The sequence below is a fragment of the Deltaproteobacteria bacterium genome (assembly GCA_011773515.1).
Lineage (GTDB): Bacteria > Desulfobacterota > Deferrimicrobia > J040 > J040 > WVXK01.
Genome location: WVXK01000016.1, coordinates 18,107 through 65,550 on the forward strand (window position 1 = coordinate 18,107; position 47,444 = coordinate 65,550).

The following is a 47,444-nucleotide window of genomic DNA, read 5'->3' on the forward strand; positions in this document are numbered from 1 at the left end:
AGTTCAAGATCATATCCTTCGATGGATCGTTTCATGGAAGAACCTACGGCGCCCTTTCCGCCACGGCCCAGAAAAAGTATCATGCCGGGTTTGAGCCCATGCTGCCAGGCTTCCTCCATGTAGAAGTGGGTGACAGGCAGGCATTTAAAAGGGCGCTGGAGGAGGGTGTTTGCGCGATTATCTTTGAGCCGATTCAGGGTGAGGGCGGAGTCAGGCCCTTTGATGCCGACTATCTGCGTTTTGTCTGTGAGAAGGCAGGCGAGAGAGACGTGCTCGTAATCTGCGATGAGATTCAGACGGGGATAGGCAGAACGGGCAGGTTCTATTCTTTCGAGCATTACGGGGTCGTGCCCCACATCATAACCCTGGCAAAGGGCATTGCGAACGGGCTTCCCCTGGGTGCAATGATTGTCAGGGATGATGTTGCCGCTTCTTTGGCGCCGGGGACCCATGGCTCGACCTTCGGGGGAAACCCCGTTTCATGTGCCGCTGCCGTCGAGGTGATAAAGAGGGTGACCGACCCTTCGTTTCTAAAAAGGGTATCGGCAATGGGCGAGTATCTTCAAAAAGGTCTCCATGATCTTTCCGCGCGGATTCCCGTTATAAGCGAGGTAAGGGGTTTGGGGCTGATGCAGGCGCTGGTTCTCTCCGTGGCGGGGAAGGAGTTCGTCTCCCGATGCCTGGATATGGGGCTCATCATCAACTGCACAGAGGAGAGGGTGCTGCGGTTCCTCCCTCCCCTGATCGTTGATGAAGGTCATATCGACGAAGCCGTCTCGATATTGCAGAAGGTATTGTCGGGAGAGCAGAGATGAAGAAGGATATCCTGAAAATCTCCGATTTGAATCGGGATGATATCGTCTCCCTCGTCACGAGAGCGGTGGAGCTGAAGAAAATGCAGGGAGGGGGGGAACAGTACCGTCCTCTCGTGGGAAAGACCCTGGCCATGATATTCCAGAAATCGTCAACGAGGACACGGGTGTCTTTTGAGGTGGGGATGACCCAGCTTGGCGGAAACGCCCTGTTTCTCAGCCCTCAGGACACGCAGATTGGAAGGGGCGAATTGATAAAGGACACTGCCAGGGTGCTGTCGAGATATGTGGACGGCATCTTGATAAGGACATTTTCACAGGATGAGGTGGAGGAGCTGGCGTACCATTCATCCGTCCCCGTCATCAACGGGCTGTCAGATTTACATCATCCCTGTCAGATACTCGGAGACCTCATGACGGCGCACGAGCGCGGCAAGGACCTCTTCCACATGAAGGTCTGCTATCTCGGCGATGGCAACAATGTGGCCAACTCGTGGGTTGAAGCGGCGGCGTTAATCGGATTCAGGCTGGTCGTTGCCTGTCCAAAAGGGTATGAGCCCCATCACTCCGTTCTCGATTTTGCTGGGCAAAACGAATCGGTTTCTATCGAGCGGGATCCGATCAGAGGCGTTGAGAATGCCGATATCCTCTACACGGACGTGTGGATCAGCATGGGCCAGGAAGATGAGGTCGCCAAAAGAGAGGATGATTTTTCGCGCTTCCAGCTAAACAGCGCGGTCGTGGATGCAGCCGATCCGGCGGCGATTGTGATGCACTGCCTCCCCGCTTACCGGGGAAAGGAAATAACCGACGAGGTGATGGAGGGGGAGAAGTCCGTGGTCTTTGACCAGGCGGAAAACCGCCTCCATATTCAGAAAGCGCTGCTGGAGAGGGTATTGGCGTAAGCCGGTCCAACCCGGTTGTCCCGGCTTCACCGGGAAGGTGATCGGGGAGCGCATAATCGGGGAATGAGGGCTGTTTTCTCGCCTGCTCACAAAGGTATCGGGAGGTGTCCATGGATCAGGTCAGGAAGGTTGTGCTTGCATATTCTGGAGGCCTTGACACATCGGTGATCTTGCGATGGCTTCTGGAAACCTATCGATGCGAGGTCATCGCATTCGTGGCAGACCTCGGTCAGGGCGAGGAACTCGATGGAGTGGAGGAGAAAGCGCTGAAAACGGGCGCATCGAAGGTGTACGTGGAGGACGTGCGGGAGGAGTTCGTGAGGGATTATGTCTTTCCCGCCCTGAAAGCGAACGCCGTCTACGAATCCTACTATCTTCTGGGCACATCCCTTGCCAGGCCCCTCATCGCAAAAAAACAGATAGAGATCGCGAGAAAGGAGGGTGCCGATGCTGTATCCCACGGGGCTACGGGGAAGGGGAACGACCAGGTGAGGTTCGAGCTGGCCTATTACGCCCTCGAGCCCAGGATACGGGTCATCGCTCCCTGGAGGGAGTGGAACTTGAGGTCACGGACCGACCTCATCCGCTATGCCGAAAGCTATTCCATCCCCATCCCGGTTACGCAGGAAAAACCCTATTCCTCCGACAGGAATCTTATGCATGTGAGCTTTGAGGGGGGAATTCTTGAAGACCCGGAGAAAGAGCCGCCGGAGGATATGTACATCATGACTGTTTCACCCCAGAAAGCCCCCGATGCCCCCCAGGAGGTTTCGATAGAATTTGATGCGGGGGTACCCGTGGGCGTTGATGGGGAAAGAAGAAAGCCCCACGAGATCCTGGCATATCTGAACGAGCTCGGCGGGAAGCATGGAATCGGAAGGGCCGATGTCGTCGAGAACCGGTACGTGGGAATGAAGTCGAGGGGGGTGTACGAAACACCGGGCGGAACCATACTGTTTCACGGGCACAAACACCTCGAGTCGATCACCCTGGACAGGGAGGTGATGCACCTCAGGGATTCCCTCGTCACGAGATTTTCAGAGCTCATCTACAACGGCTACTGGTTCTCCCCCGAAATGGACGTCATGAGGACACTCGTAGATCAAACACAGGGGGATGTCACCGGATCGGTGAGGCTGAAACTGTACAAGGGGAACGTCATCGTCTGCGGCAGGAGATCTCCAAACTCCCTCTACAGAGCGGATTATGCCACATTCGAGGAGGAGGAGGTATACGACCAGAAGGATGCGGAAGGGTTTATCAAGATAAACTCGCTCAGGCTCAAGATCAGAAAATCGTAGGAAAGAGGTCCTCATGTCACGGAAATTCTGGGATGGAAGATTTTCGGGAAAAACGAGCAGGTTTCTCGAGGAGTTTACCGCCTCGATCCAGAGCGATGTCAGGATGTATCGGGAGGATATCGAAGGAAGCATTGCTCATGTGAAAATGCTCGGACGGCAGGGTATCATCGCTGCAAAGGAGGCAAGGGCGATAGAGAGGGGCCTTCGTGAAATACTGAAGGAGTTCTCAGAAGGGAAAATAGAGGTCGACCCGTCCTCCGAGGATATTCATATGTATGTGGAAAGGGCGCTCCACGACAAAATTGGAGAGGTGGCGGGAAAGCTTCATACCGCCCGGTCGAGAAACGACCAGGTCGCGACTGACCTGAGGCTTTTTCTTGCAAGGGTTACCGATGAAATCGTGAATCTCGTCGAGGGGCTTCAATTGAAGCTGGCGGAGACGGGGTACAGATACCGCTCCGTCATAATGCCCGCATATACTCATCTTCAGAGGGCCCAGCCCGTCCTCTTTGCACACCACCTCCTCGCGTATTACGAGATGCTTGCCCGGGACAGGGAGCGGTTCTTCCAGGCCAAGGAGAGAATCCTCACGCTGCCCCTTGGCTCTGCCGCCTGCACCGGCACGAGCTTCAACATCGACAGGGACTACGTGAGAAGGGAGCTCGGCTTTCGCAAGATAACCGAAAACAGCGTCGACGCCGTATCGGACAGAGACTTTGTGCTCGAGTTTCTCTTTACCTGTTCGGTCCTCATGATGCACCTCTCCCGCCTCTGTGAGGAGATTGTGATCTGGTCGAGCAGCGAGTTCGGCTTCATTGAGCTGCCCGATGATCTCTGCACGGGGTCATCCATAATGCCTCAAAAGAAAAATCCCGACATGGCTGAACTCGTGCGGGGCAAGACGGGAAGGGTCTACGGCAGCCTCGTTTCCCTTTTGACGGTCATGAAGGGCCTGCCGCTATCTTACAACCGTGACCTCCAGGAGGACAAGCCCCCCCTGTTCGATACCATAGACACCGTTTCCGCCTCGCTCAGGGCGGTTGCATTGATGGTTGCCGGTATGAAACCGAAGGAGGAGAAACTCTCAGGTGCCCTCGTGGACGGATACCCGACGGCAACGGACCTTGCAGACTACCTCACGGGAAAGGGGGTCCCCTTCAGAAAGGCACACGGTTTGACGGGGAAAATTGTCGCTTACTGCCTGAAGGAGGGAAAGGCTCTGGAAGAGGTATCGCTCGAGGAGTTGAGGAGGTTTTCCGAGGAAATCGGAAGTGATGTATTTTTGCACCTCTCGCCGAGGCAATCAGTGGCAAGCAAGAACGTGCCGGGGGGAACGGCGCCAGGGCGCGTTTCGCGGCAGCTCAGGAAAGCTTTGAGGAAAAAGAGATGAACAAGAGGGTTATAATATACCTTTCGATCATCCTCCTTCTCGGAATCTACGCCACAGGGTGCGGAAGGAAGGGAGAGCCAAGGCCCCTCTGGCCGGACAGCACGGTGCGGGACACTATCCATATCGGAGGGTATTGATGGATTTTTTCGAGTACAAGAGAAACAGGCTGTATTGCGAGGATATCCCCGTTTCTAAGATCGTCCGCGACGTGGGGACTCCCGCGTATATTTACAGCCTTGCGACACTGAGAAGGCATTTTGACGTTTTTGACAGAGCTTTCGATGACGTTCCTCACTTTGTCTGCTACTCGGTCAAGGCCAACTCCAACATATCGATCATAAAGGTTTTTGCCGATATGGGGGGTGGTGTGGACATCGTCTCGGGCGGTGAGCTTTACCGGAGCCTGAAAGCAGGAGTCAAGCCGTCGAAGATCGTCTATTCCGGTGTTGGCAAGAAAGACTGGGAGATAGTGCTCTCCCTCGAGAAGAAAATTCTCATGTTCAACGTGGAATCGTGGGATGAACTGAAAAATATCAACGCAATAGCCGCAAGGATGAAGGTGAAGGCACCCGTTGCGCTCAGGGTCAATCCGGATGTGGACCCGAAGACCCATCCCTACATAGCCACAGGCTTGCGTCAGAGCAAATTCGGAATAGACATAGACGAATCGCTCAAGCTTTACAAGAGGGCCAAAAAGCTCAAAAACATCGAGATCATCGGTATCGATTGCCACATCGGCTCGCAGCTGACCGATGTCACGCCCTTTGTTGCCACCGTGGAGATCATAGCGGGGTTTGCAAAGAAGCTGGGAAAGGCCGGGATTGACATCCGGTACATCGACATCGGAGGCGGCCTGGGGATTACCTACCGGGATGAACGACCGCCGGATCCTGCCGAGTATGCAGGGGCAATCCTTTCTGCCATAGGCGATCTCGGCGTTACCCTCATACTCGAACCGGGAAGGGTCCTTACCGGGAATGCCGGAATACTCGTAACCGAGGTGCTCTACACCAAGGAGACGAGGGAGAAGAACTTTTTCATCGTCGATGCGGCGATGAACGATCTCCAGAGGCCGTCCCTTTACGGCTCATACCACGAGATCGTGCCCCTTGCGCGGGGGGATCGGAAAACGACCGTGGCAGACGTGGTGGGCCCCATCTGTGAATCCGGTGACTTTCTCGCCAGGGATAGGGAGATGCCGGCTCTAAGAAGGGGTGACCTGCTTGCCGTGTTCTCTTCTGGGGCCTATGGTTTTGTCATGGCTTCGAACTACAATTCGAGGCCGAAGGCGGTAGAGGTGCTCGTGGATGGGGCTTCTTACGAGGTAATCAGGGAGCGGGAGACACTCAAGGATATCGTCCGGGGTGAGCGGATATCCTCTTTTTTGAAAGGGAGATAAGAGGGAGTGTTGGTAAACTCGCCCGGCATCTGATATCCTTTTTAATTTTTAGAAAGGCAGAAGGCCCCAGAGGTAACATGAACATCCCTTTTACGAAGATGAATGGTTCGGGGAATGACTTTATCCTCATTGACGGGAGGACCGGACTGCTGGACGGGATGGACAGGGCCGAGTTTTCAAGGAAAGTCTGCAGACGCAGGGAAGCCGTCGGTGCCGATGGGGTAATCGTCATCGAATCTTCCGACAGGGCAGATTTTTCCTGGGATTTCTACAACTCAGACGGAAGCGTAGCCGAGATGTGCGGAAATGGCGCCAGGTGCGCTGCCCGCTTTGCGCATATGAAGAGGATCTCGGGGAGGGAGATGAAATTCGAGACACTCGCGGGGATCATATCGGCCAGGGTTTACGGATCCATCGTCAAGGTAAAACTGACAGACCCCTTTGATTTCGTCAAGATGGGGACGCTCAAAGTTGATGGAAACAATTATCGGTTCAGCTTTATCAACACGGGTGTTCCCCACACGGTTCTCGTTGCCGCTGACCTTCAAAGGGCCGATGTGGAGGGCCTGGGGAGAAAGATACGGTTTCACCGGAGGTTCAAAAGTGCCGGCACGAACGTGAACTTCATAGAGGTGAAAGAGGGCGTCGTCCACGTGAGGACCTACGAGAGGGGGGTCGAGGGGGAGACCCTCGCCTGTGGCACCGGTTCCGTTGCCTGCGGGATCGTGGCATACCACCTCGGGTTGACCGAGACTCCCGTCCGGGTTCAATCGAAAAGCGGAGATAAACTCGACGTTGATTTCATACCTCTCAGTGAGGGAGCCCGGAACGTGTACCTGACAGGAACGACAGCGCTGGTGTGCGAGGGAAAAATCAAGAAAGAGGCCTTAACCTAAGGAAAAAGGGGGAAGCTATGTTCCAAGGAACAATCGTAGCGACAGTAACGCCGTTTAAGAAGGGGAGGGTGGATTTTCCGGCCCTGAGGAAATTGATAAACAGGCAGATACAGAGTGGGACCGACGGTATCGTTCCCTGCGGCACAACGGGAGAGTCAGCGACGCTCTCCTACGATGAGCACAAGAAAGTGATAGAGGAGACGGTGAAGGCGGTGAAGAAGCGGGTACCGGTCATCGCGGGAACAGGGTCCAATAACACGGATGAAGCCATCATGCTGACGAAACATGCGAAGAAAGTGGGTGCGGATGGTGCGCTGGTCATCACCCCCTATTACAACAAGCCAACCCAGGAAGGGATGTTCCAGCACTACAAGAAGGTGGCGGATGCAGCCCGGATACCGATCATTATGTACAACGTTCCGTCCCGCACCGGCGTCAACATGCTGCCCGAAACGGTTGCACGCCTTGCAAAGGTGAAACACATCGTCGGTATCAAAGAGGCGTCGGGGGACCTGAATCAGGTCTGCGAAATCATAAGAACGACTCCTTCGTCCTTTTCCGTCCTCTCGGGGGATGATTTTCTTTTCTACCCCATGCTGTGCATGGGAGGCAAAGGGGTTATCTCCGTCACCTCAAACGTCGTTCCGGAAGAGATGGCGGGTATTTACGATGCCTTTGTCGCCGGGGACATGGAAAAGGCGAAAAGGATCCATTACCGCCTCATGCCGCTGTATGCGAGCCTCTTCGTGGAGACAAACCCGATACCCGCAAAAGCCGCTCTGGGGATGATGAGGATCATCCAGCCTGACGTAAGGTTGCCCCTGACCCCTATTTCGGCGGGCGGCAAAAAGGTGGTTGCAGGGGTGCTCAAGGCTCTCAAAATTCAATAGGTCGGAGGGACTGATGATAAAGGTTCTCGTTGCAGGGGCTGCCGGGAAGATGGGCAGGGTTTTATCAAGGGTGATCCTGAATGAGTGCGACGACATGCAGATCGTCGGTGCCCTGGAGGCAGACTCGTCCGGATACCTGGGGCAGGATGCAGGGAGCCTCGCCGGGACGATCCCGGCCCATGTCTCCGTTACCTCCGACTTCCCGGAAGCTGCACGCGGCGCTTCTGTCATGGTCGACTTTACCGAGGCGGGTGCTTCCGTGGCAAATGTGCGGGCAGCGGCAGAATCCGGTCTGGCGGTCGTGGTGGGCACAACAGGATTTACTGCTGGACAGAAATCCGAAATCGAAGGATATGGAAAGAAGATTCCTCTTGTCCTGGCTCCCAACATGAGCGTGGGGGTCAACCTGCTTTTCAAGGTGGTCAGGGATGTTGCGAAAGTCCTGGGGAGGGACTACGATGTGGAGATGTTCGAGGTTCACCACCGGTTCAAGAAGGATGCCCCCTCGGGAACGGCCGTTCGGCTGGGGGAAATAGTTGCGGACGAACTGGGTTTGACACTGGATAGGGACGGTGTCTTCGGTCGGCGGGGTATCATCGGCGAAAGGAAAAAGGACGAAATCGGTGTGATGACTTTGAGGGCGGGGGATGTGGTAGGAGAACACACGGTGATATTCGGCGGAATCGGAGAGAGAGTCGAGATCACCCACCGGGCGCACACGAGAGAGACCTTTGTGCGGGGCGCAATAAGGGCGATCCGATGGGTGATGGGAAGAGAAGCGGGGCTGTATGACATGCAGGACGTGCTCGGGATCAAGTAAGAGAGGGCACAATGAAGATACTTCGTTTCGAAAAGTTCGGAGCCTCCAAGTATGGCATTTTCGACCCCACCAGCAACCAGATACGGGAGCTTTCGGGAACTCCCTACGGGAGCATCAATTTAGCCGATCCGACTCACAGGATAGAAGATGTGAAAATACTGCCGCCCACGGAAGGGGGGAAAGTCATCGGCGTTGCTTTGAACTTCCGGGACCACGCGAAAGAGCTGGGAAGGAAAATTCCCGATGAGCCCCTGATATTTTTCAAACCCAACTCTGCCCTGATTGGCCACGGCGACAATATCATTCTTCCCAAGAGCTGCGGGCGGGTCGATTATGAAGGGGAGCTTGGCGTGGTAATCGGGAGAAAGGGGAAGTCGATCCCCGAAGACGAAGCGAGAAAATACATTCTGGGATATACATGCTTCAACGATGTGACCGCGAGAGACCTGCAGGCGAAGGACACGCTCTTTGGAAGGGCCAAGGGATTCGATACCTTCGCTCCTGCAGGTCCCTGCGTGGAAACCGACATTGAGCCGGACGACCTCCCGATCAAAGTGTACGTCAACGGGAACCTGAAGCAGGATGGGTCGACGAGAAAAATGATATTCGATGTCTACACCCTCATCGCCTTTATCAGCGATATCATGACGCTTTATCCGGGTGACATGATCGCAACGGGGACGCCTCCGGGCGTGGGGGCTTTGAAACCTGACGATATCGTCGAGGTGGAAATTGAGGGCATCGGCCGGTTGGCCAACAAGGTGGCACATTTTCTGGAGACAACAGAATCATGAAGATCATAAAGAGTGGAGGTGCCGGGAATTGAGGGATCTTGCAAAGAGGGTGAAGACCCTGCCGCCCTATCTGTTTGCGGAGCTTGACAGGAAAAAGGAACTGGTAATGGAGAGCGGTGTTGATGTTATCGACCTGGGAGTCGGGGACCCCGACCTGCCCACGCCCGCTTTTATAACGGGGGCAATGGAAAAGGAGGTTAGGAAGGGCGAAAACCACCGGTACCCGTCTTACCTGGGCACAATAAAGTTCAGGACAGCTGTTTCTGACTGGTACAGGAAGAGGTTCAGGGTTTCTCTCGATCCTTTAACAGAAGCGATTGCCCTTATCGGCTCCAAAGAGGGGATTGCCCACTTTCCCCTTGCCTTTGCCGATCCCGGAGACGTGGTTCTCGTTCCCGATCCTGCCTATCCGGTCTATTCGATAGGAACGAAGTTTGCCGGGGGCAGGCCCTACGCCATGCCCCTGTTGAGCAAAAACGGATTTTTGCCCGATTACGCAGACATTCCTGAGGGGGTGAGAAAGCAGGCGAAAATCCTCTTCCTCAATTACCCGAACAATCCCACGGCCGGGGTTGCGACGAAGAAATTTTTCAGGGAAACCGTTGAGTTCGCGAGAGCCTACGATTTGATAGTGTGTCACGATGCCGCCTACACGGAAATTTTTTACGATAACTACATTCCTCCCAGTTTTCTCCAGGTTCCGGGGGCCAAGAAAGTAGGGATTGAGTTTCACTCCCTTTCCAAGACTTACAACATGGCCGGCTGGAGGCTGGGCTTCGCCGTCGGAAACAGGGACCTTGTCGGGGGCCTGGGAAAGATCAAGACAAATGTGGACTCAGGTGCCTTTACCGCAATTCAGGCGGCCAGCATTCTCGCTCTTCGCAGGGGAGACTCGAGCGTGGTGAAGCTGAGACGCATCTACGCCAGAAGGAGGGATATGCTCATCTCCGGGCTACGGGAAGCGGGGTTCGATCCTCACGTCCCCCGGGCATCGTTCTACATCTGGATGCCTGTTCCCCGGGGGATGGGGTCATCGACCTTTGCCAGCATGCTCCTGGAAAAAGCGGGAGTCGTCTGCACGCCCGGTGAGGGTTTTGGAAAACAGGGGAGAGGGTACGTGAGGTTTTCCCTCACGGTGCCGGAAAAGAGGCTGGGAGAGGCTGCCCGGCGGATCAAGACATTGCGATTGTGATCCTGTGACCTATTTTCTGATCATCGGCTCAAACTTCCGGTTCCCGGTCAGCAATGTTTTATCGGGTGTTCATGCGCTGAGCCGGTACGGAGAGGTTGAGTCCAGATCGTCACTGTATATTACCGAGCCCGTTGGCAGAAAATATCAAACGGGGTTTGTAAATGGTGCGGTAAAATATCTGAGTGATCTGAAGCCTGATAGACTCATTCGGGTCCTGAAGGAAATTGAGAAGAACATGGGCAGACGCTTTTCATCGGCCGGAATCCACCGGCCCCTGGACATAGATGTTGCCGCAGGCGAGGCGCGCATAAAGAGCGATCTGATTTCAATCCCTCACCCCGGGCTTCCGGCGAGACGCTTCATGCTTCTGCCCCTGTGTGAACTGGATCCGGGATTTCCCGGCGGGGAGGGTGGAGAAACCTTCCGGGAACTGCTGGACAGATGCCAGGATACCTCCGAGGTAGTCAGGATATGAGGAGATTTGCTGTTACGGGAGGGATAGTATTTTTCCTTGTTTTTGCAGTAGTCGGCTGCAAGGAGAAGAGCCGGCCGCCGGCAGGGCCTCCTGCGTCGGGTTTTGTCGATTTGAACAAATACAGGGAAGCGGAGACGCTCGTTAAGCTCCTGGAGAAAGATCCGAATAACAGGAGGGCCTGGATCCGGCTGGGCAATATTTACTTCGACACCGCTCAGAACGAAGAAGCGGTGGTGGCGTACAGGAAAGCGCTCGATTTCGAACCGGGGAATGCTGACGTCAGGACCGACATGGGAATCTGCCTGAGGAGGCTCGGACGGACCGACGAAGCGATCGAAGCGTTCAAGAAATCGACAGTGTCGAATCCGCGTCATTACCAGTCCAGGTACAACCTCGGCCTCACCCTCCTTCATGACAAGAATGACCTGCAGGGAGCTATCGATGCCTGGGAGGGGCTTCTCCGTGCTGTTCCCGATTTTCCGGGTAGGGAAAGGCTCGCCCTCCAGGTCGAAAACCTAAAGCAAGCCAAACCGCTGGCGGAGACGGAAAATCAGGAGCAAAGGTGAGCCGACGGTCATGAGACGGAAATTCCGATAACAAAGAGACAGGAGGCTTGGATGAAGATATTCATAGATACGGCCAATGTGGATGAGATTAAAAAGGCAAAGGACCTGGGGGTTCTCAACGGAGTGACGACAAACCCTTCCCTCATCGCAAAGGAGGGGAGAAGTTTCGACGATATCGTGAGGGAAATTTTTTCCATCGTCGATGGTCCCGTTTCCCTTGAGGTGGTGAGCGAGACCTGGGAGGCAATGGTGGAGGAGGCGAGGAATCTTGCAGCCATTCACGAAAATGCTGTCGTGAAAGCGCCGATGACCGCAGAGGGGCTGAAGGCGACGGGTATCCTTGCCAGGGAGGGGATATCGGTAAATGTGACCCTGATATTCAATCCTGTTCAAGCGCTCCTCGCTGCCAAAGCGGGAGCCCGATATGTGAGCCCGTTCATCGGAAGACTCGACGACATATCACACAGGGGCATGGAGGTGGTGGAGCAGACCATGCAAATATTTTCCAACTACGGCATTGAAACGGAAATTATTGCTGCGTCCATAAGGCATCCCCTCCACGTGCTCGATGCCGCCCTGATCGGCGCCGATATAGCGACGGTCCCCCTGAAAACGATAGAGCATTTGCTAAAACATCCTTTGACTGACATCGGTTTGGAGAAGTTTCTCTCTGACTGGAAAAAGTCAAAAGTCTAAGGGGGAAAGAGATATATAGCAAAAATAACGTTTATTTATAAATAGTTAGATGTTTCAATGCGCTTTGCCTGCGCTTTCCTCTAAAAATAAAAAATAGTTATAAAATCATTTGACAAATCACAAAAAAGCTATTATATTAGGTATTTGTCGAACAATCAGACAGGGAGGGGTTTTTTGCATGAAAAGAGACAAGTCGAACTATATCATCCAGTCAGTGGCTCATGCCCTCGATGTTCTCGAAGAGTTCAAAGGCGGCGCTGACGAGCTCGGCGTTACGGAGCTATCGAAGAAACTGAAGCTCCATAAAAATAATGTTTTCCGTATACTTGCCACGCTTGAGTCGCGGGGATACATCGAACAGAACAAGGCGACTGAAAATTACCGCCTCGGTATCAAATGCCTCGAACTCGGTCAGACCTACATCAAGCAGATGGGGCTCCTAAAACTTGCAAAATCAGTTCTCGAGGAGCTGGCAAACAAGTGCGGCGAGACTACCTACATATCCATTTTGAGAGACAACGATGTGGTGTATCTCGACTCCGTGGAGACAAAGGCGACGGTGAGGGTTGTCTCAAGGGTCGGCCTCCATCTACCGGTGTATGCCACTGCCGCGGGAAAAGCTCTCATCATGCACGAATCGGAGGATGAGCTCAAGACGCGCTTACACAGAGAATTGAAAAAACTCACCCCCAATACGGTGGACACCGTGGATGACCTTCTGCTCGAGTTGAGGAAATCTACGGAAAAAGGGTTTACGACCGACATTGAAGAGTTTGAGGTCGGCGTCTGCTGCGTGGGTGCCCCGGTGAGAGACTACACGGGAAGGATCGTGGGTGCGATTTCCCTTTCTGGCCCGGCTTCGCGAATGACGAGGGAAAAAATAGAGGATGAGATTGCCAGCCACGTGGTTAAAAAATCCGCCGAACTTTCCATGAGGCTCGGATTCAACGAATAGTCCCGTCCCGTTGATCCCCAATCAACGAAAGTAAGGGCAAAACTCTATCTCTGGTGTTGCCTCCGTAAACCATCCCCTGTTCCATTCGTTTCCGGATGCGTTCTGTCTCAAATAATCGGTGGGGAACCATATAGCCTTGACTTAATCGCCGAAAACTGATAATTTTATGAATGAATATTCATTCATTCATTGGAGTCTGATATGGCGAGAGGTCGAAAGAGGGAATATGGCAAGAGGGAAAAAATATTGCAGGGGGCATTGAAAATATTTTCAAAAAACGGATTTTATAAATCCAAGGTTTCCGATATTGCAAAGGAGGCGGGGGTTGCCGACGGGACGATTTACCTCTATTTCAAGAACAAAGACGACATCCTCATATGCATTTTTGAGGAAAAAATAGGAGAGATCATTTCGATACTCAAGGATAAGCTTGCCGGCGCGGGTAATCCCGAAGAGAAAATATGGGTGTTTGTCGACAACCACCTGAAACTCCTCGAGGAGAACCCTGACCTCGCCGAGATGCTACAGGTCGAGTTGCGGCAGTCGAACAAGTTCATGAAGGAGTACATTCCCGTCAAGTTTCTCGAATACCTCGATATACTCTCGGACATAATCACCGAGGGCGTGCAAAAGGGGGTATTTCGGAATGACATAAACCCCACCATCGCCAGGAGGATCATATTCGGGGCCCTCGATGAAATATCTCTTGCATGGGTGCTCTCGAAAAAGGGCAAATACGATATTGATGAATCGGCCCGTCAGGTTTACTCAATCGTCGTAAATGGCATGAAGAATCGCGTTCTGGATTCATAAAAGGAGGTAAGCGATGATTAGTTTTGAATTGACGGATGAGCAGAAACAGCTTCAGGATATGGCTCATAAGTTTGCGGCGAATGAAATCCGGCCCAGAGCGGCAGAGTGCGACAAAACCGGTGAGTTCCCCCATGAGATCATGGAAAAGGCCTTCGAGCTGGGACTCATGACCGATTTCATCCCGGAGGAGGAGGGCGGTCTTGGACTCGGAACGATCGAGGCGTGTATCATCTCGGAGGAAATTGCCTGGGGCTGCTCTGGTGTATACACATCCATGGAAGCGTCGGCCCTGGCGCTCATGCCCATTCTCATAGCCGGCACCAAGGAGCAGCTTGAGAGGTTTGTGGCACCTTTTTCGGAAAAACTCACATATTCCTCCTTCTGCCTCACAGAGCCCGGTGCAGGCTCGGATGTTGGCTCGGTGAAGACAACGGCGAAAAAGGATGGGGGAAACTACATTTTGAACGGGACGAAGTGCTTCATAACGAACGGCTCATACGCAAGCCAGTTTGTCGTTTTCGCTTCCACCGACAAGTCCCTCGGTCACAGGGGTCTTTCCGCATTCGTCGTGCCGCGGGATCTTCCCGGAGTGTCAACGGGTAAGAAGGAGGATAAGCTCGGGCAGCGGGCGTCGGACACGGCGGATGTTATTTTCGAAGACGTGGTGGTACCCGGGGAAAACCTCCTCTGGAACGAGGGGGATGGCTTCAAGCTCGCCATGATGACCCTCGACAGGACGCGGCCCGGCGTGTCTGCAGCCGCCGTGGGGGTTGCGAGAGCCGCTTATGAATATGCCCTGGACTATTCAAAGGAGAGGGTGCAGTTCGGGACTCCCATCGCGATGAATCAGGCAATCAACTTCATGCTCGCCGATATGCTGATCGGCATAGAGACTGCCCGGGTCATGACGTGGAAGGCGGCGTGGATGGTTGACAACGGCATGAGGAATACCACCGAATCGTCCATAGCGAAGGCGTATGCGGGCGATCTCGTCATGAGGGTTACCACCGATGCCGTCCAGATTTTCGGGGGGTACGGGTACATGAAAGACTATCCCGTTGAGAAACTCATGCGGGATGCCAAGATTTTCCAGATATACGAGGGCACGAGCCAGATCCAGCGCCTCGTCATTGCAAAGGAGATTCTCCTCAGATAAGGAAAACCGCTTTCTGCAGGGCTCAGGACAGATTTACGAAAAACGCCTGTGACACTTCCGGTGCGGTTCTAATCCAGAGATTGCGATACTATCTCGGCCACGTCCCGCGCAACGAAATCCTCTTCCATGTCCTTTGTTTTTATTCCATCGTCGAACATGGTCAGGCAGTAGGGGCAGGATGTGCAGATGCCCGTGGCACCCGTTTCTTCGGCCTGTTCCAGACGGGCGGCACTGATCCGTGTGCCCTCCTCCTCGAACCACATTCCCCCTCCTCCCGCGCCACAGCAGAAAGACTTGTCCCTGTTCTTGTCCATTTCGTTTACCGTGATGCCGGGGATACCCGCGATGCCCCTTCTCGGGGCCTCGTAGATATCGTTGTGCCTTCCGAGATAGCAGGAGTCGTGGATTGCAAAGATATTGTTCAGGGCCTTCCTGGGCTGAATCCTCCCCGCTCTTATGAGGTCGTCGATCAGCTGCGTGTGATGTATAACCTCTTCGAACTCGACGCCGAATTGGGGGTACTCGTTCTTGAAGGTGTTGAAACAGTGAGGGCACTGGGTAATGATCTTTCTGACCCCGTATCTCTGGAAAACCTCCCTGTTCGTCTCGATCATGCCGAACTGGAAAAGGCCTTCCTCGCCGAGCCTCCTCGCGGGATCGCCGCAGCACATCTCTTCCTGGCCGAGGATCGCGTAATCTGTGCCTGACCTCTCCAGTATGTCGATGATCGCCCGGGTGACTTTCTGGTTTCTCATGTCGTAGGCGCCGAAGCATCCGATCCAGTAAAGATACTCGAATTGCTTTTTCTCCATTGCAACGGGAACGTCCATCCCCCGCATCCAATCGCTTCTGTCATCCTGCGGCAGCCCCCAGGGGTTGCCGGTGTTCATCAATTTGCTCAACGTAAAGCGTGCCGATTCGGGGATTTTGCTCTCGAATACGAGTCCGCGGCGCATATCCATGATCATGTCGATGTGTTCTATCGAAACCGGGCACTCGTGAACGCATGCCCCGCAGGTGGTGCATTCCCAGAGCTCCTGTGGCGTTATCGTATCCGGCGTGTTCTCTTCCCCCACCAGGGGAGGATATGAGGGCTTTCCCGTTGCCTTGTCCAGGATTCCCCTGGCCGGGACGAGCGAGATAGAGAGGGCGCTCGTCATGTTTCTCTTTGTCTTGAGCACTACTTCCCGGGGTGAGAGGCTTTTCTCGGTGTTGTAGGCGGGGCACACGTCCTGGCACCTTCCACATTTCGTGCAGGCGTCTGCAGAAATGAGTGATTTCCAGGAGAGGTCAGGAGTTTTCAGTGCCCCGAGCCTCTCCTGCTCCTCCATATCGGGAATCGGCTGCAGCGCCCCCTTGGGCCGGGAGGATTTGAAAAACATGTTTGCCGGCCCGGCGATAAAATGAATGATTTTGGAATAGGGGATCGATGCGATCCAACCGAAGGCGAGGATGAGGTGTATCCACCAGAGGATGCGGTGAGCGGCAAGCAGTCCCTGATTACTTCCCCCTTTCATCATCGCGGCAATTGCTTTTCCTCCGTAGGAAAACTTTGCTGCCTCGGGAGAAGTCGCCGCTATGCGCAGTCCTTCCACGAGGAAACCGGTTATCGCAATGGTGAGTATGAGGAGAAGCTGGAGGAGGTCGTCCCCCTCTCGCGTCAATCCGGGAGGGTTGAGGATGTAACGCCTGAATGCGGCCGTGACGATTCCCGCGATCAGGACCAGACCGAAGGTATCGGAAAAAACCTCAAAGAACGCGAAAAAACGGCCGTGAAGAATCTGGAATCCGAAATCGTACTGGAGGGCGACGAGGCACGTAGCGATAAAGAGCGCTATGAATCCGGAATAGATCATGAGGTGCATTGTCCCGCCGAAGGGCCAGGAAATGGTCTTTTTCTGCAGTATTCCCTCCCTGAAAACAAAGAGAAGCCTTTTCTCGGGATCGTCGAATCTGTCTTCGAATTCCTCCCGGCCCGACCTGTAGACCTTATAGCGGGCATAGAACCCGAAGCCCAAAACGAGGAGGACGACGCCAAAGAGGGCATACATGATCGTGCCCGTGCTCGGTGGAAGGTTCCACATGATTTCCCTGCCGACGATCTCCATGGCTCCTCCTTCAGGTTAACCGAGATATTAGTACCAGAATTACTTTTTTATGACAACCGTGAATGGAACGAAACCCCCTTCCGGTGATGGTTCAGGAAGAAGGATTGGTGCCGGTTTTGCTTTTCCCGCCTATTATACCAGCATATCGACCGCTCGACGAATACCGGTTCACGGCTGGTGGGAAAGCAATGTTCTCTTTTCAGGGGGTTTTCCGGGTCCGCGGTGAAACCTCCGGTGACGAGAGGATGATCCACCGCTGAAGCGGCGGTGCTGCCGGAAAGGCACAGAGAGAAAGAACCCCGAAAAGCCGGGTCGTCCTTTGGCCCCTACCTTCCTTTTCAGGCGCCGGGAAAGGGATTCAAGGGGGCATGGTATAATAGGTCGAATAAAGGAGCGGATTTGAGCAGTTCACAGGTTGAAAGGCAGGTGAAGGACATATTTGGAGAGAGGGCCCGGTTCAGCGAGATCGACAGGGCCTGTTACTCCTACGACGCCATGGGTGTGTCAACGCTCCCCGACGGGGTCGTATTCCCGGAAAAAGAGCAGGAAATAAGGGACTTTTTAAAGCTTGCCGATCAGATCAGGCTTCCCGTCATTCCACGTGGTGCGGGGTCGGGATTCACCGGGGGATCCGTTCCCGTTCGTGGCGGCATAATACTTTCCCTGGAGAGGATGAACCGTATCGTCGACATAGACGAGGAGAATATGACCGTGAAAGTTATGCCGGGGGTCGTGCTCGATCTGCTGAAAAGTGAGGTAAAAGGGGTCGGCCTCTTCTACCCCCCCGATCCTGCGAGCCTGGAGTTTTGCACCATCGGCGGCAATATCGCCGAGTGTGCGGGAGGCCCCTCGGGATTCAAGTACGGCGTTACGAAAGATTACGTTCTCTCCCTGAGAAACGTGCTGCCAACGGGCAAGGTGTTGGTAACGGGAGTCGATACCCTCAAAGGGGTGGTGGGTTACAATCTCACGGGGCTCATCGTGGGATCGGAAGGAACGCTGTCTGTGGTTACCGAAGCGACCCTGAGGCTGATACCCTACCCCGAGTCGTTTTCCACTATCCTTGGGGGCTTCGCCACAACGGAAGAGGCGTCCCTGGCGGTCAACAGGATCATTCAGGCGGGCATAATTCCTGCCGCCATTGAAATTATGGATTCTTCAGCCGTGGAATGTGTGCGTGAGTTTGGCGGTGTGGACCTTCACGAGGGGGTGGGATGCTACCTGCTCATCGAGCTGGACGGGCCGGAGGAAGGAGTCCGGGCTTCATCAAGAAAGCTCTCGGATACCCTGAGCAGGAATGGGGTGGTGGTAATCGAGAGCGCCACAGATAGCGAGGGAAGGGAGAAACTTTGGTCGCTTCGAAGGGCCATATCCCCCTCACTCCTCAAAGTGAATCCCAAAAAGTTGAACGAGGATATTACGGTTCCCCGGACCGGGCTTCCGGCTATGATGAGGAAAATCAGGGAGTTGTCGGAACGAAAGGGCATTCCCATTGTAACCTTCGGTCATGCGGGAGACGGGAACATTCATGTGAACGTGATGATAGATGACGCAATTCCCTGGCAGGTCGAAGAGGCGGAGAAGATCGTGAGAGAAATTTTTTCCCTGACCGTTGAAATGGGGGGTACGATTTCGGGAGAACACGGCGTGGGGCTGGCCAAGAAACCCTATATCGGTATAGAGCTGAACGAGGAGCAGATTTTCATCATGAAGAGGATTAAACATCTTTTCGACCCGAACAACATTCTCAATCCCCACAAGATTTTTCCCTGAGGGTCGGTGATGTCATGAGACCGGACAGGGTAACAGAGCTCATTGGCAAATGCGCGAAATGCGGTGCCTGCAGGAGTGTCTGCCCCCTCCTTGACATTGACCAGATGGAGACATCCGTTGCCAGGGGGAAGATCGAGATCATCAGGCGCGATCTTCAGGGCGAGCTGCCTGCTCGCGAAGCTGATATCCGGTCCTTTCTGGATAACTGTCTCCTCTGCGGAAGGTGCGAGACCAGGTGCCCGAATCAGGTGAAAACCGTGGAAATCATCAGCAACGCGAGAGCCGGGCACACCGGCTACGTGGAGAGGGTACTGGGGAAAAAAGCTCTCGTGAAAGCTCTTTCCCTTCCCTCCTCGGCTATCAAAGCCGGCTCTTTTGTGGGAAAAGGGGTGCTGGAGCTTTTGGGGGAAAAGATTCCGTCAAGCAGCGGTATCTATTACCGGCTTCCATCGCTCATCGCCAGAGGTGATCGAATGGTGCCGGAAATTCCCGCCAGGTCCTTTCTCGAGTCAGAGGGGGAGTCGATCGAAGGACTCGTTGACCGGGAGGCGGATCTTCTCTTTACCGGGTGCGTCTACAACTATCTCTACCCCAAGATCCTCACAAAAACGGCCGAAACGCTCGCAAGGGGTGTCCCCGGGAAAAACATTTCCGCGCCCGCCGAGCAGTCCTGCTGTGGTCTTCCTGCCATGGCAGCGGGGGATCTGGAGGGTGCCCGCCATGCCGGGGAAAAAAACATAAACCTCTTTTTGCGGGTAAGGGGGGGGAAGATACTGTTTCCCTGCGGCTCCTGTCTCTACATGGTGAAAAACGTATATCCCGACCTTTTCAGGGATACGCCGCTTCACGAGCGCTCTCTCGAAGTGGCGAGCAGGTGCCGGGACTACGAATCCCACCTGGTGGAGATGGCGGCTCGATGGATCACGCCTTCACCGGTGGTCGAGGGAAAGGTTGTTTCCTATCACCGGCCCTGCCACCTTTCGTCAATTCCAAATGCCGCAGAAAATGCTGAATTGCTGCTCAGCAAGGTTCTCAAGGGACAGTTCAAACCGATGGAGGGGGCGGACAGGTGCTGCGGGTTCGGGGGGACATTCAACATGACACATTTCGACAAGTCCCGTGACATGGGTATCTCGAAGATAAAGCTTGCCGAGGAATCAGGAGCCGATATCGTTGCCACGTCATGCTCGGGGTGTATCCATCACCTGAGAGAGTCTGCAGTGAGGGCAAAATCGCGGGTCGCCGTCGTTCACACGGGTGAAGTTTTTGATTTCTAAAAGAATACAAACCTGATATCTTGACATAATACCGCACGGGGTAAGAATGGGCTCTATTATTTTCAAACGGGGGGGAAGGAATGTCTCTTCAGAAAAAACTTGACCAGTTAAAAAGTGTAAACGAGCTTGCCTTTGAAGGCGGGGGAAAGGACCGTATCGAGAAGCAGCACGCCCAGGGAAAATTGACGGCGAGGGAAAGAATCAATCTTCTCCTGGATCCCAATTCTTTCATGGAGCTGGACAGGTTCGTTACCCACAGATGCAGTGACTTCGATATGGACAAGAAGAAGTTTTACGGCGATGGGATAATAACCGGGTACGGAACGGTCAACAACCGTCTCGTTTTTCTCTTTGCCCAGGATTTCACGGTTTTTGGCGGGTCGCTGAGCGAAACATACGCGCAAAAAGTGTGCAAGATAATGGACCTTGCAGCCAAAACGGGGGCCCCCTTTATCGGGCTGAACGATTCCGGGGGAGCGAGGATTCAGGAAGGCGTTTTGTCCCTCGCGGGATATGCCGATATATTCCTCCGCAACACGATATATTCGGGCGTCGTCCCCCAGATCTCGGCCATAATGGGACCCTGCGCCGGAGGGGCGGTCTACTCACCGGCAATTACTGACTTTACCCTGATGGTGAAGGATACCAGCTACATGTTCGTCACCGGGCCAGACGTCATCAAGACGGTAACACACGAGGAGGTGACGAAGGAGAAGCTTGGCGGGGCCATGACTCACAACGAAGTGAGCGGTGTTGCCCACTTCGCCGCCGAGGACGAGAAGGAGTGCCTTTTCATGATCAGGGAGCTTCTCTCTTTCATTCCCCAGAACAACATGGAAGACCCGCCCCGTGTTCCCAGCAAAGATCCGCCTGACAGGAGGGATGAGGTTTTGAACGAGCTGGTTCCCGATCAGCCAAATAAGCCCTATGATATCAAGGAGATAATCAAGCACGTCGTTGATGACGGATATTTTTTCGAGGTCCACGAGCACTTCGCCAAAAATATCGTCATCGGATTCGCAAGGATTGCCGGCAGGTCGGTAGGCGTCATAGCCAATCAGCCCGCAGTGCTTGCAGGGTGTCTCGACATCAACGCGTCGATCAAGGGCGCCCGCTTTGTGCGGTTCTGTGATGCCTTCAACATTCCCCTCCTGACATTCGAAGACGTCCCGGGATTTTTACCCGGCACCTCCCAGGAGTTCGGGGGAATAATAAAGCACGGGGCCAAACTGCTCTACGCCTACGCGGAAGCAACCGTTCCCAAGGTTACCGTGATTACCCGGAAGGCTTACGGTGGTGCTTACTGTGTCATGTCCTCCAAACACATAAGGGGCGATATCAACTATGCCTACCCCACTGCGGAAATAGCCGTTATGGGTCCTGAGGGAGCGGTCAACATTGTCTTCAGGCACGAACTCCTGAAGGCCGACGATCCCGTGAAGAGAAAAGATGAGCTCGTCGAGGATTACAGGGATAAGTTCGCAAACCCCTACAAGGCTGCCGAACTCGGCTATATAGATGAGGTCATCATGCCCGAAGACACGCGGCCGCGGGTCATCAGGGCTTTTGAGATGCTGAAGACGAAGCGGGATCAGAACCCGCCAAAAAAACACGGAAATATTCCGTTGTAACCAGTGGGAGTTATCTATGTTTTCAAGGATTCTCGTTGCAAACAGGGGGGAAATTGCAGTCAGGGTAATCAGGGCATGCAGGGAGATGGGGATTGAATCGATCGCTGTGTATTCGGATGTGGACAGACATGCTCTCCACGTACGGTATGCCGATTACGCCTACAGAATAGGGCCGCCGCAGGCGAGCGAGTCATACCTCAATATCGATAAGCTTCTGGAGATAGCGAAGAAGTCACATGTTGAGGCGATCCATCCGGGTTACGGCTTTCTCGCCGAAAATCCCGATTTCGCCCGGAGGCTCAAGGAGGAGGGAATAAAACTGATAGGGCCCCCTCCGGAGGCGATGCGCGTCATGGGGAGCAAGACGCTGGCCCGGCAGACCGTTTCAGACGCGGGTGTACCCGTGGTCCCCGGGACGAAGGAGGCGATTGAAACGGAAGAAGAGGTTTTACGCGTAGCCCGTGAGGTGGGATATCCCGTCATGCTGAAGGCGGCATCCGGAGGAGGCGGAAAGGGCCTTCGGCTGGTAAAGGAGGAGCCGGAGATGCGATCGGCCATCAGGATGGCCCGGTCGGAGGCAAAGTCGTCTTTCGGCGACGATTCGATGTATATCGAGAAGTACATAGAGAACCCCCGGCACATTGAGATCCAGGTCCTGGCGGATCAGCAGGGCAATACCATCCACCTCTATGAGAGGGAATGCTCCATACAGAGAAGACACCAGAAGGTGATCGAGGAAAGCCCGTCGGTTTTCGTGACGGACGAGATTCGAAAAAAGATGGGCGCCGTTGCCGTTGCGGCTGCCAAAGCCGTTGATTACGAAGGAGCGGGAACCGTTGAGTTTCTCATGGACAAGGAAAAAAACTTTTACTTCCTCGAGATGAACACGAGGCTGCAGGTGGAACACCCCGTGACGGAGATGGTGACGGGAATCGACATCGTCAAGGAACAGATCAAGATTGCCGCAGGGGAACCACTCCGGCTGAAACAGGAAGATATAAATCAGGTGGGTCACGCGATAGAGTGCCGCATATACGCCGAAGACCCGGATAGCAACTTCTTTCCCTGCCCGGGTATGATAGAGACCCTGAGGATTCCCGGTGGGCCCGGGGTCAGGGATGATTCGGGGGTATTCGAGGGCTTCGAGATTCCCATTCAATACGATCCCATGATCTCAAAGCTCGTCGTCTGGGGAAAAGACCGCCAGGAAGCGATATTGAGGATGGGAAGGGCTCTTTCAGAGTACATCATAACGGGTGTGAAAACGACAGTTCCTTTCCATATACGGGTCATGAACAACAGGCACTTCATCGAGGGTGATTTCGATACGAACTTCATCGACCAGGTTTTTCTCAAAGAGGAGGAGGAGCGGATTCCCGAAAACTCGGAGGTAGCGATAATCGTGGGAGCCATCGAACAGTACCTCAGGGAAAAGAGTGAATCCCTGAAGTCCGACGAGGTGAGGGAGGGAGAAGGGATATCCCTCTGGAAAAGCTCTTTTCGGCCGGGTTTCGGGAGAAGGTTCTAAGGGTGATATGATGAATTACTACGTGAGCCTGGAAGAAAAAGAAGTCCTGGTAGGAGTGACGGAGGCGGGTGTGGCCCAGTTCAAGGTCCGGATCGACGACAGGGAAATAGCCGTAGACGCGCACAAGGTGGAAAAAGATGCCTGGTCCATAGTGATAGACAACAGGGTATATGAGGCGGACCTTGTTGTTTCCGATGAGGACATTGAAGTCCTTATCAGAGGGGACAGATACCCGCTGAAGGTCCTGAACGAGCAGAAGAAGGCGTTGGGCAGGGTCAGCGAGGCCGCCGAGGGGGGAAAGCAGCTCATCGACGCGCCCATGCCCGGCAAGGTAGTGAAGGTCCTCGTCGTGGAAGGCGAAGACGTGGAGGCAAACCAGGGGGTGATAATCATAGAGGCGATGAAGATGGAGAACGAGTTCAAATCCCGGGCGGCGGGCAAGGTGAAAGAGGTTTTCGTAAAGGAAGGGGACATTGTCGAAGGTGGGGAAAAGCTTCTCCTGATTGAATAAGGAGGCTCAGGAAATGGGGAAAAAAGGCCTGAAAGATATAAGGGGCAGTTTCCGCAGGTGGGAAAAAAAGGTCCTTGATGAATCGATGAAACATTCCAGCGAGAGGAAACCCGCCTTCAAGAGCACGTCGGGGTATGACGTAGAGCGGGCATACATGCCGTTTCATGCGCAATCTGAGCGTTACCTGGATAATGTCGGCTTTCCCGGGGAGTATCCGTATACCAGGGGAATCCAGCCTACCATGTACAGGGGCAGGTTCTGGACCATGCGGCAATATGCGGGATTTGGGACCGCCGAAGAGTCGAACGCCAGATATCGCTACCTTCTGGCCCAGGGACAGACCGGCCTGAGCGTAGCCTTCGATCTCCCCACCCAGATGGGGTACGATTCCTCCCACCCTATGGCCGCGGGTGAGGTGGGAAAAGTCGGCGTAGCAATTGATTCGCTGGAGGACATGGAGACGCTGCTTCGCGATATTCCCCTCGACCTGGTGTCCACGTCGATGACCATCAACGCCACCGCGTCGATTATTCTCGCCATGTACATAGCGGTAGGGAAGAAAAATGGCATTTCAATGCAAGAACTATCCGGAACGATTCAGAATGACATCCTGAAGGAGTACATCGCGAGGGGAACGTACATATTCCCACCCGGACCTTCCATGCGGATCATTACCGATATATTCGAATTCTGCAGCAGCAATGTCCCCAAGTGGAATACGATAAGCATCAGCGGATACCACATCCGTGAGGCGGGTTCCACGGCGGTCCAGGAGGTCGCCTTTACGCTTGCCGATGGCATCGCATACGTCCAGGCCGCCCTGGATGCGGGACTGGAGGTTGATTCTTTCTCGTCGAGACTTTCCTTTTTCTTCAATGCCCATAACAATTTCCTGGAGGAAGTGGCGAAGTTCAGAGCGGCAAGGAGATTGTGGGCCAGGATAATGAAGGAACGCTTCGGGGCAAAAAATCCCCGCTCGATGATGCTGCGGTTTCATACCCAGACAGCCGGGTCGTCGCTGACCGCCCAGCAGCCGGAAAATAACATTGTTCGTGTTGCGTTGCAGGCTCTGGCCTCGGTTCTGGGCGGGACCCAGTCGCTGCATACCAACTCCATGGACGAAGCACTTTCCCTTCCCACAGAAGATGCGGTGAGGGTTGCTCTGAGAACCCAGCAGATCCTGGCCAGCGAGGCGGGGGTGGCCGATACGGTTGACCCCCTTTGCGGGTCGTATGCGATCGAGGCCATGACTGACAGGATCGAGGAGGAGGCGGAAGCGTACGTAAAGAAGATAGACAAGATGGGGGGGATGATAAAGGCCATCGAGTCCGGCTACGTCCAGAAGGAAATTCAGGAGTCAGCATACCAGTATCAGCTTGCAGTGGAGAAAAAGGAAGCGATCGTGGTGGGTGTCAACGACTACGTGATTGAAGAAGGGCCCCCGAAAAACCTGCTCAAAGTCGATCCCAAGATCGAGAAGGTGCAGCGGAAAAAAATCCGGGAACTGAGGAAGAGAAGGGACGGCAAAAAGGTCGCCGGAACTCTTGAAAATTTGCTGGATGCCTGCCGGGATGGAAGCAATCTGATGTTTCCCATACTTGAAGCTGTTGAGAACTATGCAACGATTGGAGAGATAAGCGACGTCATGAGGTCGGTTTTTGGCACCTACACTGCAAGATCACTGCTCTAGTGCCGACAGGGCAATGAGTGATAAGGTGATAGAGTTCCTGCTCAGCAACCCGGGCAGGTTCTTTTCGGGAGAGGAAATTTCAAAGAGCCTTGGGATTAGCAGGCAGGCACTCTGGAAGAAGATCTCCTCCCTTCGAAAAAATGGGTGGAACGTGGAAGGCAAAGCCGGAAAGGGGTATCGCCTCGCCTCGATCCCATCCCATGTAGAGCTCGAGACTCTCAGGGCAACCTTCAGCGAAAAGAATTTCTGGGAAGAGATCCACATACTCGAGTCGGTCGACTCAACGAACTCGTTCCTTCTGAAAAGATATGAGGGAGGAATAAAAAGAGCCATTGCCATCGGAGACGAACAGAGCTCGGGAAGGGGGAGAATGGGGAGGCGATGGTTCTCTCCCCGCGGGAAAAATATCAACATGTCCGTTCTGCTCCCGCTCGCTGTTTCTCCCGCCCTGTCTCCTGCGATAACGATCGTAGCGGGCCTCTCAGTGGCAGGTGCGATCCGGGATAAGTTCAAAATACCCTGCCAGGTCAAATGGCCAAACGACGTGTATCTTGCCGGAAAGAAACTCTGCGGCATTTTGACCGAGATGGTGGCAGAGCTCGATTCGACCCGTTCGGTGGTAATCGGAATCGGGATCAACGTGAACAGCGAAAGGAGAGACTTCCCCCCTCATCTGCGCGATCTGGTTATATCTTTGAAAGAGTATACCGGAAAGGATATCATGAGGGTTGACGTAGCTTCCTCTGTCGTTGAGCTGCTCCTTCGGAATCTGGAGATCTTTCAGCGACGTGGCCTCGAAATGTTTATAGAGAAATGGAACCGCCTCTCTTTCCTGAAGGGGAAGGTGGTAACCCTTCGGACCGGGAAAGAGAAGGTTCAGGGAGAGGTCAAGGGTATTCACAGAGAGAGGGGTTACCTGGTGCTCGAGGACGAGGGGGGTAACCGGTTCGAGATAATTTCCGGAGACGTGGAGGAAATAAGGGACAGGTGACATGAGCCTGCTTGTTTTGGATATCGGGAACACGAATATCGTTATGGGTGTATTTGCCGGAGAAGAACTCACCGGACACTGGCGTATCGTTACGGACAGGGACAAGACGGAAGATGAATATGGAGTCCTTATTTCGCAGCTGCTTGATCGATCCAGGATCGATGTCGCTGGAATTGACAGCATCGTCATCTCCTCCGTCGTTCCTCCCCTGACGATAACCTTTGAAGAGCTTGCGAAAAAGTATTTCGGAAAAGATCCACTCGTCGTCGAACCCGGCGTCAAAACAGGAATAAGGATCAGGTATGACAACCCGAAGGAAGTGGGAGCGGATAGAATAGCGAACGCCGTCGGCGCCTTCGGCAAATACGGTTCTGCCTGTATCGTGGTGGATTTCGGAACGGCCACCACATTCGACCTCGTTTCCTCTGAGGGTGACTACATGGGTGGTGTAATCGCGCCTGGAATAAATATTTCTGCCGAGGCTCTTTTCAAACAGACATCGAAACTCCCGAGGGTCGATATCAGCAGGCCACTTTCAATTGTGGGGAAAAATACCGTTGAATCGATAAAATCCGGCATATTTTACGGTTACGTCAGCCTCATTGACGGGATCGTTGAGAGAATAAAAAGGGAATACAGTGAGGATCTCATCGTCATCGCAACGGGCGGGATCGCAAAGACCATCGCGCCCGAATCGGAGGCAATCGACCTGGTTGATGAAAATTTGACTTTGGACGGGTTGAGAATTATATATTTAAAAAACAAGAAAAACGCAGAGGAGGCATGATCAGAAGATGAGGAATACAGAGATCGACAGGATCAGAAACCTCGGGATTATAGCGCACGGCGGGGCGGGAAAGACCACGCTGGCCGAGTCTCTTCTTTTCTGTGCGGGGGCTACCGACAGGATGGGAAGGGTTGATGACGGTTCTTCGAATTTCGACGTTGATCCAGAGGAGATCAAGAGGAAAATTACGATAAGCACCTCGTTTCACCACTACCGCTGGGGAAAATATGACGTTACCGTTGCCGATACCCCGGGATACATAAATTTTGAGGCCGACGCGAGGAATTGCCTGAGCTTTTTAGACGGGGCCGTTCTCGTGGTGAACGCCGTTTCCGGCGTCGAGGTGCAAACGGAGAAGATGTGGAAATTTGCCAATGAGTTGAGAGTGCCCACCATTGGTTTCGTGAGCAAGATGGACCGCGAAAGGGCCGATTTTGAGAGAGTCGTCGAGGAAATAAAGGAAGTTTTGAACGCAAACGTCGTTCCCGTCATGTATCCAATCGGAAAAGAAGCACAGCTCCGGGGAGTGGTGGATATCTGCAAGATGAAGGCGGCTATCTATCCCCGCGAGGGATCGGGTGAATTTGAGCTTCAGGATGTCCCTGAGGACCTGGCTGGTAGGATTGGCGAACTGAGAGAGATGTTTGTGGAGTCGGTGGCGGAGACGGATGATGAGCTGCTCGAGAAGTATTTGAGCGACAGCGAAATAACGGAAGAGGAGATGATGGAGGCGTACAGGAACGCCGTCTGGGAAATGAAAATTTTTCCTCTTTTCTGCGGCTCTGCATTGAAGCTCGTCGGGATTCACGCCCTCCTGGACTATGTCAACCAATTGTTGCCCCCTCCGCCGTTTCGGGGAGAGATCGTGGGAAAAAACCCAAGGAACAGAGAGGAAGAGGGGAGGAAAATAGCAAAGGAAGGGCCCTTCTCGGCGCAGGTGTTCAAGACCCTCGTCGACCCCTATGCGGGGAAGCTTTCTATCATGAAGATCAACTCGGGGACGTTGACTCCCGACATGGGACTGTATAACGCAAACAAGGACACTTCTGAACGCATAGCACAGATATTGAAGCTGGAGGGGAAAAAGCAGAGGCAGTTGACGAGCGCAATCGCCGGGGAGATTATCGCTATTCCCAAGTTCAAGGAAACGGTGACGGGAGATACGCTCTGCGACAAAAAAAGCCCCATCCAATTTGGTGAGCTCACCTTCGAGGAGCCCGTCATATCCTTTGCGATAAAGCCGGTAAGCAGAGGTGACGAGGACAAGCTTGGTCCCTCCCTGGCCCGCCTCATGGAGGAGGACCCAACGCTTACATTTGGCCAGGATCCGCAGACCAGGCAGTTCATTCTTTCGGGGATGGGGGAGATACACCTGGAGGTTGCGGTGGAAAAACTGAAGCGGCAGTTTGGCGTGGAGGTGGTGCTCCGGACCCCGAAGGTGCCGTACAAAGAGACGATCAAGAAAAGCGTACAGGTGCAGGGAAGATACAAGAAACAGACAGGCGGAAGAGGTCAGTACGGAGATACATGGTTGCAGATCGAACCCCTCGAGAGAGGAACCGGCTTCGAGTTCGTCAACAAGATTGTCGGGGGGGTAGTGCCCCGCCAGTATATTCCCGCCGTTGAAAAAGGAGTCCTTGAAGCAATGACCGATGGCTTTCTTGCAGGCTATCCTGTCGTTGACATTCGGGTTACCCTCTACGACGGTTCATACCATCCCGTCGATTCGTCGGAGATGGCTTTTAAAATTGCCGCATCACTGGGGTTCAAGAAGGGGATGGAGCAGGCAAATCCCGTGCTCATCGAACCCATAATCGAGGTTGAGGTAACCTGCCCCGAAGAGAACATCGGGGATGTGATCGGCGATATGAACAGCAAGAGGGGAAGGGTTCTTGGAGTGGAGGCACATGGAAGGCACCAGGTTGTCAGGGTGCTGGTTCCCATGGCAGAGATCTTGAGATACTCGTCGGATTTAAGGGCTCTCACCTCCGGCAGGGGCGTGTTCACCATGAAGTTCTCCCACTACGAGGAGGCGACGGGCCAGGTGGCCGATAAGGTGATGGATGAAGCGAAGAGGGAAGCCGAAGCAGTCGCGGATGAAAAATGATGCCATGCTCCCTGCCTCGGAGATGATGAGCCGTCGATCCTCGCTTCATTCCATGAAACAGGGGCAACTGGCGACAGTTGGATGCTCCTGCTCCGTTACTTTCGGTTTCAATGTATTGAGCGATAAAATGATATTTTAAAAAAAGTGCGTATTTGTGGTAAAAGTAATCTGAGAAAAGGAGTGGAAAAAGCTCGAACGATACTAAATAATGGAAGAGGTTTCAATGGCACTATTCAATTACGCTGCAAGAGAAATAAGCGCGAAGATCGTGTATTATGGCCCCGGACTTTCGGGGAAGACAACGAACATCGAGTCGATCTATTCGATGTTGCAGTCCGACCAGAGGGGGAAACTCATTTCCCTTCCCACGGAAACGGACAGAACGCTTTTCTTCGACTTTCTCCCCGTTGAACTCGGCAAGATAAAAGGCTTTACCGTTCGATTCCATCTCTATACCGTCCCGGGCCAGGTATTTTACAACCAGACGAGAAAACTCGTCCTCCAGGGTGTGGATGGGATAGTTTTCGTTGCTGACTCACAGGTGAACATGCTCGACAGCGATATTGAGAGTCTTCGGAATCTGCAAGAGAACCTGGCGTCTTACGGGAAGAATCTCGAGGAACTCCCTTTCGTAATGCAGTTTAACAAGCGTGACCTCAAAAACATCATGTCCGTTGAGGAGATGAACAGTCACCTCAATGAGAACGGCGTGCCGTACTTCAACGCGATAGCCATCACGGGGGAGGGCGTAAAAGACACTCTGATGGAAATTGCCAAGATGGTTTTCAATTATCTCAGGAAGACGCTCCTTCTGGAATCTGAGATCGGAAGCTCTGCAGAAGAAGACATAGGTGAGCTTGTGGGGAGAGAAATAGACCAGAGGTTCGTGAGCGAACAGGAGGAGATCGAAGAGATTGAGGATCTGGAAGAGCTTCCATCGGATTCCTCAATGAACATAAATTTCGGGGAGCTGTCTGCAGAGGGCGATATGCAGGATGGGGCCGGCGAGATGCTCCTTGAGGGGCAGGACCTCGGTGGCGAGATGGATTCCCCCGAAGAACCTGGTTTTTCAGAGGCAATAGAGTTCGACGAGATGCCGGACCTGGAAGGGGAAGATGGAGATATACGAAGCCTGCTCGATGAAATAGAGATAGAAGAAGAAGAGGTCCGCGAGGAGGAGCATGTCGGGGCTGGCGATGTGGGAGTTTCCGTTGAGGGAGCGGGGCTTACTTTCGTTCGGCTCGAGAATCCATACATTTCTCATGAGGGGGGTGCGGTGGTTCCGGCGGTGTTTTTAAACAGCGAGGGTGCCGAAGTCGTTGTGAAGATCAAAATATCGGTAGAAAAAGGCTGAGGATGGTACAGGATTTTCAGAATAAATCCAAAGAGATAATACGTTCTTCCAGCAGTATCGATATAAAGATAAAAGAATTTACCGATCTTATTTCCAAGTTTCTCGACAACTCGGTAGTTTCCGTTCTTCTCTTCGACAGGGAAGTGGATGAATTTTTCCTCAGGGGCTCCACTATCCGGTACCAGGGGGGTGTTGATGCCGTGCGCTTCTCGGCTTCGGGAACGGTGGATGCCCTGTCCCTTGTAGAAAAACGCGTGGTTTCCATGAGGGAGGTGAACAGGCCCGCCGACAGCAGACTGAAGGCGGAGTACCACGCCTTCGGGTTGAACACGATGGGGGAGATGCTCGGAGTCGTCTCTGTCCAGAGTGTCTCAGAAAGAGGCCTTCCCCCGGAGAAGATCGCCGCGGCAGGAGAGGCGATCAACCAGCTTGCCGATGTCGTATCAATAGCCATCAAAGAGGAAACTGTTTCCGAGCGCATGACCAAGATAGCGGCCATCAACGAAGCCGGGGTCAACATCATTTCCACTCTCGACCTGGACAGGCTGCTCAAGCTTGTTGCCACGTCTGCTTCCCTGATCATGGAGGCAGAGAGCTGTGTGTTGAGGTTGTATGACGAAGACAGCGGCAAATACACGATAAGAGAATTCTACGGCCTGAAGGGAGAGGATGTACAGAAGATGCTGTTTCAACTCGACAGGGCGGTGGTGGTGGAGGTGTTGAAAAGCGGCAATCCGATTCTCCTCCGGGATATTGGCGAAGATGAACAGCACAAGAAGTTCGATGGCTATGCGAAGACGCTTATCTGCTATCCCCTGAAGGAAGGGGTGGATGTTATCGGGACGGCAACCATTTTTGACAAGTTCACGCAAAAGACTTTTTACCCCATACCCTTTACGAGTGAGGACCTGAATAATTTTGAAAAGTTTACCAGGTATGCGGAAAAGGCGATTTCAAATGCCATAACCTTTGAGAGAAATGAAAAGCTGAAAAACATAGACGACGTGACGGGATTGCCCAATCTCAAGTATTTCCAGTCCCGGCTGTTAACCGAGCTGAACCGGGCCAAGAGGTTCAGCAGCAAACTCGTCCTGATGATTTGTGAAATCGTCCCCCATGTGAGCTTTGAGGAATTTTACATGAAGTGGAAGGGAGACCGTATCATAAAGCGTCTTGCCGGGAAAATAAGGGGAACCTTGCGCGAGTATGACGTGGTGGCGAGAATCAGTGAAAGCAAGTTTGGCATCATATTGCCTCAGGCCGAGGACGGAAAGATAAGTGCAATCCCGAGGATAAAGAAGTCCATAGAAGATGAGATCGCCGTGATCAAGGAAGAGGGGAAGGACATCAAAGTCGATATAAAGTTTGGACATGCCACATATCCAGACGACGGTGAGGAGTACGAGAAGCTCATCTTCAAGACGAATATCTTAAAGTTGTGAGCCATGTCTGGCAGGATCGTTGCGGTATCAATCAGCGGAGAAAAGGGAACGAGGAAAGAAAACGTCGATTTTGTTTCCCTCGTTGAGGGCAGCGGTATTGCAGGAGATGCGCACGCAGGGCCCGGCACGAGGCAGGTCAGCCTCCTCTCCATTGATTCGATCGAGAAGATGAGAGCTTCCGGCGGCCTGGAGCTTTCTCCCGGAGACTTTGCTGAAAACATTACAGTCGAGGGCATTTCGCTCCTCTCGATCGATGTGGGTACGAAAATCCGGCTCGGAGAAACTGCGCTGCTGGAAGTTACCCACATCGGTAAGGAATGTCACGATCGGTGTGCCATATACTTTTCAGCCGGCGACTGTGTCATGCCCCGGGAGGGAATATTTGCGAAAGTTGTAAGAGGAGGACTGGTCAGGCCGGGAGACGGGGTTGCACTTGAATGAGATGTTTACCGCTTTCGTGATAACCGTGAGCGACAGGTCATTCCGCGGGGAGAGAGAAGACCTGTCGGGCCCATCGGTTGCCGGATTCCTGGCGGGGAAGCAATTTCATGTGGTCGGGTCTGCCATCGTACCCGACGAGGCCGGTGCGATAGGTGACGCTATCTGCGGGGCTATTGATAATGAGGGAGTTGACCTCGTGGTGACAACGGGCGGCACGGGGCTGTCACCGAGGGATGTGACACCCGAGGCTACCCTCTCCGTCATAGACAGACACATCCCGGGTTTTCCAGAAATCATGAGAAAGGAAAGCATTGCAAAAACAGCCTACGCCTCCTTTTCAAGGGGGGTTTGCGGCATAAGAGGGAAAAGCATCGTAATAAATCTTCCCGGTTCTCCAAAAGGAGCGATTGAAAATATAGAGGTGATAGGGGATATCCTCAGGGATGCGGTAAGGGAAGTGCGGGGAGAGGTGGCTGACTGCAGCGAAAAGGGCATCGAGCGGCTCAAAGAGTGAGGATTCCCCCGACCCGGAAAAGCAGGCCATAACGGCTTTCGCCGAGCAGAACTAAGAGCCTTTTTCCTTTGTGCGGTGGGCATCCCCCTCTATCGTAACGTTCATGCTTCCCGCCCTGTATCCCTCGAGGTCAAGGGAGACGAAGGTATACCCGAGTTCCCTGAACCGTTCCGAGACCTCCTTCCTGATCGAAGGGTCAAGAAACCTCTCCATCTCGTCCTGCCCAACTTCGATTCGCGCAACGCTGTCGTGGTGCCGAACCCTGAACTGCCTGAACCCCTTTTCTATAAGGTAAGCTTCACATGCCTCTATTTTTTTGAGGCCCTCCTCCGTGATTTCATTTCCGTATGGGAACCGCGATGAGAGACACGCGTAAGATCCCTTGTTCCACGTGGGAATGCCGAGTTTCCGGGAGAGCACCCGTATCTCATCTTTAACGAGGCCGGCTTCCACGAGTGGGCTTCGAACCCCAAGCTCCTCCGCTGCAACCCTTCCGGGCCTGAAATCGAAAATGTCGTCGCTGTTGTTGCCGTCGACAACCCAGGGGATGTTCATTGTCTCACCAATTTTTATCAATTTGCCGAACAACTCCTTTTTGCAGAAATAACACCTGTTCGGCGGATTGCCTCGAAACTCGGGAATGTCTAATTCCTCCGATTCTATGATCAGGTGCCGTGCGGCGAACAATGTGGCGAGGGACCTGGCCTGTTCAAGTTCGAAAGAAGGATAGGTTGAGGAAGTTGCCGTGACGGCAACTGCCCTTTCCCCGAGGGTGTCAATTGCTACTTTGAGCAAAAAGGTACTGTCCACCCCCCCGCTGAATGCCACGATGACGGCACCCATGTCCCTCAAAATCTCCTGGAGTTTGTCCAGTTTATCCGAAACCTTTTTGTCCACTCTGCCCGCCTACCGTATGAGATACCTCTCGAGTTCTTCGGGATGCGCATTGCTGACTTTGGCCAAACAGACATCTTCTCTTTTTCCATCCGGGTATCGTATCGATGCCGGGTAAGGCTCTTTTGCTCTTTTGGCGTATCGTTCAAAGGAAAGGGCAATTTCCCTGTAGGGAAGGCCCGAGTTTGCGTCTTCCACACCGATCACGGGGCCGGGAAACCCCTCGGGGCACACGAGGACAATTCTCCCTTTACCCAGCGTTTGAAGCTTTGTGTTTTCAGCTTCGCTCCTGGGGATGATCAGCTTTTCGCCCGACCCGAGCCTCAAGTGCCTTCCCACCTTCAATAAGTTGAACTCGTAGTTTTCGATGGTATCACAGTGCTCGAACAGATCTTTCAATCTGGGCGCAAACATCCTGTCGGTGAGAAGGCATCCCCCTGCGGGGCACGGGTAGTCCTTGAGGTCGTATTTTTCTGCCAGCATCAACTGCTCTTTTCTGGACCTTCCTGCGATGCTGAGAAGGTTGTTTCTATCGACCCAGCCCTCAATTTCGGGGATGGTGGGGGGGAAATGCTTTGCCGAGAGAGGTCGCAGAAGGAGTCCTTCCAGCCCACTTTTTTTCTCTATGAACCGCAGCACGTCACGCATCTGGGACATGGGCCGCTGGCCGAGGACTTCCCCCGTTACGATGAACCTGGCCCCTTCCTTTTCCATCCTTTCCTTTGCTTTCTTCAACCCGAAGATTCTGCAGTCTATGCAGGGGTTGAGGGCAGATCCGTATCCGTGCCGTGGATTTCTTACGATATCGAAGTAATCCTTTCCCTTGGGAAGGGTGACCATTTTTATCCCGAGCTGCTCTGCCATGAGTACCGACGTTGCCCTGCAGCCGCTGGTTCTCCTGTCGCAGGTGCAGAAAGGGGACGTCAGGTGGATCGCAAGGAGCTCTATGCCCTCGTCGAGCATGAGCTTGGCCGCCAGGGTCGAATCAAGGCCCCCGGAAAACATGATTATTGCTTTTACCTTTTCCTTCATCGTCCGTTTTCTCAACCGGTGCACGCCTCGCCGTACGAAATCGGGGAGAGAGGCCTGGTTATCGAGGGGCTCATGCCGCATACGGGACAGCTGTCGTTTCTTTTGAACTCAACGAAACGTACGGTCCAGTCGAGGCAGTCCAGGTACATGACCCTGTCCGTCAGAGGCCTTCCCGCGCCCGTTTTGAGTTTGAGAACCTCTGTAGCCTGTATCGAGCCGAACAATCCTGCCACGGATCCGAGGATCCCCGATTCCTGGCAGCCGGGCGAGTCCTTTCTCAGCGGGATTTCGGGAAGAACGCACCGAAGACAGCCTGATTCCCCCGGGATCACCGTGAAAAACTGCCCCCCGAACCTGAGAATCCCGCAGTGTACGAGTCTTTTTCCTGCTATGACACAGGCATCGTTCAAAAGATATTTGCTTTCAAAACTGTCTGTTCCGTCCACGATGATCTCGTATCCGCCGATGATATCAAAAACGTTGTCCGTGTTTATCCGTTCCGTATAGGTTTCTATGACGGTCTCGCCATGAAGCGCTTTGAGCCTCCTGGCCGCTACCTCCGTCTTTTTTTCTCCCACGTTTTTTTCCTGATAGAGTATCTGTCGCTGCAGGTTTGTCAAGTCTACCCTGTCATGGTCCACGATTCCTATTTTCCCTGCTCCTGCAGCGGCCAGATAGAAAAGGACAGCGGAGCCGAGCCCTCCGGCCCCCACGACGAGGACAGAAGACGAACGGATTTTTTTCTGCCCTTCCGGCCCGATCTCCTCGATGAGGATATTTCTGCTGAACCGGAGTATATTCTCTTCTTCTCTACCCATCCTTACAATTATAGTATAAAAGTTTCCAGAGAGTGCCCGTTAGGAGAAAAGAACGATCCGCCATTACGGAAAAGCTCTTTCTTGAAGAACTGGCGCTTCAGGTTGTGAATCCACTTCAAACTGGCTTAAACTGACTTTAAGGATCCTCACGGCACGGGGCCTTCCGGCTGAGCGGGGCGGCTACCGTGACTTCTTAAAGAATATTAGAAATGGAAAGAGGATTGCTATGGATAGGGTCAATATACGGCAGAGGGAGTTTCCCGTAACGAAAAACCTGATCTATCTCAACCATGCCGGCGTGGCCCCCATACCGGTGAGTGCAAAAACAGCCGGCGTCGAGCAGTTGAGGGAGTATGCGAACTACGGGGCATTCAACCCGAGGGGATGGAAGGACATATCGGACAGGGGAAGATTTTTGTTTGCAAAACTCATAGGAAGTTCGCCGGAAGAGGTGGCATTTGTAAAAAACACCTCCGAAGGCATTTCCTTCATCGCCGGTGGCTTTCCGTGGGCTGAAGGTTCAAACGTCGTAACGACGGCCTACGAGTTTCCCGCAAATCTCTATCCGTGGTTCGCTCTCAGGGAGAAGGGGGTCGAGGTCCGCATGGTGCAGCCCGAAGAGGGGAGAGTTCCTGCCGAAAAGATTTTCGATGCCGTCGATAGCAATACGACCCTCGTTTCTATCAGTTCCGTCGAGTTTATCAACGGATTTCGGCACGATCTGGCAAGGGTAGGTGATTTTTGCAGAAAAAGGGGTATTTTCTTCTTCGTCGACGCAATCCAGTCCCTCGGTGTCATACCCATGGACGTTGAAGCATACAACATAGATTTTCTTGCTGCAGATGGGCACAAGTGGCTGCTTTCGATCGAAGGTATCGGGTGTCTGTACGTCTCGAAAAGGGTGATGGACATGATACGGCCGATCGAGTACGGCTGGCATTCGGTGAAAAACAGATTCGATTTCGAACGGATCGATTTTACCCTGGACGTTACGGCAAAAAAGTTCGAGGCGGGTTCGCTGAATGCACTGTCGATATCAGTATTCAACAGATCGCTTGAACTGATCCAAGATCTTGGCGTCACTGCGATTTACGGGGAGGTGAAAAAGCTGATCGATCACCTCTTTCTGACAACCGAACCTTCGTGGGAAGTGATAACTCCCAGAGAAGAAACGGAGCGGTCCGGCATTTTCACGTTCATAGTCCCAGGTGCGGACCCCCAGGTTCTGTGGAAAAAACTGCTCGAGAAAAAAGTGGTTGTTTCCCCGAGAGGGGGGGGCATCAGGGTTTCTCCCCATTTTTACAACACCGTTGAGGAGATCGACCTCTTTTTCGAGCGCCTGCGTGAGTCTTTGAGGGAAATCGCCTGAGGCCAGACGTCCGGCCTAAAAAGATCCCGCTGGACCGTCATGATATCTAATTCGGCTGTTTTCCCTCATTGAGGAGGGGAGAGGAGGCCGATGGGGAACCCTGAACTCGTCGGCCTGACCTCTAAGGGAGCATGTTTTTCAATCAATTGTCTCCAGGTCATACTTCCTGCTTCCGAGACCTATCTTTTCCCCCTGCTCGAGCTGGACCTGCCAGTCGACATGAGGGTGGACACTTTTGAACGGGTCGATTCCCCGCTGACTCTCGATGATCAGGTCCATGCAAGCCTGGTCTATCGCCACCGGGTCGGTTGATACGCAAATGCCCAGATCCGGGGCCACCGGTACATCGTTGAACCCATAACAGTCGCACAGAGGGCTCACCTGGGTGATGAAGTTTATGTACAGGGTCTTTTCCTCTTTCCCCATTACTGCGCCGCGGGCGTACTCAGCCATCTTTCTCATCACCGACTCCGTCGCCTCGTTCCAGTTGACCTCAATGGTTTTTTCCGGGCAAATGACTATGCAGTCGGCGCATCCTATGCAGAGGGCCGAGTCGATTTTTGCCGAATCCGCCACGATGGCAATGGCACTCACCGGGCAAACGGCGACACACCTGCCGCATACAGTGCAGCCGGAAGGGTCCACGTAGGGAGAGACGGTTGAGTGCTGGAAGAGCTTTCCTTCCCGGGCGGCGCATCCCATGCCGAGGTTCTTTATTGCTCCACCGAACCCTGTCAGTTCGTGCCCTTTGAAGTGCGACACGGCAAACATGGCGTCGGCGTTGAAAACCTCCTCGCCGATGACTGCCTCTTTTACGTATTCTCCGTTGACCTCCACTTTCACCTTGCTCTCACCTCTCAGGCCGTCACCCATTATCACGGGAGCGCCCGTTGTAAGGGGGCCGAAGCCGTTGTAAAAGGCTGTCATTATGTGGTCCGGGGCGCAGGATCGCGTTCCGACATAGAGGGTGTTGGTGTCGGTAAGGAAGGGTTTCCCTCCCCTTCTTTTGATAATCTCGACTATCTGGTGGATGAATTGATGACGCACGAATGACAGATTCCCCCTTTCCCCGAAATGTGTCTTCACGGCCACCATTTCCCCCTTTTTTACGAGATCAGGATTACAATTTTGTTCGACCGTGCTTTCCAGTTTCTGTAAAAGGTTCTTCTCCGGCCCGGACCTCAGGGTAACAAAACTCACCGTTGGCATAATTTTGCCTCCAAATCTTGACTGTTGTAAAACTTCGTATTATAATTGATATATTAATGTTAAATGGCTGTAAAAGGATTGAAAATTAGCAAGTCTTCCTTTATCGCATTTAGCCGTAAATACTACAGATTCATACCACAACTTTCCCCTTTTGATAAATACAAAAAGGGGTTTTTTTTAAAATAGTGGGGGGTGTTCGATGAAATTTAAAAAGGGTGAAATGGCCGTTTATCCCGGCCACGGTGTGGGCGCTATAAAAAAGATAGAGAAACGGGTTTTTTCCGGGAAGCGCGAGGAATTTTACGTTCTGAGGATTTTGGACACGGAGACGACGATTCTTATTCCTGTGAAAAACGTAAAACAGGTGGGGCTCCGGAAGGTCATAACCACCAAGGAAGTAGAAGAAATTTACCGCATTTTAAGAAAGAGAAAATCCAACAGCAACAATCAGCCCTGGAACAGGAGATACCGCCACTATATGGAAAAGCTCAAGAGCGGTTCCCTCCGCGATATCGCAGAAGTCCTGAGAAACCTGTCGCTTTTGAAGAACGACAAGGCTCTTTCCTTCGGCGAAAGGAGAATGTTCGATACCGCGAGAAGCTTGCTCGTGAAGGAGATATCAATTGCCAAGAAGGTTAGTGAGGATTACGTCGAGAAGGATATCAGCAGATATATAAATTTTTAGCCGCAGCTAGTTGCCATAACAGGGTATATTAGGGAAAGCAGGGTGCTTTCCCTTTTTTTTTTATGAAGGGTGATCTCAAGTGTCTGCAGTTGCGATAATAGTCGGAGGAGGCAGCGGGGAAAGATTCGGTTCCGGTGTGCCAAAGCAGTTTTTTCCGGTGGCCGGAAAGATGGTCATAGAGTACTCCCTCGCTGCTTTTGCCGCAGCACCGTCCATTGAGTCCATCGTCGCCGTCGTGCCCCCTTCGCTTCCGGGTTCGGTACTCGATACCATTTTTTCCTACCGGAAGGTCTCGGCCGTGGTTCCCGGCGGAAAAACCAGGCATCTGTCGGTACTTTCTGGGCTCGAAGCGGTCAAAGAGACGCCTGCCGTTATCCTCGTCCATGACGCCGCCAGGCCGCTCATTGACGTTGAAACGATTGAGGAACTCGTAAGCGCGGCCAAGGAGAAAGGTGCTGTCATCCCTGCCATACCGGTTTCCGACTCCCTGAAGCTCTCGGCGGACGGAACGAGGGTGGAGAAATCTGTTCAAAGGAACCACCACTACAGGGCCCAGACTCCCCAGGCCTTCAGAGCGGATATATTGAGAGAGTCGGCCAGGAATGCAAAGGAGCGCGGCCTGGATTGCACCGACGAGGCGCAGATGGTGGAGCTATCGGGATACCCCGTGTTTTTGTTGCGGGGGGATGAGAAAAACGTCAAGATTACCTCTCCCCACGACATGACGGTGGTAAAGTCTCTCCTGGGGGCGTATACAGGCGAGTTTCGCGTTGGCCTGGGCTATGATGCCCACAGGCTCGTAAAGGGGAGGGAACTGTACCTCGGGGGAATCAAGATAGAATGGGAATCGGGCCTCCTCGGCCACTCTGATGGAGACTGTGCCCTCCATGCCATCGCAGACGCAATTCTCGGAGCTTCGGGACTTGGGGATATTGGATACTTCTTTCCTCCCGATGATGAGTCCATCAGGGGAATTGCGAGCACGGAAATCCTCTCCAGGGTGGCAGGGATGATCGAAGACAGGGGAGAAAGGATCGTCAATATCGATTGCGTGATAATATGCCAGCGTCCCCGGATAGCTGATTACGCTGAACAGATGGTTGCTTCCATCTCCCGTGCGCTGGGGATAGAAGGGGCCGCCGTTTCCGTGAAGGGTAAGACCACTGAAGGCATGGGTTTTGAGGGATCGGAAGAGGGAATCTCATCGATAGCTGTTGCTCTCGTAGAAAAAGAAAAGGGAGGAGAGTGAGCATGGGCCTGGTAGTCTTTAACACCCTCGGAAACAGGAAGGAGGAGTTTGTCCCCCAAAATGAAGGCGAAGTCAAAATGTACGTGTGCGGGATAACTGCATATGACCTGTGCCATCTCGGGCACGCTAGGGCAAACATCGTCTTTGATTTCATTTACCGGTACCTCCTGTTTCTCGGTTACCGCGTTTCCTATGTCAGGAATTTCACCGATATCGATGACAAGATCATTGACAGGGCATTCGAGGAAGGGGTGGATTACGCCGTGATCAGCGAGAGGTACATCGAGGCCTTCAACGATGATATGGAGAGGCTCGGCCTGTTACTTCCGAACCATGAGCCCAGAGCAACGGAGCACATTCCCGAAATTATCGCCCTGGTGGAGAAACTTATCGGCGATGGGTATGCATACGAAGTTGACGGGGACGTGTACTGTTCGGTGGACAGAATACTTGATTACGGAAAGCTCTCCGGGAAAAAAATCGAGGAGCTCCTCGCGGGCGCTCGGGTCGACGTCGACGAGAGGAAAAGGAATCCGCTCGATTTTGCCCTCTGGAAAAGGAGCAAAGAGGGGGAACCTGCCTGGGATAGCCCCTGGGGGCCCGGAAGGCCGGGGTGGCACATCGAGTGTTCCGCCATGTCGATGAAGCATCTGGGCGACAGCTTCGATATCCACGGAGGCGGAAAAGATCTCATATTCCCCCACCATGAGAATGAGATAGCCCAGTCCGAGGGAGCTACGGGAAAATCATTCGTCAGGTATTGGCTTCATAACGGGTTCGTGAACATAAACAGGGAAAAGATGTCGAAGTCGCTCGGGAACTTCTTCACCATCCGGGAGGTGCTCATGCATTTCCACCCGGAAGTGATACGTTTCTTCTTCGCGTCGAACCATTACCGAAGCCCCATCGACTTTTCCGACAGGAGCATACGGGAAGCGAAGGCGGGGCTCGACAGGCTCTACAATTTTTTCGAACGATATGTGCGAATCAGGGAGGCCGGTATACCGGCCATGGATGAGGGGGATGCCATCTCCTGCCTCGATAGGCCGGATCAGGGCCATCTGGCTGATCTGAGGAAAAAGTTTATAGACGCCATGGATGATGATTTCAACACTGCTGCGGCCCTGGGTTTTGTTTTTGATGCGGTAAGGAGAGTGAATCGATTGTACCCTTCGGTGATTTCGAAGGAGCAGGAGAAAGCGTCTGCCTTCCTGACCCTCGGAGTTATGATCATCGACCTGTCGAAGGTCCTCGGCCTGCTCGCCGATACCAGTGATGCCTACTTCCGCTACGGTATCGAAGACAGACTGAAAAAGCTTGGCATCTCCATCGATACCGTGTTGGATAAAATCGGCCAGCGGGAGGAAGCCCGTGCGGCTCATGACTTTGAAAGAGCCGACAGCATACGGGGTGAGCTTGCGAAATGGGGTATGATATTAGAAGACACGAGATCGGGAACGTTCTGGAAGTTCAAAGATGAAGAATCATGATGGGTACGTTTAACCTTCTTTCCTCGTTCACTCTCTCAGGAGATCAGCCGGAAGCCTGCCGTGCACTCGTCGAAGGCCTGAACCGGGGATTGCCCTACCAGGTCCTGCTCGGCGTAACGGGATCGGGAAAGACCTTTACGATGGCGAGCGTGATTGCCAGCGTCAACCGCCCGGCGGTAATCCTGGCTCCCAACAAGACGCTCGCCGCCCAGCTCTACATGGAGTTCAAAAAACTCTTCCCCGAAAACGCCGTCGAGTACTTCGTGAGTTACTACGATTATTACCAGCCCGAGGCATATATCCCCCAGACCGATCTTTTCATCGAGAAAGATTCCTCGATCAACGAGCAGATCGACAAGCTGAGGCACAGCGCTACCCGCTCGGTCATCGAGCGGCGCGATGTGATCGTTGTCGCTTCTGTCTCGTGCATCTACGGGCTTGGCTCGCCGGAATTCTACAACTCGATCGTCCTGAGAATAGCTGAAGGAGACGATTTCGGAAGGGATGCGGCGATAAAATGCCTTGTGAACATGCAGTACGAGAGAAACGAGTACGATTTTTTCCGGGGAGTGTTCCGCGTCAGGGGTGACGTCCTGGAAGTTTTTCCCGCCTATGAGGATTCGAGGGGATTGAGGGTGGAATTTTTCGGGGACGCCGTTGAATCACTGTCTTACTTCGATCCGCTGACGGGGAAGAAGATATCAAGGGTAAGGGAAACGGTTATATTTCCCGCGAGCCACTATGTGACTCCCGATCAGGTTCTTTCACGGGCAATTCTGACTATCAGGGAAGAGTTGAACGAGAGACTCCTCGAACTGAATCGCGAGGGCAAACTGCTGGAGGCTGAAAGGCTGCGTCAGCGGACAGATTACGACATGGAAATGATCGAGCAGATGGGTTACTGCAACGGCATCGAGAACTATTCGAGGCACCTGGATGGAAGGCTTCCCGGCCAGCCACCATTTACGCTCATAGATTATTTGCCCGATGATTTCATAATGTTTATCGATGAAAGCCACATTTCGATACCTCAACTTCGCGGTATGTACAACGGGGACCGTTCGAGAAAGCAGACGCTGGTGGATTTCGGATTCAGACTTCCCTCGGCCCTCGACAACAGGCCGCTTACCTTCGACGAGTTCAGGGAAAGGATAGGTCAGGCGGTTTTCGTCTCCGCAACCCCCGGGGGCTTCGAGTTTGATGTGTGTCGCAAAAGAACTGTCGAACAGATCATCAGGCCAACGGGGCTCGTGGACCCGAAAATTGAGGTCAGGCCCGCCAAAACCCAGATAGACGACCTCATCGGGGAAATACGGGTACGGACCGAAAAGAGCCAGAGGGTGCTGGTTACGACGATGACCAAGAGGCTAGCAGAGGAGATAACGGAGTATTTCAATGAACTCGGCGTTGCCACACGGTACCTCCACTCGGATATCGATACGATCGAGAGGTTCAATATCATACGGGCACTCAGGAAGGGGGAGTTCGATGTCCTGGTGGGAATCAACCTCCTCCGGGAAGGCCTCGATATTCCCGAGGTCTCACTGGTGGCCATACTCGATGCGGACAGGGAGGGTTTCCTCCGTTCAGCCCGCTCCCTGATTCAGACCTTCGGAAGGGCCTCGAGGAATGCTGACGGGACGGTCATCATGTATGCCGATTCCGTGACGGGCTCGATGCGTGAGGCCCTGAAGGAGACGGAGAGAAGGAGAAAGAAGCAGATGGACTACAACAGAGATCACGGCATAATCCCCCAGTCGATATCGAAAGGGATCGACGACCCGCTCGTCGCCGTCTCTGAAGCCGATTATGTGACCGTCGCGGGGGACGAGGACCTTCCAGCCGCTTCAGCGGGAGATGTGAGAAAATTGATTTCCCAGCTGAGGAAGAAGATGCTCACCCTTGCGAAAGAGCTGAAGTTCGAGGATGCGGCAAGGATCCGTGACAGGATATCGGACCTGGAAAAGTTCGAGCTTGGCCGACTGGACAGGTTAAAGGTGGCCAAATGAGCAGCCTCGATATTTCTATGGTGCCCGCGAAAACGGGCATCTACCTCTTCAAGGACAAGAGGGGAAAGACGCTTTATGTCGGGAAGGCGAAGAATATCAGGGCACGCCTCCGGTCATATCAGAGCCCCGGGTCAGACTCTCGCCAGAGGATTCTCTATCTGATGCGTGAGGCAGCAACGGTCGAGTTTTTTCTCACAACCAGTGAGAGGGAAGCGCTTCTTCTGGAGAACAACCTGATAAAGAAGCATCGTCCTCCTTACAACGTGTATTTCAGAGACGACAAGGAATACCTCTGCCTGAGAATCGACCTGAAGGAGCAGTTTCCCCGTTTTCAGCTGGTGAGAAAGGTAGCGAAAGATGGGGCGCTCTATCTAGGGCCGTACGAATCGGCGAAGAGAATACGCCACCTCCTGGGAATTGCCATCAAGCTCTTTCCCATGAGGACATGCTCTGACGCATGCCTTAAGGGCAGGGAGGGTCCTTGCATGCAATTTCAGATCAAAAGGTGTCCTGCACCCTGCGTCGGCCTCATAAGCGAAGAGGAGTACAGGGAAAATATTCAGAGGGCCCTGAAATTTTTCCGGGGAGATTACAAAGCCGTTCGGGCAGAGCTGAGAAAAAAGATGAGGGAATACGCGAAAAAGCTGAGGTACGAGGAGGCGGCTGAGGTCAGGGACAGGCTCAGGGTAATCGAAGATCTTTCTGCTTCACAGTCGGTTGTAAATGCCGCCCTTCCCGACACTGACGTTTTCGGAGTGTACCGGGAGGAAGACAGGGCTGCCGTTGCCATATTGTTCCTGAGAAACTGCAGGGTCATGGACGTGAGATGTTATACCCTCAGCACGGGGGGGGCTTCTGACGGCGAGCTTATCGATTCGGTACTGTCTCAATATTACGGAGATGGATCGTATCTTCCCGCCGAGATAGTGGTTCCCCTTAAACCGGGTGACGCATTCATCGGAGCGTCTCTATCCGATGGGGCCGGGGAGGCCGTGGATCTCAGGGTCCCATTGCGGGGGAAGAGAAGGGAGCTTATGAACCTTGCTGCCGAAAATGCGAAAGCATACTTCGAGGCGAGGAGAAAAGGGGAGCTTCAATATGGCGAACTGATGGAGCGCATGGTGGAAAGGCTGAAACTTGAAAAGAGGCCCGTTCTCGTGGAGTGCTACGATGTGTCCCATCACAGTGGTGATAGTGCCGTGGGTGCCCTGGTAACGTTTGAGCATGGGACACCCAAAAAGGGCAGGTACCGGAAGTTCAAAATCAAACAGGATGGCGGCAGGGATGACTACACGATGATTTCCGAGATCCTGGGCAGGAGAATAAGAAGAGGGATCGACTTCGGGCGGTTTCCGGACCTGATTGTCATCGATGGGGGGAAAGGACATCTCATGGCGGCTTTGAAGGCGATAGGGGAGGCGCCCGAAAGGGCCGATATCGTTTCTATTGCAAAGGAGCGGGGAAGCAAGGGGGAGGGAAAAGATGACAGGGTGTACATCAGGGGAAGGAAGAATCCTCTCAAATTGAAATCTGACGATCCCGTGTTGCTCTTCCTGAAAAGGGTAAGGGACGAAGCACACCGGTTTGCCCTTTCTTTTCACCGATCAAGGGATGAGAAATCAAAGTTGGTATCCATCATGAACAATTTCCCCGGTATCGGGCGGGTGAGGGTAAAGAAGCTGATGGATTCCTACGGGTCCGTCAGGGAAATCCTCGACAGGCCCCCGGCTGAAGTCGCCTCCCTTCTGAAAATATCCCCGTCGAAGGCGGCGGATTTCCTCGCATACCTCACAAAGGAGTACCCGCCAAGTTCGAACTGAGACTTAAACAGAGGCCATCAGGTCGTCTGTGAATTTCTAATTTTTCAGGCACACGCCTTGCTCTTCCGGAGCATATGCAGCCTCTTCGACCGCTTCTGCTCACCCAGTTGACCCTCTCCTATTTTCTGGGATATCTGCTGCCGGTTGCCGATGCGGGTTTGTTGCTCCCTGGCTTCATAGTAAATATTTGCACCAAAACAGCGAAAAACGATCGTGCGCTGGTTGTATTCTCTGCCCTTTTCTTCATTGCCGGTTCTGTTCGAGGGGTGCTTTCCGGTGTGAACTTACCCGGCGGACAGTATCTGAGTGGCGGGGAGACGGTCAGGTTTCTCGGTGTGGTTTCAGAGGTGAAGCAGGAGGGGCCTCTTGTTTGCCTGGTCGTGAGAGAAGCCCGGTTGGAACCGGTTTATGAAAACCGGGAACTGTTGTTCATTCCGAAAATCATGGTGCAGACATTCGGGGATTCCGGGTGGTACGAGTGCAGAAAAGGCAGCAGGGTACTCGGCCTGGGGAGGGTCAAGAAGCATTCCCTTTCAGGGTCGGGGTCTATATATGCAGCAAGGGCACTGGTCAGCGGTTTTCCATTCAAAATTGACCCGGTGAGGGGCGGAATGATTTTTTTTGGGGAAAAAAGAAGGAGAGGAACGCGCGCAGTGCTCGTCTCCAAGATCTACGATGGGCTCCGTGACGCCAAAAGATATGAAATGGGACAGGATTTCCTCCTCTCGATTCTCACGGGGAAAAGAGGGTACCATTCAACATGCAGAAAGGTGTTGGTCGATAGCGGCCTCGCTCACCTCCAGGCAATTTCCGGCCTTCACGTGGGTGTAGGATTTTTCTTCTTCGGCTTTGCGTCCCGCCTCCTTTTCCTCGTTATCAACCGCCTGGGTTTTATCTTTGACATGAATGGTCCGTCGCTTGTCCTGGCTGCACTCGGAACACTGGCATATGCTTTCCTGGCGGGCATGCCGGTCACCGTATCCCGGGCATACTCGATGATGATATTTTCCGCCTTGACGGTCCGGAAATACGACGACCGTTTTGTTTTCACACCCCTGGCGTTTGCTTTTTTCCTGGTGATCATCTCGGAACCCGCTGAGGCAATAACCGCCTCATTCGTTTTTTCGTTCCTTCTTACCTTTTACCTCCTTCTTCTGCTCGGGGCTCTCCTCCCCCGGTCGGCGGGCGGTGCCAAAACCGGGTTATGCATTTCGATTACCGCTTACTGTGCCTCGGTTCCCCTGGCTGCATACTTTTTCAAACGTGTTGCGCTTTTTGGTTTCATTTACAATGTTATCTTCGTCCCCCTCTTTGTCCCCCTCATCGGGCTGGCCCTGGTGTGGGCTTTGCTCTGTATACTAAGCTTTCCACTGGCAACGCTTGGCGGGGGAGCGCTTGCGATGCTCTTCGATATTTTGCTTCGCGCCGTAAAATGGCTATGCAGATTTACGGGGCCCGCAACCCCGGTAAAAGTTCCGGGCCTTCCCCACCTGCTGCTTTATTTTGCTGCCTTCACTTTCATTTTGCTTCTTACTTTAAAGACGGGTAAAAATGCCGATAGAATTATAGAGGCCGGAGCAGAAGGGAGCGAAAAAAATAGGGGAAAAACTCGATTGTTTAAAAAAAATCAATCTGATAAACTTTCAAATTAAACT

The 47,444-nt window shown here is 53.3% G+C and carries 41 protein-coding genes and 1 pseudogene (1 of these 42 cut by a window edge); 37 read left to right on the forward strand and 5 right to left on the reverse strand.

What is annotated here, in order from left to right; translation table 11 throughout:
• From GTN70_01860 to GTN70_01940, 17 genes and pseudogenes are all read left to right on the forward strand, one after another.
• Positions 1-815 (forward strand): annotated as a pseudogene (locus GTN70_01860) (acetylornithine/succinylornithine family transaminase) (it extends 355 nt beyond the left edge of the window).
• Positions 812-1,717 carry an ornithine carbamoyltransferase gene (argF, locus tag GTN70_01865; GenBank protein ID NIO15743.1) on the forward strand — a complete coding sequence of 302 codons (906 nt, stop codon included), beginning with the start codon at positions 812-814 and terminating at the stop codon, positions 1,715-1,717. The pseudogene GTN70_01860 and the gene argF overlap by 4 nt, the downstream one beginning before the upstream one ends.
• A gap of 110 nt (positions 1,718-1,827) precedes the next feature.
• Positions 1,828-3,018: an argininosuccinate synthase gene (locus tag GTN70_01870; GenBank protein ID NIO15744.1), complete on the forward strand. Its 1,191-nt coding sequence runs from the start codon at positions 1,828-1,830 to the stop codon at positions 3,016-3,018.
• 13 nt (positions 3,019-3,031) lie between these two features.
• On the forward strand, positions 3,032-4,408 hold the full coding sequence (gene argH / locus GTN70_01875) for an argininosuccinate lyase (protein NIO15745.1): 1,377 nt from the start codon (positions 3,032-3,034) through the stop codon (positions 4,406-4,408).
• Entirely contained in the window at positions 4,405-4,545 is a 141-nt protein-coding gene (locus GTN70_01880; protein ID NIO15746.1) for a hypothetical protein, read from the forward strand. Before argH ends, GTN70_01880 begins: the two co-directional genes overlap by 4 nt.
• Positions 4,545-5,807 (forward strand): diaminopimelate decarboxylase, encoded by a 1,263-nt coding sequence (lysA, locus tag GTN70_01885; protein NIO15747.1) that lies wholly within the window; start codon positions 4,545-4,547, stop codon positions 5,805-5,807. Before GTN70_01880 ends, lysA begins: the two co-directional genes overlap by 1 nt.
• A 77-nt stretch (positions 5,808-5,884) precedes the next feature.
• The gene (locus tag GTN70_01890; protein ID NIO15748.1) at positions 5,885-6,703 is read left to right on the forward strand and encodes a diaminopimelate epimerase; all 819 of its coding nucleotides are present in this window, start codon (positions 5,885-5,887) and stop codon (positions 6,701-6,703) included.
• A gap of 17 nt (positions 6,704-6,720) precedes the next feature.
• Positions 6,721-7,593 (forward strand): 4-hydroxy-tetrahydrodipicolinate synthase, encoded by an 873-nt coding sequence (locus GTN70_01895; protein NIO15749.1) that lies wholly within the window; start codon positions 6,721-6,723, stop codon positions 7,591-7,593.
• 13 nt (positions 7,594-7,606) lie between these two features.
• On the forward strand, positions 7,607-8,413 hold the full coding sequence (locus GTN70_01900; protein NIO15750.1) for a 4-hydroxy-tetrahydrodipicolinate reductase: 807 nt from the start codon (positions 7,607-7,609) through the stop codon (positions 8,411-8,413).
• Positions 8,414-8,424: 11 nt separating this feature from the next.
• The gene (locus GTN70_01905) at positions 8,425-9,207 is read left to right on the forward strand and encodes a DUF2437 domain-containing protein (GenBank protein NIO15751.1); all 783 of its coding nucleotides are present in this window, start codon (positions 8,425-8,427) and stop codon (positions 9,205-9,207) included.
• Between the two features lie 28 nt (positions 9,208-9,235).
• Positions 9,236-10,399, forward strand: coding sequence for an aminotransferase class I/II-fold pyridoxal phosphate-dependent enzyme (locus GTN70_01910; protein NIO15752.1), 1,164 nt, complete (start codon positions 9,236-9,238; stop codon positions 10,397-10,399).
• Between the two features lie 4 nt (positions 10,400-10,403).
• A complete protein-coding gene (gene folK / locus GTN70_01915; protein NIO15753.1) occupies positions 10,404-10,874 on the forward strand; it encodes a 2-amino-4-hydroxy-6-hydroxymethyldihydropteridine diphosphokinase in 471 nt (156 codons plus the stop codon).
• Positions 10,871-11,440 carry a tetratricopeptide repeat protein gene (locus GTN70_01920; protein ID NIO15754.1) on the forward strand — a complete coding sequence of 190 codons (570 nt, stop codon included), beginning with the start codon at positions 10,871-10,873 and terminating at the stop codon, positions 11,438-11,440. The genes folK and GTN70_01920 overlap by 4 nt, the downstream gene beginning before the upstream one ends.
• A gap of 51 nt (positions 11,441-11,491) precedes the next feature.
• A complete protein-coding gene (gene fsa / locus GTN70_01925; GenBank protein NIO15755.1) occupies positions 11,492-12,136 on the forward strand; it encodes a fructose-6-phosphate aldolase in 645 nt (214 codons plus the stop codon).
• 178 nt (positions 12,137-12,314) lie between these two features.
• Positions 12,315-13,091: a helix-turn-helix domain-containing protein gene (locus GTN70_01930; protein NIO15756.1), complete on the forward strand. Its 777-nt coding sequence runs from the start codon at positions 12,315-12,317 to the stop codon at positions 13,089-13,091.
• Positions 13,092-13,292: 201 nt separating this feature from the next.
• Positions 13,293-13,904: a TetR family transcriptional regulator gene (locus GTN70_01935; GenBank protein ID NIO15757.1), complete on the forward strand. Its 612-nt coding sequence runs from the start codon at positions 13,293-13,295 to the stop codon at positions 13,902-13,904.
• Between the two features lie 13 nt (positions 13,905-13,917).
• Positions 13,918-15,060, forward strand: a complete 1,143-nt coding sequence (locus GTN70_01940) for an acyl-CoA dehydrogenase (protein NIO15758.1) — start codon at positions 13,918-13,920, stop codon at positions 15,058-15,060.
• 68 nt (positions 15,061-15,128) lie between these two features.
• Here GTN70_01940 and GTN70_01945 read toward each other — a convergent pair whose 3' ends face one another.
• Positions 15,129-17,168 carry a 4Fe-4S dicluster domain-containing protein gene (locus GTN70_01945; GenBank protein NIO15759.1) on the reverse strand — a complete coding sequence of 680 codons (2,040 nt, stop codon included), beginning with the start codon at positions 17,166-17,168 and terminating at the stop codon, positions 15,129-15,131.
• A 399-nt stretch (positions 17,169-17,567) separates the two neighbouring features.
• On the opposite strand from GTN70_01945, the gene GTN70_01950 reads away from it, so the two are divergent.
• The 13 genes from GTN70_01950 to GTN70_02010 all read left to right on the forward strand — a co-directional run bounded on the left by GTN70_01950 (position 17,568) and on the right by GTN70_02010 (position 33,214).
• On the forward strand, positions 17,568-18,941 hold the full coding sequence (locus tag GTN70_01950; protein ID NIO15760.1) for an FAD-binding protein: 1,374 nt from the start codon (positions 17,568-17,570) through the stop codon (positions 18,939-18,941).
• Between the two features lie 14 nt (positions 18,942-18,955).
• On the forward strand, positions 18,956-20,218 hold the full coding sequence (locus tag GTN70_01955; protein ID NIO15761.1) for a 4Fe-4S dicluster domain-containing protein: 1,263 nt from the start codon (positions 18,956-18,958) through the stop codon (positions 20,216-20,218).
• Positions 20,219-20,298: 80 nt separating this feature from the next.
• Positions 20,299-21,849, forward strand: coding sequence for a methylmalonyl-CoA carboxyltransferase (locus GTN70_01960; protein ID NIO15762.1), 1,551 nt, complete (start codon positions 20,299-20,301; stop codon positions 21,847-21,849).
• A gap of 16 nt (positions 21,850-21,865) precedes the next feature.
• Positions 21,866-23,377, forward strand: coding sequence for an acetyl-CoA carboxylase biotin carboxylase subunit (gene accC / locus GTN70_01965; protein NIO15763.1), 1,512 nt, complete (start codon positions 21,866-21,868; stop codon positions 23,375-23,377).
• Between the two features lie 10 nt (positions 23,378-23,387).
• Positions 23,388-23,888: an acetyl-CoA carboxylase biotin carboxyl carrier protein subunit gene (locus GTN70_01970; protein ID NIO15764.1), complete on the forward strand. Its 501-nt coding sequence runs from the start codon at positions 23,388-23,390 to the stop codon at positions 23,886-23,888.
• 13 nt (positions 23,889-23,901) lie between these two features.
• Positions 23,902-25,578 (forward strand): methylmalonyl-CoA mutase, encoded by a 1,677-nt coding sequence (locus GTN70_01975; GenBank protein ID NIO15765.1) that lies wholly within the window; start codon positions 23,902-23,904, stop codon positions 25,576-25,578.
• Positions 25,579-25,603: 25 nt separating this feature from the next.
• On the forward strand, positions 25,604-26,569 hold the full coding sequence (locus tag GTN70_01980; protein ID NIO15766.1) for a biotin--[acetyl-CoA-carboxylase] ligase: 966 nt from the start codon (positions 25,604-25,606) through the stop codon (positions 26,567-26,569).
• A 1-nt stretch (position 26,570) separates the two neighbouring features.
• The gene (locus GTN70_01985) at positions 26,571-27,356 is read left to right on the forward strand and encodes a type III pantothenate kinase (GenBank protein NIO15767.1); all 786 of its coding nucleotides are present in this window, start codon (positions 26,571-26,573) and stop codon (positions 27,354-27,356) included.
• A 7-nt stretch (positions 27,357-27,363) separates the two neighbouring features.
• Entirely contained in the window at positions 27,364-29,463 is a 2,100-nt protein-coding gene (gene fusA / locus GTN70_01990) for an elongation factor G (GenBank protein ID NIO15768.1), read from the forward strand.
• A 223-nt stretch (positions 29,464-29,686) separates the two neighbouring features.
• Entirely contained in the window at positions 29,687-30,817 is a 1,131-nt protein-coding gene (locus GTN70_01995; GenBank protein NIO15769.1) for a hypothetical protein, read from the forward strand.
• Between the two features lie 2 nt (positions 30,818-30,819).
• Complete coding sequence (locus GTN70_02000) at positions 30,820-32,259, forward strand: diguanylate cyclase (protein NIO15770.1); 1,440 nt, start codon at positions 30,820-30,822, stop codon at positions 32,257-32,259.
• A 3-nt stretch (positions 32,260-32,262) separates the two neighbouring features.
• Positions 32,263-32,700, forward strand: a complete 438-nt coding sequence (locus GTN70_02005) for an MOSC domain-containing protein (protein ID NIO15771.1) — start codon at positions 32,263-32,265, stop codon at positions 32,698-32,700.
• A 1-nt stretch (position 32,701) separates the two neighbouring features.
• Complete coding sequence (locus GTN70_02010; protein ID NIO15772.1) at positions 32,702-33,214, forward strand: molybdenum cofactor biosynthesis protein; 513 nt, start codon at positions 32,702-32,704, stop codon at positions 33,212-33,214.
• Between the two features lie 51 nt (positions 33,215-33,265).
• On the opposite strand, the gene larE is transcribed toward GTN70_02010, so the two are convergent.
• The 3 genes from larE to GTN70_02025 all read right to left on the reverse strand — a co-directional run bounded on the left by larE (position 33,266) and on the right by GTN70_02025 (position 35,958).
• Complete coding sequence (gene larE, locus GTN70_02015; protein NIO15773.1) at positions 33,266-34,057, reverse strand: ATP-dependent sacrificial sulfur transferase LarE; 792 nt, start codon at positions 34,055-34,057, stop codon at positions 33,266-33,268.
• A 63-nt stretch (positions 34,058-34,120) separates the two neighbouring features.
• Positions 34,121-35,140 carry a hypothetical protein gene (locus GTN70_02020; GenBank protein NIO15774.1) on the reverse strand — a complete coding sequence of 340 codons (1,020 nt, stop codon included), beginning with the start codon at positions 35,138-35,140 and terminating at the stop codon, positions 34,121-34,123.
• Positions 35,141-35,151: 11 nt separating this feature from the next.
• Positions 35,152-35,958, reverse strand: a complete 807-nt coding sequence (locus tag GTN70_02025; protein ID NIO15775.1) for an adenylyltransferase — start codon at positions 35,956-35,958, stop codon at positions 35,152-35,154.
• Between the two features lie 226 nt (positions 35,959-36,184).
• Here GTN70_02025 and GTN70_02030 point away from each other — a divergent pair, with 226 nt between their 5' ends.
• Positions 36,185-37,327 carry an aminotransferase class V-fold PLP-dependent enzyme gene (locus GTN70_02030; GenBank protein NIO15776.1) on the forward strand — a complete coding sequence of 381 codons (1,143 nt, stop codon included), beginning with the start codon at positions 36,185-36,187 and terminating at the stop codon, positions 37,325-37,327.
• Between the two features lie 138 nt (positions 37,328-37,465).
• Here the strand turns inward: GTN70_02030 and GTN70_02035 are convergent, their stop codons facing one another.
• Positions 37,466-38,536 (reverse strand): DUF362 domain-containing protein, encoded by a 1,071-nt coding sequence (locus GTN70_02035; GenBank protein NIO15777.1) that lies wholly within the window; start codon positions 38,534-38,536, stop codon positions 37,466-37,468.
• A gap of 199 nt (positions 38,537-38,735) precedes the next feature.
• On the opposite strand from GTN70_02035, the gene GTN70_02040 reads away from it, so the two are divergent.
• The 6 genes from GTN70_02040 (at position 38,736) to GTN70_02065 (ending at position 47,441) form a co-directional block, all read left to right on the forward strand.
• The gene (locus tag GTN70_02040; GenBank protein ID NIO15778.1) at positions 38,736-39,221 is read left to right on the forward strand and encodes a CarD family transcriptional regulator; all 486 of its coding nucleotides are present in this window, start codon (positions 38,736-38,738) and stop codon (positions 39,219-39,221) included.
• Positions 39,222-39,300: 79 nt separating this feature from the next.
• Entirely contained in the window at positions 39,301-40,470 is a 1,170-nt protein-coding gene (ispD, locus tag GTN70_02045) for a 2-C-methyl-D-erythritol 4-phosphate cytidylyltransferase (GenBank protein ID NIO15779.1), read from the forward strand.
• 2 nt (positions 40,471-40,472) lie between these two features.
• Positions 40,473-41,960, forward strand: a complete 1,488-nt coding sequence (locus GTN70_02050) for a cysteine--tRNA ligase (protein ID NIO15780.1) — start codon at positions 40,473-40,475, stop codon at positions 41,958-41,960.
• Positions 41,960-43,969, forward strand: a complete 2,010-nt coding sequence (gene uvrB, locus GTN70_02055) for an excinuclease ABC subunit UvrB (GenBank protein NIO15781.1) — start codon at positions 41,960-41,962, stop codon at positions 43,967-43,969. The genes GTN70_02050 and uvrB overlap by 1 nt, the downstream gene beginning before the upstream one ends.
• Positions 43,966-45,789 carry an excinuclease ABC subunit UvrC gene (gene uvrC, locus GTN70_02060; GenBank protein ID NIO15782.1) on the forward strand — a complete coding sequence of 608 codons (1,824 nt, stop codon included), beginning with the start codon at positions 43,966-43,968 and terminating at the stop codon, positions 45,787-45,789. Before uvrB ends, uvrC begins: the two co-directional genes overlap by 4 nt.
• A gap of 74 nt (positions 45,790-45,863) precedes the next feature.
• Positions 45,864-47,441, forward strand: a complete 1,578-nt coding sequence (locus GTN70_02065) for a hypothetical protein (protein NIO15783.1) — start codon at positions 45,864-45,866, stop codon at positions 47,439-47,441.
• Positions 47,442-47,444 lie beyond the last annotated feature (3 nt).

Bases quoted from the DNA above. Each gene is read 5' to 3' on its own strand.
- argF (NIO15743.1), top strand. From the start codon at position 812: ATGAAGAAGGATATCCTGAAAATCTCCGATTTGAATCGGGATGATATC.
- GTN70_01870 (NIO15744.1), top strand. From the start codon at position 1,828: ATGGATCAGGTCAGGAAGGTTGTGCTTGCATATTCTGGAGGCCTTGAC.
- argH (NIO15745.1), top strand. From the start codon at position 3,032: ATGTCACGGAAATTCTGGGATGGAAGATTTTCGGGAAAAACGAGCAGG.
- GTN70_01880 (NIO15746.1), top strand. From the start codon at position 4,405: ATGAACAAGAGGGTTATAATATACCTTTCGATCATCCTCCTTCTCGGA.
- lysA (NIO15747.1), top strand. From the start codon at position 4,545: ATGGATTTTTTCGAGTACAAGAGAAACAGGCTGTATTGCGAGGATATC.
- GTN70_01890 (NIO15748.1), top strand. From the start codon at position 5,885: ATGAACATCCCTTTTACGAAGATGAATGGTTCGGGGAATGACTTTATC.
- GTN70_01895 (NIO15749.1), top strand. From the start codon at position 6,721: ATGTTCCAAGGAACAATCGTAGCGACAGTAACGCCGTTTAAGAAGGGG.
- GTN70_01900 (NIO15750.1), top strand. From the start codon at position 7,607: ATGATAAAGGTTCTCGTTGCAGGGGCTGCCGGGAAGATGGGCAGGGTT.
- GTN70_01905 (NIO15751.1), top strand. From the start codon at position 8,425: ATGAAGATACTTCGTTTCGAAAAGTTCGGAGCCTCCAAGTATGGCATT.
- GTN70_01920 (NIO15754.1), top strand. From the start codon at position 10,871: ATGAGGAGATTTGCTGTTACGGGAGGGATAGTATTTTTCCTTGTTTTT.
- fsa (NIO15755.1), top strand. From the start codon at position 11,492: ATGAAGATATTCATAGATACGGCCAATGTGGATGAGATTAAAAAGGCA.
- GTN70_01930 (NIO15756.1), top strand. From the start codon at position 12,315: ATGAAAAGAGACAAGTCGAACTATATCATCCAGTCAGTGGCTCATGCC.
- GTN70_01935 (NIO15757.1), top strand. From the start codon at position 13,293: ATGGCGAGAGGTCGAAAGAGGGAATATGGCAAGAGGGAAAAAATATTG.
- GTN70_01940 (NIO15758.1), top strand. From the start codon at position 13,918: ATGATTAGTTTTGAATTGACGGATGAGCAGAAACAGCTTCAGGATATG.
- GTN70_01945 (NIO15759.1), bottom strand. From the start codon at position 17,168: ATGGAGATCGTCGGCAGGGAAATCATGTGGAACCTTCCACCGAGCACG.
- GTN70_01955 (NIO15761.1), top strand. From the start codon at position 18,956: ATGAGACCGGACAGGGTAACAGAGCTCATTGGCAAATGCGCGAAATGC.
- GTN70_01960 (NIO15762.1), top strand. From the start codon at position 20,299: ATGTCTCTTCAGAAAAAACTTGACCAGTTAAAAAGTGTAAACGAGCTT.
- accC (NIO15763.1), top strand. From the start codon at position 21,866: ATGTTTTCAAGGATTCTCGTTGCAAACAGGGGGGAAATTGCAGTCAGG.
- GTN70_01970 (NIO15764.1), top strand. From the start codon at position 23,388: ATGAATTACTACGTGAGCCTGGAAGAAAAAGAAGTCCTGGTAGGAGTG.
- GTN70_01975 (NIO15765.1), top strand. From the start codon at position 23,902: ATGGGGAAAAAAGGCCTGAAAGATATAAGGGGCAGTTTCCGCAGGTGG.
- GTN70_01985 (NIO15767.1), top strand. From the start codon at position 26,571: ATGAGCCTGCTTGTTTTGGATATCGGGAACACGAATATCGTTATGGGT.
- fusA (NIO15768.1), top strand. From the start codon at position 27,364: ATGAGGAATACAGAGATCGACAGGATCAGAAACCTCGGGATTATAGCG.
- GTN70_01995 (NIO15769.1), top strand. From the start codon at position 29,687: ATGGCACTATTCAATTACGCTGCAAGAGAAATAAGCGCGAAGATCGTG.
- GTN70_02000 (NIO15770.1), top strand. From the start codon at position 30,820: ATGGTACAGGATTTTCAGAATAAATCCAAAGAGATAATACGTTCTTCC.
- GTN70_02005 (NIO15771.1), top strand. From the start codon at position 32,263: ATGTCTGGCAGGATCGTTGCGGTATCAATCAGCGGAGAAAAGGGAACG.
- GTN70_02010 (NIO15772.1), top strand. From the start codon at position 32,702: ATGTTTACCGCTTTCGTGATAACCGTGAGCGACAGGTCATTCCGCGGG.
- larE (NIO15773.1), bottom strand. From the start codon at position 34,057: ATGGGTGCCGTCATCGTGGCATTCAGCGGGGGGGTGGACAGTACCTTT.
- GTN70_02020 (NIO15774.1), bottom strand. From the start codon at position 35,140: ATGAAGGAAAAGGTAAAAGCAATAATCATGTTTTCCGGGGGCCTTGAT.
- GTN70_02025 (NIO15775.1), bottom strand. From the start codon at position 35,958: ATGGGTAGAGAAGAAGAGAATATACTCCGGTTCAGCAGAAATATCCTC.
- GTN70_02030 (NIO15776.1), top strand. From the start codon at position 36,185: ATGGATAGGGTCAATATACGGCAGAGGGAGTTTCCCGTAACGAAAAAC.
- GTN70_02035 (NIO15777.1), bottom strand. From the start codon at position 38,536: ATGCCAACGGTGAGTTTTGTTACCCTGAGGTCCGGGCCGGAGAAGAAC.
- GTN70_02040 (NIO15778.1), top strand. From the start codon at position 38,736: ATGAAATTTAAAAAGGGTGAAATGGCCGTTTATCCCGGCCACGGTGTG.
- GTN70_02050 (NIO15780.1), top strand. From the start codon at position 40,473: ATGGGCCTGGTAGTCTTTAACACCCTCGGAAACAGGAAGGAGGAGTTT.
- uvrB (NIO15781.1), top strand. From the start codon at position 41,960: ATGGGTACGTTTAACCTTCTTTCCTCGTTCACTCTCTCAGGAGATCAG.
- uvrC (NIO15782.1), top strand. From the start codon at position 43,966: ATGAGCAGCCTCGATATTTCTATGGTGCCCGCGAAAACGGGCATCTAC.
- GTN70_02065 (NIO15783.1), top strand. From the start codon at position 45,864: ATGCAGCCTCTTCGACCGCTTCTGCTCACCCAGTTGACCCTCTCCTAT.